The sequence below is a fragment of the Nocardia cyriacigeorgica GUH-2 genome (genome assembly GCF_000284035.1).
In the GTDB taxonomy this organism is placed as follows: domain Bacteria; phylum Actinomycetota; class Actinomycetes; order Mycobacteriales; family Mycobacteriaceae; genus Nocardia; species Nocardia cyriacigeorgica_B.
The window spans coordinates 1-57,671 of sequence record NC_016887.1; the positions used below are offsets into that span (position 1 = coordinate 1).

A 57,671-nucleotide genomic window follows, 5' to 3' on the forward strand; every position below is an offset into this window, starting at 1 on the left:
CGAGGGTACTCAGCGGCCACGAACGGGTCAAACTCGCCCCACATCGGCGCTGTACAAGCCTCAGCATAGGACGGTGCGGACGTGACCTCGTCCACACCCCTGATCGAGCACCGCGTCCCGCCGCCGGGTGCGTAGCCGGACGATTGCCGGCGACACCCCAGGTCGGGGCGCCACGGCCGGTCAACGCGGCCGTACTCCCCAATCCCCAGGGGTTCTCCACATCTGTGGATAATTGTGTGGAAAGACCCCGTGAGTGGCATATTCGTTAAGCCGACGGTGCCGCGCCGCCATCCGGAATCCGCGAGTGCGGGATGCGTGGCGAACCGGTCACGGATCTGCGCGGGATCGGATCGAACCACCACGGTAGACGTCTTGCGTACCCCGGCCGTCTGCTCCCATCGACCAACTTCCGGGGAGGACACTGCATGGACGACGAGCAGAACGTGTTGGCCACCGTCTGGCCGGAGGTGGTCGCCGAGCTCACCACCGGCTCTCCCGATGGTGCCATCCCGTCGGTCTCGCGCGCCCAGCAGGCGTGGTTGAAGCTGGTCAAGCCGCTGACGGTGGCGCAGGGTTTCGCGCTGTTGTCGGTGCCGTCGTCGCTGGCCCAGGAGGCGATCGAGCGCGATCTGCGGGAGCCGATCCTGCGCTCGCTGGCCCGCCGGCTGGGTCCGCAGGTCGAGGGTCTCGGGGTGCGTATCGCCGCGCCCACCACGCCGGGCGCCGAACGGCCGAGCGCGCCGCCCCGGCACGCCAGGATGACCAGCAGGCCGGAGCGTCCGCGCGAGCCGGTGCGCCGGCCCGAGTTCCCGGGTGTGGAAACTGCCGGCCGGGGCGAGTTCAGTCCGCCCCGTTACGCCACCGGCAACGAGTACGCGCCGGATTACCCGAGCGCCGACTACGCGGGCGGGCGCAGCTACCCACCCGGCCAGGATTATCCACAGGGCGCCGACTTCGAGCGGTCCGATAGCTACGGACGCGCCGACGGGTTCGCCGAGGGCGGCGGATACGGCGGTGGCGATGGTTACGACCAGCGTGACAACTTCGAGCAGCGCGATGGTTACGGCAGGCCGGAGTTCGGCAGGCCCGCGGATTTCGGCGAGGCGCCGGAGCGCCGTCCCGAACCGGATTACCGGCCCGCGCCCGAGTACCGCGAGGCCGAGTTCCCCGCGCGCGGCGATTACCCGGCCACCGACGCCGGTGAGCCCGAGGGTCGCGCCGACAATGCCGCACCACCGCGCCGTGAGCCCGCGGCCGCCCCGCGCCGCGATGCGGTGCCGCCCGGCCAGGAGTCGCTGTTCACCCCCGAGCCGGCGCCCCGCATCCCCAGCGTGACTCCGGCCCGTGAGCCGGGCCCCGCCGAAGAACAGGCGCCCGCCGCCGCCCATGAGCCGTCCCGTGACGCCGGCGACCCGCTGCGGGAGCCGCTGCGCGATGCGGTGCGCGAATCCGGCGCCGACGGGCAGCGCCCCGAGCACGACGACGAACCCGTGGTCAATGTCCGCGATTCCTGGCCGACCTACTTCGCCAAATCGCAGGAGTCGCAGGCCCCGCAGACCTCCTCGGCGAGCCTGAACGCCAAGTACACCTTCGAGACCTTCGTCATCGGCGCGTCCAATCGGTTCGCGCACGCCGCGGCCGTCGCGATCGCCGAGGCGCCGGCGCGCGCCTACAACCCGTTGTTCGTCTGGGGCGCCTCGGGCCTCGGCAAGACCCATCTGCTGCACGCGGCCGGGCACTACGCCCAGCGGCTGTTCCCCGGGATGCGGGTCAAGTACGTCTCCACCGAGGAATTCACCAACGACTTCATCAACAGCCTGCGCGACGACCGCAAGGTGGCGTTCAAGCGCCGCTACCGCGAGACCGACATCCTGCTCGTCGACGACATCCAATTCATCGAGGGCAAGGAAGGTATCCAGGAGGAGTTCTTCCATACCTTCAACACGCTGCACAACGCCAACAAGCAGATCGTGGTGTCCTCGGACCGGCCGCCCAAGCAGCTCGCCACCCTGGAGGAGCGGCTGCGCACCCGGTTCGAGTGGGGCCTGATCACCGATGTGCAGCCACCGGAACTGGAGACCCGGATCGCCATCCTGCGCAAGAAGGCCCGGATGGATCGCCTCGATGTGCCCCATGACGTGCTCGAACTCATCGCCAGCCGGGTCGAGCGCAATATCCGAGAGCTGGAAGGCGCGCTGATCCGGGTGACGGCGTTCGCCTCGCTCAACGGCCAGCCGCTGGATCTGCCGCTGGCCGAGGTGGTGCTGCGCGATCTGATGCCCGATACCGCGGCGCTCGAGATCACCGCGGCCACGATCATGGCCGTCACCGCCGAGTACTTCAACACCACGCTCGAGGAGCTGACCGGCCCGGGTAAGGCCCGCCCGCTCGCGCAGGCACGCCAGATCGCGATGTATCTGTGCCGTGAGCTCACCGATCTGTCGCTGCCGAAGATCGGGCAGGCCTTCGGGCGCGACCACACCACGGTCATGTACGCGGAGAAGAAGGTCCGCAAGGAGATGACCGAGCGGCGCCGGGTCTACGACCAGGTCCAAGAACTCACAGCCCGAATCAAACAGCGTTCGCGCTGATCTCCGTACACACCCTGTGAAAGCCCCTGACCAGGGCTGACGCCTGCCCATGGGCTGTGGATTCCTCGAGGAATTCTTGTGGAGTCCTCGAGGAATCCCAGGGTTGTCCACCGTTTTACCCACAGGCGGCGCGAGCGGTCGTGGCGGATCTACGCACAGGCAGTTGTCCACAGCGTCCACAGGCCGGCGCGTGCACAGGCGCTGAGCGGGCGATCTCCGAAGTTGTGCCTGTGGAATCCTCGAGGAAACCGTGTGGACTCCTCGAGGATTCCACCGGTTGTCCACGCTGTGGTGCACATGTGTGAACAACCGGGTGAATCCGGTGGAACAACTCGAGGATCGGCGGTGGATGAACGGGGGACAGATTCCGCGCTTCCACAACCGGCCCTCGTTCATCCTCGAGACACTCCACGCTCATCCCCACCCCACCACGCGCTGTGACCTGCGCAAACGGCCGATTTCCCCAGAATCCACAGGGCCTATTACTACTTCGGTTCTTCTTCAAATAGATCTCTCTTCAAAACAGGGTGTGTGGAAAGTCGGTCGGGCAGGCTCGGCTGCACGATCGGGTCCCGCACGACAGGCAAGGACGAAGCAGGGACACCGGACGAGCCAGATCGCGGCGTAAACGAGCCGGGCGGTGAGACAGTCGAGCCGGAGCGCCGAGCACGCGCGACGAACCACACACCGGACGAGGCCAGCAGACGACAGAGCGCGCGAGCCGGGACCGGAGGGTCGGACCAGGGCGCCGGGTCGCACGCGGTACCGTTTGGTTGTCGGTCGTCTGTGCCACACTTTCGAAGGCGGCCGCGACAGCACGTCTTTCGAGAACCAACGCTGACCAGCCGTCAGGGGTCGGACGACATCGTTCGATCGCTGCTAGACCACGGAACCGGGAGAGGACAGATCGGGCGATGGAGCTTTCGAGCATGAAGTTTCGGGTCGCTCGTGAGGATTTCGCGGAATCGGTCGCCTGGGTGGCGCGCAGCCTGCCGTCCCGGCCTCCGGTGCCCGTCCTCGGCGGTGTGCTGCTGGTAGCCGACGAAGACGGCCTCACGGTCTCCGGTTTCGACTACGAGGTCTCCGCGCAGATGCGGGTCGCGGCCGAGGTCGCCGGCCCGGGCCAGGTGCTGGTCTCCGGTCGCCTGCTCGCCGATATCACCAAGGCGCTGTCCAACAAGCCGGTCGACGTCTCCGTCGACGGCACCCGCGTGCTGATCAGCTGTGGCAGCGCCAAGTTCTCCCTGCCCACCATGCCGGTCGAGGACTATCCTCAGCTTCCCGAGGTGCCGCAGCAGAGCGGTGAACTCAACGCCGAGGTGTTCGCCGAGGCGGTCGCTCAGGTGGCCGTGGCCGCGGGCCGCGACGACACCCTGCCGATGCTCACCGGTATCCGGGTCGAGATCGAGGGCCCACAGGTGGTCCTGGCGGCCACCGACCGTTTCCGGCTCGCGGTGCGCCACATCGAATGGCAGCCAGCGCGCCCCGATATCGAGACCGCGGTGCTCATTCCGGCCCGCACGCTGTCGGAGTCGGCCAAGACCCTCGGCGCCACCGATGCGCCGGTGCAACTGTCGCTGGGTACGGGAGCCGGCGCCGATGGGCTGCTCGGCATCGTCAACGCGGGCCGGCGCACCACCACCCGCCTGCTGGACGCGGAATTCCCCAAGTTCCGTCAGCTGCTCCCCAAGGAGCACACCTCGATCGCGACGCTGCAGGTCGCCACCCTCACCGATGCCATCAAGCGTGTGGCCCTGGTGGCCGAGCGCGGGGCCCAGGTGCGGCTGGAGTTCTCCGGCGAGGGCCTGCTGCTGTCGGCCGGCGGTGACGACGCAGGCCGCGCCGAGGAATGGCTGGAGGCCGATTTCCGTGGCGAGCCGCTGACCATCGCCTTCAACCCCGGCTACCTCATCGACGGCTTGTCCGCGTTGCATTCGGATCGCGTCACCTTCGGGTTCACCACCCCGAGCCGTCCCGCGGTGCTGCTGCCGGCGTCCGAGGACGAGGAGCCGCAGCCGCTGGAGTCCGGCTCCTTCCCCGCCCTGGACAGCGCCTACATCTACCTGTTGATGCCGGTCCGGCTCCCGGGCTGAGGACGGGCGTGACCGTCGGGTACGAACATGCTCCGAAAGTGGCAGTGCGGTACGACGTTTCGGATCGGCGTGCTGCTGCGGAGCCGGAAACCGGTGTGGCACAAGCAGAGTTGTCCACAGTTGTGGATACAACTGTGATATCCCATTCGGCGAGCTGAGCGCATGTTCATCCGAGCCCTGACGGCGCGCGACTTCCGGTCCTGGGAGCACGCGGAGATCGAGTTATCCACAGGCGGAACGGTTTTCCTGGGGGCCAACGGCAACGGCAAGACCAATCTGCTCGAGGCCGTCGGCTATCTGTCCACGCTGGGCTCGCATCGGGTCGCCGGCGATGCGCCGTTGCTGCGGATGGGTACCGAGCGGGCCAGGATCGGCGCGACGGTGGTCAATACCGGCCGTGAACTGCGCATCGACATCGAGCTGAATCAGGGGTCGGCCAACCGCGCGCAGATCAACCGATCGCCGGTGCGCAGGCCGCGCGAGATCCTGGGGATTCTGCACACCGTCCTGTTCGCGCCGGAGGATCTGGCGCTGGTACGCGGCGACCCGGGGGAGCGGCGCCGGTTCCTCGACGAGTTGTGCACAGCCCGCTTGCCCCGCCTGGCCGCGGTCCGCGCCGATTACGACCGGGTGTTGCGGCAGCGGTCGGCGCTGTTGAAAACCGCGGGCAGGCAGGCTCGCGGCCGGGCCGATCTGAGCACCCTTGACGTCTGGGACGGGCATCTGGCCGCCCATGCCTCGGTGCTGCTGGCCGAACGGCTGCGGCTGGTTCACGAGCTGTCGCCGCATCTGGCCGCCTCCTACGCCTCGATCGCACCGGAATCACGTCCGGCCGCCATCGCCTACCGCAGCGCCGCGCTGCCGGAGGACTTCCTCGACCCCGCGCGGCCCCCGCAGCCCGGCGACGCGGCCGACCTCGAGGCGATCCTGCTGCGCGAACTCGCCGCGGCCCGCCCGCGCGAACTCGAGCGCGGGGTGTGCCTGGTGGGCCCGCATCGCGACGAACTCGACCTCACCCTCGGTGACGCGCCCGCCAAGGGGTTCGCCAGCCACGGCGAGTCCTGGTCGTTCGCGCTTGCCCTGCGGCTCGCGTCGTTCGAGTTGCTGCGCGAGGGCGGTACCGATCCGGTCTTGCTGCTCGACGACGTGTTCGCCGAACTGGACCGTCGCAGGCGCACCGCGCTGGCCGCGGTCGCCGCCGGTGCCGAACAGGTGCTGATCACCGCCGCGGTCGCCGAGGACGTCCCCGCGGAACTGTCGGCGGCCACGCTGCGGGTGGAGACCACCGGCGACGCCGCGCACCGCACCTCCCGGATCATGCACAGCGTCGACTCCTCGGCCGCCGGCTGATCATGGCGTCGAATCCTCTCGTCATCCCCGTCGCCGACGGTGCGTTGTCGTACAGTTTTCCCGTGCGTCCGGCGCTCCAGCCCTGGTCGCGCGCATCGATCCCACGTTGTCAACAGCCTGTGGATAACTTTGGATCCCCAGGTAGCGCGTTCGACGACCGCAACCCGGCCGTGACCGCGGGTTATCAACTCGGGGAGATCGAAAAACGACCTTCTACCTGCGGATTCATCGCACGGCACGCGGATGGGCCGTTGCCTGACCGCAATGGAACAGCTTGTTGCACAGGGCGTGTCGAACCCTGGGGACAACTCGCCATAGCTGGGGACAACTCGACGAATCGAATGGAGCGGCGATGACCGATCAAGCCGAACCTTCGGGCCGCCCGAGCCCGGACGCGCAGCCGGAATTGCGCGGGATCGACCTGGCCCGCCGGGCTCTCGAAGAAGCCCGCGCGGCCGCCAAGGCCAGTGGCAAATCGGTCGGCCAAGGGCGGTCCTCGCCGCGGCGCAGCCTGCGTACCGGCGCGCGCAGGCGCAGCGGATGGTCCGGTCCGCGGCCCGACGATCGCGATCCACAGATGCTGTCCAAGCTGGCCGGCTCGATCGCCAAGAGCCGCGGCTGGTCGACGAAGGTGGCCGAGGGCATGGTGTTCGGCCGCTGGGCCGGGGTGGTCGGCGAGGACATCGCCAGTCATGCCACGCCGGTCAAGCTGGAGAACGGGGTGCTCAGCATCGCCGCCGAATCCACCGCCTGGGCCACCCAATTGCGCATGTTGCAGTCGCAGATCCTGGCCAAGATCAATGCGGCCGTCGGCCAAGGCGTGGTGACCTCGGTGCGGATTTCCGGACCGGCCGCCCCCAGTTGGCGCAAGGGCGAGCGCCACATCAAGGGCCGGGGCCCGCGCGACACCTACGGCTGAGCCGGAACCTGGTCGCTACCTGGTACCCGGTGTTACATTGATCCGAATCACCGGATACCGGGCCGTTACGGCGCCGCGAACAGCGGTTTCACGTGGAACAGCGCGCGCGAGTCCGGAATCGCCGGCCCCCGCCACCTGCCGAAGGATGTCGCCGATGATCGTCGCCACCGAGCCGTTCCCCACGCTGCCGACCCGCACGGTCCGCCGTGGCGATATCGAACTGGCCGTCTTCGAATGCGGTAATCCCTCGGGCCCGGCCATCGTTCTGGTGCATGGCTGGCCCGATACCCACACCCTGTGGAATACCGTCGCCACCGCGCTCGCCGACCGGTTCCGCGTCATCGCCTTCGACAACCGTGGTGCCGGCGCCAGCACCGTTCCCGCCGAAGTCGACGCCTATCGGATCGAGGAGCTGGCCGCCGATGTCCGCGCCGTCGCGGAGGCCGTGGCGCCCGGCGAACGCGTGCACGTACTCGGCCACGACTGGGGTTCGGTGATCGGCTGGGAGCTGGCCTCGATGCCCGACGCCTCCGCCGCGATCGCGTCGTTCACCTCGGTCTCCGGCCCGAACCTGGACTTCCTCGGCGCCTACCTGCGCGGCCCGTTCTCCGTCCAGCGGCTGCGCAACGCGCTCGCACAAGGTGTGGCCTCGGCCTACACCGTCGCCTTCCAGATCCCCGGCCTGCCGAATCCGGTACTGCGCGGGCTGTCCGGTCGCTGGCCGCGTTTCCTAGCCTTCTTCGACGGCATCGACCCGGCCCTGGTGCGGCCGGCACCCACGCTGCGCACCGACATGATCAACAATCTTAAGCTCTACCGGGCCAATATCCGGCCGCGGCTGGGCAATCCGCGTCCGCGTCCGATCGAGATTCCGGTGCAGGTGATCGTCTCGACCGGCGACCGCGCGGTGCGCCCGGTGGTGCATCTCGAGGCGGATAATTGGGTGAAGGACCTGACGATGCGCGAGATCTCGGCCCGGCATTGGTCGCCGCTGTCGCATCCGGCGGATCTGGCTCGGCTCACCGGCGAATTCGTCGATCGCGTCGCCGGAGGCTGACCGACGGGAGTACGGCCGGCCGACCCCGGAACGAGGCGAGCCGCAACACAACTCTCACGCCAACCCTGATGGATCGAAACCGCCGGACGGCGGATCGGACCCACCATGATCCGATTTCTCGCATTCTCGTAGCCGTCAGGGGTGTCGTAGGTGCACTCTAGTTTGGGCGTACCAGTAGGATGGTGGAGTAACTAGCGGCGATACCTTCGGCGCGTTCCGCACAGCCCGCGCGGTGGACCGTGAATCTCGACCAGCTCAGAATCCGGACCTCCGTGTGCTGTGGCGACGCTGTGCCGGGGATCAGCAAGTAAGGAGAGCTACCGACCAGTGGCTGCCAACGACTCCAATGCATCGGGCTCGACCAAGGCGTCTTCGGGTAAGGCGGGCAACAAGGACTACGGTGCCTCCTCCATCACGGTTCTCGAGGGCCTCGAAGCCGTCCGTAAACGTCCCGGCATGTACATCGGCTCCACCGGCGAGCGCGGTCTGCACCACCTGATCTGGGAGGTGGTCGACAACTCCGTCGACGAGGCGATGGCGGGCTACGCCACCCGGGTCGACGTCACGCTGCTCGCCGACGGCGGCGTCGAGGTCATCGACGACGGCCGTGGTATCCCCACCGGGATGCATGCCCAGGGCGTGCCCACCATCGAGGTGGTCATGACCCAGCTGCACGCGGGCGGCAAGTTCGACTCCGACTCCTACGCCGTCTCCGGTGGTCTGCACGGTGTCGGTATCTCGGTCGTGAACGCCCTGTCCACCCGGCTCGAGGCCGAGGTCGACCACGCCGGCTACCACTGGACCCAGGAGTACAAGGACGCCACCCCGGGCAAGCTGATCCAGGGCGAGGCCACCTCCCGCACCGGCACCACCATCCGGTTCTGGCCGGACCCGAACATCTTCGAGACCACCTCGTTCAACTTCGAGACGGTGGCCCGGCGCTTGCAGGAGATGGCGTTCCTGAACAAGGGCCTCACCATCACCCTCACCGATGAGCGGGTCTCCGACACCGAGGTCACCGACGAGGTCGTCAGCGAGACCGCCGAGGCGCCCAAGCACGCCGACGCCGAGGCGCCGCAGGCCGAGCACAAGGTCAAGTCGCGTACCTATCACTACCCGGGTGGGCTCGAGGACTTCGTGCGCCACATCAACCGCACCAAGCAGCCGATCCACAACTCGGTCGTCGCGTTCACCGGTAAGGGCACCGGGCACGAGCTCGAGGTCGCGATGCAGTGGAACTCCGGCTACTCGGAGTCGGTGCACACCTTCGCCAACACCATCAACACCCACGAGGGTGGTACCCACGAAGAGGGCTTCCGCGCCGCGCTGACCACCGTGGTCAACCGGTACGCCAAGGAAAAGAAGCTGCTCAAGGACAAGGACGGCAACCTCACCGGTGACGACATCCGTGAGGGCCTGGCCGCCATCGTCAGCGTGAAGGTCGGCGAACCGCAGTTCGAGGGCCAGACCAAGACCAAGCTGGGCAATACCGAGGTCAAGTCGTTCGTGCAGCGCACCTGCAACGAGCACCTCGCGCACTGGTTCGAGGCCAATCCGGCCGATGCCAAGACCATCGTCAACAAGGCGGTGTCCTCGGCGCAGGCCCGCGTCGCCGCCCGTAAGGCGCGTGAGCTGGTGCGCCGCAAGAGCGCCACCGATCTGGGCGGGTTGCCGGGCAAGCTGGCCGACTGCCGGTCCAAGGATCCGAGCAAGTCCGAGATCTACATCGTCGAGGGTGACTCCGCCGGCGGCTCGGCCAAGTCCGGCCGTGACTCGATGTACCAGGCGATCCTGCCGTTGCGCGGCAAGATCATCAATGTCGAGAAGGCGCGCATCGACAAGGTCCTCAAGAACAACGAGGTCCAGGCGATCATCACCGCCTTCGGCACCGGTATCCACGACGAGTTCGACATCTCCAAGCTGCGCTATCACAAGATCGTGCTGATGGCCGACGCCGACGTCGACGGCCAGCACATCTCCACCCTGCTGCTGACGCTGCTGTTCCGGTTCATGCGCCCGCTGATCGAGCACGGGCACGTCTACCTGGCCCAGCCGCCGCTGTACAAGCTCAAGTGGCAGCGCGCCGATCCGGAGTTCGCCTACTCCGACCGCGAGCGCGACGGCCTGCTCGAGGCGGGTCTGGCCGCGGGCAAGAAGATCAACAAGGACGACGGCGTCCAGCGCTACAAGGGTCTGGGCGAGATGAACGCCAAGGAACTGTGGGAGACCACGATGGATCCGGCGGTCCGGGTGCTGCGTCAGGTCACCCTCGACGACGCCGCCGCGGCCGACGAGCTGTTCTCGGTGCTGATGGGCGAGGACGTCGAGGCGCGCCGCAGCTTCATCACCCGCAATGCCAAGGACGTCCGCTTCCTCGACGTGTAGCCGGTCGGGCGGCGGTCAGGGAACTCCTGACCCCGCCTGCGACTGCCGCTGCCCCCGAGCCTTCCTACGGAGACCTCTTTCATGACTGAGACCACACTGCCCCCGAACGGCGGCGCAGGCGACCGCATCGAGCCGGTCGACATCCAGAACGAGATGCAGAGCAGCTACATCGATTACGCGATGAGCGTGATCGTGGGCCGCGCGCTGCCCGATGTGCGCGACGGCCTCAAGCCGGTGCACCGGCGCGTGCTCTACGCGATGTACGACAACGGTTACCGGCCCGATCGCGGTTATGTGAAGTCCGCGCGCCCGGTCGCCGAGACCATGGGTAACTACCACCCGCACGGCGACGCCTCCATCTACGACACCCTCGTCCGCATGGCGCAGCCGTGGTCGCTGCGCTATCCGCTGGTCGACGGCCAGGGCAACTTCGGTTCCCGCGGCAACGACGGCGCGGCCGCCATGCGCTACACCGAATGCCGCCTGACGCCGCTGGCGATGGAGCTGCTGCGCGAGATCGACCACGAGACCGTCGATTTCACGCCGAACTACGACGGCCGCTCGCAGGAACCGGTGGTGCTGCCGAGCCGGGTGCCGAACCTGCTGATGAACGGCAGCAACGGCATCGCGGTCGGTATGGCGACCAATATCCCGCCGCACAACCTCAACGAGCTCGCCGAGGCCATCTACTGGGCGCTGGAGAACTACGACGCCGACGAAGAGGCCACCCTCGCGGCCTGCATGGAGCGCGTCAAGGGCCCTGACTTCCCGACCGCGGGCCTGATCGTCGGCGGCCAGGGCATCCACGACGCCTACACCACCGGCCGCGGCTCCATCCGCATGCGCGGTGTGGTCGAGATCGAGGAAGACACCCGCGGCCGCACCACCATCGTCATCACCGAGCTGCCGTACCAGGTCAACACCGACAACTTCATCAACTCGATCGCCGAGCAGGTGAAGGACGGCAAGATCGCCGGCATCTCCGATATCCACGACGAGTCCTCCGACCGCGCGGGTATGCGGATCGTGGTGACGGTCAAGCGCGACGCCGTCGCCAAGGTCGTGCTGAACAACCTGTACAAGCACACCCAGCTGCAAACCAGCTTCGGCGCCAACATGCTCTCCATCGTCGACGGGGTGCCGCGCACGCTGCGCCTGGATCAGATGATCCGCTACTACGTCGAGCACCAGTTGGAAGTCATCGTCCGGCGCACCCGCTACCTGCTGCGCAAGGCCGAGGAGCGGGCCCACATCCTGCGCGGCCTGGTCAAGGCGCTCGACGCGCTCGACGAGGTCATCGCGCTGATCCGGCGCTCGGCCAACACCGACACCGCGCGCACCGGCCTGATGCAGCTGCTCGATATCGACGAGATCCAGGCCACGGCCATCCTCGATATGCAGCTGCGCAGGCTCTCCGCCCTGGAGCGGCAGAAGATCATCGACGAGCTGGCCAAGATCGAGGCCGAGATCGCCGACCTCAAGGACATCCTCGACAAGCCGGAGCGGCAGCGCGCGATCGTGCGTGACGAGCTGGCCGAGATCGTCGAGAAGTACGGCGACGAACGGCGCACCAAGATCATCGCCGCCGACGGCGACGTGGCCGACGAGGATCTGATCGCCCGCGAGGACGTCGTCGTCACGATCACCGAGACCGGCTACGCCAAGCGCACCAAGACCGACCTCTACCGCAGCCAGAAGCGCGGCGGCAAGGGCGTGCAGGGTGCGGGCCTCAAGCAGGACGACCTGGTCAAGCACTTCTTCATCACCTCGACCCACGATTGGCTGCTGTTCTTCACCAATAAGGGCCGGGTGTATCGGGCCAAGGCCTACGAGCTGCCCGAAGCCAACCGGACCGCGCGCGGTCAGCACGTGGCGAACCTGCTGGCGTTCCAGCCGGACGAGAAGATCGCCCAGATCATTCGGATCAAATCCTACGAAGACGCCCCGTATCTGGTGCTCGCCACCAAGAATGGCCTCGTGAAGAAGTCGCGGCTGTCGGATTTCGACTCCAACCGCAGCGGAGGCATCGTCGCGGTGAACCTGCGCGACAACGACGAACTGGTCGGTGCTGTGCTGTGCTCGGCGGACGACGACCTGCTGCTGGTGTCGGCGCAGGGCCAGTCGATCCGCTTCGCGGCGACCGACGAGGCACTGCGTCCGATGGGCCGGGCCACCTCCGGTGTGCAGGGCATGCGGTTCAACGCCGAAGACGAGCTGCTCTCGCTCAACGTCGTCCGTGAGGGGACATATCTGCTGGTCGCGACCTCCGGTGGCTACGCCAAGCGGACCGCGATCGAGGAGTACACCGCGCAGGGACGCGGCGGTAAGGGTGTGTTGACCATCCAGTACGACACCAGGCGTGGCACGCTGGTCGGTGCGCTCATCGTCGACGACGACGACGAGCTGTACGCGATCACCTCCGGGGGCGGTGTCATCCGCACCGGGGCCAAGCAGGTTCGCAAGGCAGGCCGCCAGACCAAGGGCGTGCGATTGATGAACCTGGGCGAGGGCGATACCTTGCTTGCGATCGCGCGCAACGCCGACGAGCCCGAAGCTATCGGCGACGACACCAGCGATTCTTCCGAGCAATAAACACAGCGGCGGCAACGAACGGATCTGAGGATTGCATTGACCACTCCGAATCAGCCGAATGACGAGCGGCAGCAGACGAACGGCGTGACCGAACGGGTCGCCCCGTCACCGATTCCGCCCCGGCCGATCCAACGACCGGAGTCCGAACCGTCCAATGGCGGTCCGGCGGGCGCGAATCCGCAGGCCGGCGCCGGGCCCGCCGCACAGTCGCGCGAAAACAACGACAAGCAGGGCGAATTCGGCTCCGACGGTGCCGACTCGGCACCGAAGGACGGCGGCAACGCCTCCGATCAGACCGTACGGATGAACGGTTCCGGTCAAGCGCCGCAGGGCGATTCGGGCGCGCCGAGCGGCAACGGCGGCGGCCAGTCGCGGTATCAGGACGGCTGGTCGGCGCTACCCCAGCGGGAGCCGCAGTCCAACCTGCCCCGGCCCGGGCATTCGCCGGTGGCCGGTCGGCAGGCGCCGTCCGGTGGCGGCGGTCTCGGTGGCGGCGGCGGTCTCGGCGGGGGCGTCGGCAATGCCCGCACCACCGCCGACCTCGCGGCCAAGGCGGCCCGCAAGGAAGCGGCGATGGTGAAGTCGGTCGGGCTCGACGGGCCCACCCGCAGCATCTCCCGCCCCGAGCTCACCAAGGACATGCCGGATCTGTCCGAGATCCGGCACCCGCTGCCGCCGGAGAACCCCAGCGCACCCAAGCCGGGACCCACCCCGGTCTCGCCGGCGGTGCCGGTCGCGGTCGCGCAGGCGGTCGCCGGTGAGCCGCTGCGCGCCACGGTCCAGATCCGCCGCATCGACCCGTGGTCGACGCTGAAGATCACCCTGGTCATCAGCGTGGCGCTGTTCTTCGTGTGGATGCTCGCGGTCGGGCTGCTCTACATCGTGCTCGAGGGCATGGGCGTGTGGGAGCGGCTCAACGACACCTTCACCGAGATGGTGTCGCAGGACAGCGGTGCCTCCACCGGCCTGATCGACGCGGGCACGGTGTTCGGCTACGCCGGCGTCATCGGCCTGATCAACGTGGTGCTGTTCACCGCGCTGGCCACCGTCGGCACGTTCATCTACAACCAGTGCTGCGATCTGGTCGGCGGCATCCAGATCACCCTGGCCGACCCGGACTAGGACAGACGCGACGGCCGGTGCCGAGCCCTCCGATGGGCGCGGTGTGCCGGCCGTTGTCGTTGCCGGGGGACGACGGGCCCGCTCATAGGTGTGGCCCTCGGCAGCTCGTCTACCAGGCGTTTTGGTCGTAGTCGGCGCGTCGGGTAATCTCTGTTCTCGGTCGTTGCGTTCGGTGCGGTACCCGGCTGAACACAACAACGAACACACGGGCCTATAGCTCAGGCGGTTAGAGCGCTTCGCTGATAACGAAGAGGTCGGAGGTTCAAGTCCTCCTAGGCCCACTCCCGAACATCACAGTAGGGTGGGAACCATGAAAATTCTCCTCACACTCGGTGTCGTGGTCGCGGTTCTCATCGGAATCACCAAACTGCGCCAGCGCAACGACGCCGACCTGTGGCACGAGGTCACCACCCGCTGACAACTCGGGCACCACCCGGGGCCTTAGCTCAATTGGCAGAGCACTGCCTTTGCAAGGCAGGGGTTAGGGGTTCGATTCCCCTAGGCTCCACTTCGCTTCCTGACCCATGCCCACGGAGAGCGTGGGCCTTGGCTCGTTCCGCGTGTTTTTTGGGGGCGCAGCCCCCAAACCCCGCCCGGAGGGCTTCGCCCCCGGACCCCCCTTTGGTTGGCCCGCCGTCAAGGTGCCCGCCCGGAGGGCTTCGCGCCCGGACTCCCTTTGTGGTTGGGCCCGCCGTCAAGGTGCCCGGCCGGAGGCTTCGCCCCGGACTTTTTCTCTGGTTGTGCCCGCCGCAATAGTGCCCGTCGGCGGGTTTTGCCCCCGGACCTCCTTCTGGTTGGCGCCGTGAACGCCTTCGCCCAGCCGACGGGTTGTCCGGTCGAAGTCGACTGTCTCAGGCCGGATTCCCGTTATTGACCAGGCTTCGCCGGTCGACTGTGGTTGGGCTTGATCGTGGGTTCGTCGTCTGGGTGGTCGACTGACCGGCCGGATAGGGCTGGTCGATCGCTTGGGATGATGTGGGTGGCTCCACCAGGGCTCTCACAGGTTCGCCGGTTCGGGTTGGTGAAGGTTCCCAGTTCCGGCGGTATTGCCTGGGTACGGTGGTGGGCTTACCGTTACTGCACTCGACTTGGGCTCGGGGTGTGGATGGAGGGGCGGATGCGGATCTCGATACGGGGGAATGGGGACGGGGTGCGGGTTCGGATGCGGTTCGAGGTGAACCGGCGGCGGTGGCTGATCATCCGAATCATCCTGTGGGTGCTGACGATTCAAGGGATCGTGGTCGGTGCTTGGGCGGTGGTGGCGCCGCGGTCCTGGTACACCAGCTTTCCAGGGTTGGGGATGCGGTGGATATCTGCCGACGGGCCGTACAACCATCACCTGGCCGCCGATGTGGGGGCGTTCTTCCTCGCGTTGGCGGCGGTGACGGGGGCGGCGCTGTATTACGGGGACAGCTTGCTGGCGCGGGTGGCCGGGCTGGGGTGGGTGGTGTTCGGGGTGCCGCATCTGATCTACCACCTGGTGCACAAGCCGGCCGAAATGGGCGCTGGGAGTTTCGTTCTCAGCGTCATCGCGGCGGCGCTGCTGCCGATCCTGGGGCTGGCGGCGATCCTGGTGGCGCCTGCCGAACGGACCCAGCTGCGGGACCCGGCGCCGCTGAACATCCGATTCAGGCGACGCCGGGAACGGTGAATGCCGCTCAGCCGAGGGCGGCGGCCTGCTCGATCCGGCGCAGCTGCTCCGGCTCGGGCCAGCTCCTGATCTCGTAGCGGGCGGGGGCGAGACCCGGAACCGGCGTCAGCCCGAGGATCTCGACCACGCGGTGGAAGGGGGCGTCGAACAGGGTGCGTTCCTCGCCGTTGTCGTCGGTATCGCAGAAGACGACGAGATCGGCCTCCGGCAACAGATAATCCACACCCTCGCCCCACGCGGTGATGGTGCGCGGGCCGTCGCCCGGGTCGTAGTACATCAGCGCGGCGACATAGGCCGTGGCCGGGTCGGTGAGTTCGGCGTCCAGCGCCTCGAAATCGAAGTCCTCTTCGAGGATTTCGTTCAACCACTCGGTCTGCGCGGCGTATTCGGTGACGGCCAGACCACAACGGGCGCGCCGCGCGGCGGGCAACTGCTCGTGTGGGCCCGCCTGATCGAATGGGACCACGCGGCCCTCGTCATCGACGGTGTAGGCCTGCGGGCTGAGCGGACGCTCGGCCTCGCCGTACTGTTCCTCCATCATCTCGAACAGCGAACCGATCATCTCCGGATCATCGGGCGCCACGATCAACGTGTCGACGTCCGGCGCGAACGCCACGGGCCGGCGGCCGTAGCCCGCCCGGAAGGCGGCCAGCCATCCCGGAACCAGCAGCCAGGACGTGAAATAGCCGTCGCCGTCGTCGACGAAATGCAGCACAGAACCCGCCTCGACATCCGGCAGCTGCGCCATCGCGGACAGATTCGCCCTCGCCGCCTCGAAGACCTCATCGGCCGACACACCCCAGGCCGTCCGGTGATCGTTGTTGACGATGCCGCGCCGGTCGGGCAGATCGACGGCCACCAGCTCGTCCACGAACGGCAGCACGGTGCGGCCGAGCGGTTGATCCGCGGCGGGCACGGTACCGCGATAGGTCACGGGCCGCAGTACCGGCCGCAGTAGGGGACGGGCGTCGGCCCAGTTCTGAGGAACCTCGAAGTCGGTCACGCCGCACACGGTAACGACCGCCACCGACACTTCCTGCCGCTGGCGACAACCACCGAGTATCAAGCGATTTCGGCGCTGTTGTCGTACGCGGTGCGGCTGGAACCGCGGCGGGTCCCGGTGATCCGCGGGCGTGATCAGCGCAGCCGGGTCTGGCAGGTGCCGGCCGGGCCCGCCGCGATGGCCCGGTGAGCGCTCAGATCGGGCGCTTGGCGATGACCTCCTGCAACCGGGCGCGGTCGCGCTCGAGTTTGCGTGCCTCGTAGGCGATGGGGAAGTAGCGCAACCGTTCCGGCAGCAGCGGCACCACCCGGGCGATCACCCAGCCGATCGCGCGCAGCTTGCGCTCGTCCGATTCCGACCAGGTGAGGCCGAGCTTGCGGCGGGCCGCCTCGGGCGTGGTGCCGACGGTGACGAAGTATTGCAGCGCACCGATCGGGGCGACCGCGCGCTTCCACACCGGCCGCAGCAAGCGGGGCAGCTGCTTCGGTGCGCCGACCGAGCGGATCACCCGCAGGTAGTCGTGCGCGGTCTGGGTGGCGACGAGATGGTTTTCCACCGTGTCGGCGAAGAACTTCTCGAAATCGGCGTAGGTGGCCGGAAGCTCCTTGGGCGGCACCGAGAAGTTGCGCATGAGCTGCAAAGTCTCCCGGTAGTAGTGCTCCTTCTCCTCCGGCGTCAGCGGGCGCTTGGCGAAATACTTGGCGTTCTCGCTGAAGGCGAAGGTGCCGGTATGCAGCACCCAGGCCCACGGCCCGCTCGACAGCGCGCGGTGTTTGACGCCCGCGGCGTCGGTGGTGTTGAGCGAGGCGTGCATCGCGCGCAGCCGTTCGGTTTCGGCGAGAGCCTCGGGACCACCGTAGGTCCAGGTCATCACCGCCGACAGGCTGCGGACGGCGCGGCCGACCGGATCGGTGCGGAAGGTGGAGTATTCGTCGACCACGGCGGAAATGGTGGGTTCCATGGTTTGCAGCAGGAACGCGGAGCCGGCGGTGAGTGAGAAGGTGATCAGCCCGGTTTCGTCCCACATGCGGGTACCGGGGCCGAAGGGGCGGCGTTCGGGAAGGACGGGGGTCCTGGACTCGACCTCGACGGACGCTGTCATGGCGATCTCCCTTGATCGACGATGTAGCAAGTGTGAGAAAATAATACTCTAACTCTCTCACGTTCGCAGGGTGAGCGCGTCAGTTGGCGCCTGCTCCGGCCGGACACCGCTAGCGTGCAGGGGTGGATTCAGTACTCGATTACCTGCTCACCGCGCCGGCCGAGGTCGCGCCGCTGGCGGATGTGGCGCAGGCCTGGCAGCGGCATCAGGAGACGGCAGCGGAGTTCGACGCTCCGGTGGACGCGGCCCTGGCCTGTGGGTTCGGCGCGGATCGACTCGGCTACGCGTTCATGTCCGGATACCAAGCGGCGCTGCGGGCGCTGCTGCCGGAGCTTGCGCCGGGGGAGTTGGTGTCGCTGTGCGCCACCGAGCAGGGCGGCGGACATCCCGCGGCCATCCGGACCACGCTCACCGAGCGCGACGGGCACTGGCTGGTCGACGGCACCAAGACCTTCGCCACCCTCGGCGAACCTGCCGATCGCCTGGTGGTGATCGGCAGCGTCGGCACCGATGCCGAGGGCCGCAACCGGTTGGCGGCCGCGCTCGTCGCCACCGGGCAACCGGAGGTGCTGCGGACCGCGCTGCCCGAGACGCCGTTCATCCCGGAAATACCGCACGCGACGGTCACTTTCACCCGTGCACGCGCCCAGCTGCTGCCCGGGGACGGGTACACGGGCTACCTGAAACCGTTCCGCACCGTGGAAGACATCCACGTGCTCGCCGCCGCGCTGGGCTGGCTGATCCGGATGGGGCGCCGGGCTGCGGTGGCGGAGGCGTTGCTGGAGCAGTTGCTGGCGATGGCGGCCACGCTGCGTGATCTGGGCAGGGGGCCGGCGCGCTCGCCCGGCGTGCATATCGCCCTCGGCGGGGTGCTCGCACAGTTCGACGACTTGCCCCGGCTGACCGAGCCGATCTGGGCGGCCGCCGAGGCGGAGGATGCGCGTCGCTGGGAGCGGGATCTGCCGTTGTTGCGGGTTGCCGGAAAGGTGCGGGGCATGCGTTTGGCGGCCGCCTGGCAATCGGTGCGCACTCCGGCTCATTAGTGTCGGAAACGAGGTTCCGCCAATCGGTTCCGGCGGAACCTCGTCCGGACATGAGAGCGGGCCTCGGCGAAGGGGGGGAGTTAGCCGAGGCCCGCGTAAGGTCGGCCCGGGGGGGAGGGGCCGACGAGAACGATCCTACGCGAAGATCCGCGTTTTTGTGTGTATGAGGACAGTCGGTTTCGAAGTTTTTTCGGGGTTATTCACAGGGTTCGGATCCCGGGGTTGGTGAATCGGACACCGAACACGGTCCGGGAACCGCGCGCCGATGGCTCCAAGGTTGCCAAAACCGCAGGCCCGCACGGTTTTACCGGGCTGTATACGCACGTGGCCAGGCGGTCCGCCGCGATCGGGAAAACATGCCGACCGGTCGCTGTAGCGGCCGCGGGTGACGCGAAAGACCGCGTGTCGATGCCTTCGAGTGCGGCGGAATCCGTCGCTGCCGCCTCGGTATCGCGAATGTGTCGTACCCCCGTGGCAGCATTCCGCGCGTGGACGACATCGCCCCGCACACCCCGGCCGCTGCGGTGCATTTGCGCGCCCGGCAACACCGGCGTGCGATGCTCGCGGACCCGGACGAGTACCGCCCCGCGGATATTCGAGTAGTGCGATACCCGCGACCGCCGGCCACTGCGCCCCGCATCATGGAACCGGTCGCACCCCGATCCGGAACCCCCGAGCACCGCCCGGATCGAGGTGCGGCCGTTTTTCGTTGCCCAGCGTTAACCGGACGGCCGGACAAATCGGATGAAATCGGCTCGGCGAGGCGCAATACTCACATCAGGCCTGGTCGATCGTCCGATAGCAGCGATCCGTGCCGTTATCGGCCCCGGCGATTAATTTCCGGCCCGCGGGCCGTCCTATCAGCAGGTCGCCGAGGAAGCCGGCCGCCGACACCGCATGTCATCGAGCTCTACGAGCTTCAGGAGAATCATGGGTGACGCAATAGTCGCCGAGGGTCTCGTCAAACGATACGGCCCGCAGGTCGCCCTCGATGGACTCGATCTGACCGTGCCCGAGGGCACTGTCACCGCTCTGCTCGGTCCGAACGGCGCCGGGAAAACCACCACCGTGCGGGTCCTGACCACGCTGTTGATCCCCGACGGCGGCCGTGCCACCGTCGCGGGCATCGATGTGCTGCGTGATCCGCGGGCACTGCGCCGCCGGATCGGTGCGTCGGGGCAGTACGCGGCGGTCGACGAGTACCTCACCGGCTTCGAGAACCTGGAAATGGTGGGACGCCTGTACCACATGGGCGTGCAGCGCAGTAAGGAACGCGCGCGCGAGTTGCTCGACCGGTTCCGGCTCACCGATGCCGCCGATCGCCCGGTCAAGGGCTACTCCGGCGGTATGCGCCGGCGCCTGGACTTGGCCGGCGCGCTGGTCGCGGCGCCACCGGTGCTGTTCCTCGACGAGCCGACCACCGGCCTCGACCCGCGGGCCCGGCTGGACCTGTGGGACGTGATCGAGGAACTCGTGGCCGGCGGCACCACCCTGCTGCTCACCACGCAGTACATGGAGGAGGCCGACCGCCTCGCCGATTCCATCGCGGTGATCGACCGCGGCAAGGTCATCGCCAAGGGCACCGCCGACGAGTTGAAGACCATGGTGGGTGGCGACCGCATCGAACTCACCGTCGACCATGTGGACAATCTGGCCGTCGCCCAGCAGGCGCTGGCGGGCCTGGCCGATGGCGAGATCCATCTGGAACCGGGTCTGCGCCGCATCATCGTGCCGGTCAGCAACGGTTCGCAGGCGCTGGTCGAGGCCGTCGGCAAGCTCAACGACCACAGCGTGAAGATCCACGACGTCGGCCTGCGCCGGCCGTCGCTGGACGACGTCTTCCTCACCCTCACCGGACACGAGGCCGAGGAAACGATCAACGCCGACGACGCGGCCGAGGGTCTCGGTGCGCTGGAAGCTACGGAAGGAAAGACCCGATGACCGCGGTCAGCACCACGACGGTCGTGCCCGATCACGGCCCCGGTCTGGGCGAACGGCTCTCGACCGTATTCTCCGACACCATCACCATCACCAAGCGCAACGTCATCAAGATCAAGCGCGTGCCCGATGTGCTGATCTTCAGCACGCTCTCGCCGATCATGTTCGTGCTGCTGTTCGCCTACATCTTCGGCACGGCGATCAAGGTGCCCGGACTCGAGGGCGGCTACCGCGAATTCCTCATCGCCGGCATCTTCGCCCAGACCTGTGTGTTCGGCGCGACCTTCACCGGGCTGAGCCTGGTGGAGGACATGCAGAAGGGCATCATCGACCGATTCCGGTCGCTGCCGATGGAGCCGGTCGCGGTGCTCATCGGGCGCACCATCAGTGACGTCGTCATCAATGTGGTGAGCCTGGTGGTCATGTCGCTGACCGGCCTGATCGTCGGCTGGCGGATCCGTGGCTCGCTGCTGGACGCGGTGCTGGCCTACGTGTTGCTGCTGCTGTTCGCCTACGCGATCTCCTGGATCATGGCCTTCGTCGGGTTGATCGTGCGGGCGCCGGAGGTGTTCAACAACGCCAGCTTCATGGTGATCTTCCCGCTCACCTTCCTGGCCAACACCTTCGTGCCGATCGAGGAACTGCCGACGGTGCTGCGGGTGTTCGCCGAATGGAACCCGGTCTCGGCGGTCACGCAGGCGATCCGCGAATTGTTCGGCAACACCTCGCCGGTGGCACCGCCGCCGGATACCTGGCCGATGCAGCATCCGGTCGCGACGACCCTGATCTGGGTGGTGGTGATCCTGGCGGTCTTCGTCCCGCTGACCCTGTGGCGGTACAAGCGCAGCGTCAGCCGCTGAGCCTCAGCCCTGCGATTCCGCGCCGGTTCCCGCCTCGGGGGCCGGCGCGGACCCGTTGCGGGAGTAGCCGATCCGCGGCGGGGCCGGGGCCGGTTCCGGCGGCAGCGGGCGCTTGGCGCGGGCCAGCCAGGCGGCACCGCCCGCGGCCGCGACGGCGGCAGCGGTCAGAAGCCGATTACGGGAACGCGAAGACAGGTGCAGGGACCTCGAGCTCATGGATCAACTCTGACACAGACCCGCGGCCCGCGCACCGAACCCCAGGTCAGGGCACTGCCGAAGGAGTCATGGCACGATGGTCGGGTGACCATGACCGCGTCGGCGCCGCCGGCACGATTCGAATGAGCCGATGAACCCCCAACCTCCCGCGACGACGTGTGTCCGGCACCCCGATCGGGTGACCGGTCTGGCCTGCACCCGGTGCGGTCGCCCCGCCTGCCCGGAATGCTTACGACCGGCCTCGGTCGGCCAGCACTGTGTGGACTGCCTGCGCGCCGATCAGCGCAACGCACCCCAGGTGCGGACGGTATCGACGGCGGCGGCCTCGCGGGTGCGGATTCCGTATGTCACCTACGCGTTGATCGCGGTGAACGTCGCGGTCTTCGCCGTCACCGCCGCGCAGGCGCGCAGCCTGGTCGACAACTACAACGGCTCCTCGCTGTTCCTGCGCTGGGTGATGTTCCCGCCCGCGGTGGCCGACGGCGATTGGGTGCGGGTGATCGGCTCCGGTTTCCTGCACTACGGGCCGATCCATCTGCTGCTCAACATGTTCGCGCTGTATGTGGTCGGCCGCGATATCGAGCTGGTCCTCGGCCGCTCGCGCTATCTCGCGGTCTACCTGGTCTCGCTGCTCGGCGGTTCGGCCGCGGTCATGGTGTTCTCCCAGGACAGCCTCACCGCGGGTGCGTCCGGCGCGGTCTACGGCCTGTTCGGCGCCATCACGGTGATATTGATCCGGTTGCGGCAGAACGCCACCAACATGTTCATCATCATCGGCATCAACGTCTTCATCAGCTTCTCGCTGCCCGGCATCTCGCTGTTCGGCCATCTCGGCGGCCTCGCCGCTGGCACGCTGGCCACCCTCGGGATTCTGTTCCTGCCTGCGTGGTTGAAGGCCGGTTCCACCAAGTCCGCGCAGCTCATCGGCTGGTCCGCGGTGGGGGTGGTGGCGGTGGCCTCGCTCGCGGTGATCGGGGTGACGGCGGCGACGCTGCTGCCGTGAGGCGGTGCGCAGACTATGCCGAGGCGGAATGTTTCACGCGAAACCACCACGCTGCACGAAGTGGAACGGTGAACGTGGCGGCAACGCTCAGGGCCGGGTGACGTCCCCGCTCAACCGCAGCTGCTCGACCAGCACGTCGTAGACATCTTCGGGATGGGTGCCCACATCCCAGCGCCCGAAGATGAGCAGCCGCTCGGCGTCGTTGTGGATGAGTTCGATCTCCAGCATCGGCATCCGGCGGCCGAGGCGGCGGTAGTAGACGATGCGGGCCCGCAGAATCTGGTCCGGACGGTATTCAGTGGGGCCGGTCAGCGAGCGCACCACCAGCCGTGGATCCGCGCCCGGAATCACCGACAGTCGCGGACGCTGCCGGAACCCGAGCCCGGCCAGTCCCAGCAACAACACCGCGGCCAGGCCGATGAGCAACCGGCCGGGTGGATCGGTGTTCAGCACGGCGACCACGGCAAGGATGACGCCGCCTGCGGTCGCCGCGACCAGCGCGGACAGCGGGGTGGTCCACGAAAGGCGCGCCTCAGGATTCACGATGTCCTCGAGTTGTCCACAGGTTCATCCACAGGTGTGTATGAATGACACGTCTGTAATACGGCCACCGGAAACCAGGCTCAGCGCCACCTCATGGTCATGATCAGGCCGATCACCATCAGGCCGAAGCCGATCAGGAAGTTCCACGCGTCGAGGTCGCGCATCCAGCTGATCTGGTCGCCGGCGAGGTAGTACACAAGCAGCCACACCAGGCCTGCGAGCATGAACCCGAGCATGATGGCGACGTACCAGACCGGCGACGGTCCGACGGCCTTCACCTTCACCGGGGTCCGGCTGGCGGGGGAGCTGGAGTAGTCGGTCTTCTTACGGACCTTGGACTTGGGCATGACGTCCTCGAATTCGGCGAACAGGGCAATACCGGCGTCCCTCCGGTTCCCTCTAGGCTATCCCAACTGGTAATGGATGCGGCGGCCTGTGGGTCGGCCACGTAATCTCGAACCATGCGCGTTCTGGTCGTCGACAATTACGACAGCTTCGTCTACAACCTGGTCCAGTACCTGGGTCAACTGGGTGCCGAGGCCGAAGTCTGGCGCAACGACGACCAGCGCCTGGCCGATCTGGACGCGGTGGCCGCCGAATTCGACGGCATCCTCATCAGCCCAGGGCCGGGCACCCCGGACCGTGCGGGCGCCAGCATCGAGCTGGTCCACGCCGCCGCCCGGCAACGCACCCCGTTGCTCGGGGTGTGCCTGGGCCATCAGTCCATCGGCGCGGCCTTCGGCGCCACCGTCACCCGGGCGCCGGAGCTGCTGCACGGTAAGACCAGCGAGGTCTTCCACATCGGGGCCGGTGTGCTGGCCGGGCTGCCCGATCCGTTCACCGCCACCCGCTATCACTCGCTCACCGTCCTCGAAGACACGCTGCCCGAGGAGATCGAGGTGCTCGGCCGCACCGAAAGCGGCATCGTGATGGCCATGCGCCATCATGAGCTGCCCATCCACGGCGTGCAGTTCCATCCGGAATCGGTGCTCACCCAGGGCGGGCACCGGATGCTGGCCAACTGGCTCGAGGTGTGCGGCGAACGGCCCGCCGAGGGCCTGGTGGAGATGCTGGAGGCGGAGGTCGCGGCGCTGGCGATCACATGAGCCGGCCGTACGTGCTGCTGTCGGTGGCCATGAGCGTCGACGGTTATATCGACGACGCGAGCCAACAGCGGTTGCTGCTGTCGGGTGCCGAGGATTTCGACCGGGTCGACCGAATCCGCGCCGAATCCGACGCCATCCTGGTCGGCGCCCAGACCCTGCGCAGCGACAACCCCCGGTTGCTGGTCAACGACGACGCCCGCCGCGCCCAGCGGCTGGCCGTCGGCAAACCCGAGTACCCGCTCAAGGTGACCGTGACCGCGAGCGGTGACCTCGATCCGGCGCTGCGGTTCTGGCATCACGGTGGGGACAAGCTCGTCTACACGACCACCGACGGCGCGGTCCGGCTCGGCGATCGACTGGGTGACACCGCCGAGGTCGTCGCCCTCGGTGCAGAAATCGAGCTCGGTCGCTTGCTCGACGATCTCGGCGAACGCGGGATCGAACGGCTGATGGTCGAGGGCGGCACCCGCATGCTCACCGGCTTCCTCGCCGCCGATCTCGCCGATGAGCTGGTGCTGGCCGTCGCGCCGCTGCTCGTCGGTGACACTGCCGCACCGCGGGTGCTCGACCCGGCCGACTACCCCGGGGGTTCGCGGCGGCGGATGCACTTGGCCGAGGTGGACCGGGCCGGTGACGTCGCGGTTCTGCGCTATCTGCCCAAGACCATGACCGGCTGAGCCCGGACCGAGGAGGCCACAGTGACTGCCCCATCGACCGACCACAACTGGATGCTGCGGGCGATCACCCTCGCCCGCCTCGCCCCGCGCAGCGAGTCGGCCTTCTCGGTGGGTGCGGTGATCGTGGCCGGCGGCGTCGAGATCAGCTCCGGCTATTCGCGCGAAACCGATCCCAAGGTGCACGCGGAAGAATCCGCGCTGGACAAACTGGCCGCGGACGATCCCCGGTTGGCGGATGCCACCGTTTACAGCACCCTCGAACCGTGTTCGGAACGCGCCACCGCGACGCGGCTGCCGTGCACCGAGCGAATCCTGCGGGCCGGGATTCCCCGGGTCGTGATCGCCTGGCGGGAACCGTCGACCTTCGTCACCGACTGTGTCGGGGTGGAACGGCTGCGGCAGCACGGCGTCGAGGTGGTCGAACTACCGGAACTGGCCGAGGCGGCGATGTCGATGAACCGCCACCTCGACCTGTCCTGACCGGATCGGTGCGTCACGGCCTGCCGTAGACGGCGGTGACGAACTCGCCGAGCTGATTGTCATCGAGATGTCTGGCCAGATCGGCCTCGCTGATCATGCCGATCAGGCGCTTGTTCTCGATCACCGGCATGCGTTTGACCTGGTGGGTCTCCATTTCGTCGAGCACTTCGTCGACGTCGGCGTCGGCGGAGATCCAGCGCGGGGTCGCTTCGCAGAGTTCGGCCGCGCGGGTGCCCGACGGGGACAGACCCTGGGCGATGCACTTCACCACGATGTCGCGGTCGGTGATGATGCCGCACATCCGTTCGTTCTCGTCGGCGATGACGAGCGAACCGACACCGAGTTCGGCCATCACGCGGGCCGCCTGGGCGACCGTTTGATCTCGGGAAATCCACTGAGCGCCGGGCTTCATGATGTCCCTGGCAGTGGTCATCTGGGCTACCTCCTCATGGATTCAGCTGAGCTGATCGGGATGGAGCCCATCAATTGTCGCACCGCACGGACCGACCGGTTCGGTGAATCGGCATCCCGGCAACCCGGGATTCGCGGCCGGTCCGGCGAGCGGGCCGATCACGGCGGGCCGAGCGGCAGCACTCCGGTGTAGATGACGACCGAGCTGTTGCGCCCGACCGAGGAGCCGGCCGCCGGCTGCTGGTTGAGCACCTTGCCGACATTCGCCGAATCCAGCGTGACCTGGGTGTTCTGCACGATCTGGGTGGTCGAGCCGGTCCAGCCGGCCTGGCGCAGCCGGTCGATGGCCTGCGAGGCGTTCAACCCGACCAGGCTGGGCATGGTGAACTCGGCGCCGAGGGAGACCTGCACCGTGACGGTGGAGCCCTTTTCGGCGTTGGAGCCGCCGGCCGGGCTGGTCGCGATGACCTCGCCCTTGGGCCGCGACGAGGCGACCTCCTGGACGACGACCTTGAAACCGGCACCGTCGGCGAGATTCGGCCGGGCGACATCGATGTCCTGGCCCACCACATCGGGCACCCGGACCTGCTCGGGCCCGCTGCCGATGGTGACCTTGACGGCCCGATCCACCTCGACGCTGGCGCCCTCGGCCGGGTTCTGGCCGATCACCTTGTCCAGCTCGGCGGTGCTGGAGGCCTCCTTGTCGACCTGGGGATCCAGGCGCAAGCCGATGGCATTGAGCTTCTGTTCGGCCTGCTGCTGGGTCAGCCCGGTCAGCCGGGGAACCTGCACCTGCGCCGGTCCGGTGGAGACGTGCAGGGTGATGGTGCTGCCCTCGTCGACCCGGGAACCGCCGAGCGGCTGGGTGGCGATGACGTTGCCCGGTGCGACCCTGGCGTCGGGTTTCTCCTGGATGGCGACGTGGAAACCGAGGTCCTCGAGCTTGCGCTCGGCCTCCTGCACCGAACTGTTCGACAGGTCCGGCACCGCCACCTGGTCGGGCTTGCTGCCCGGCCCGATCAGTACCCAGAACAGGGCGATCGCGACGATCACCGCGGCCACCGCGCCCAACGTCAGATAGGCGGTGCGGCGCGGGCTGGGTGAGTCGACCGGATCCTGCTCACCGGTGTCGTCGTTGCCGCGGTAGGCGGAGCGGTCGTGGTTGTCGACGGTGTGGAAGGACCGCGGCGCCGGTTCCTCGGAGCCGAGGATGGTGGTGCGGTCCTCGTCGGTCATCACCATCGGCGCGCTGGGCTTCTGCCCGCCGAGCACCCGGATCAGGTCCGCGCGCATCTCGGCGGCGGTCTGGTACCGGTTGGCGGGGTTCTTGCTCATCGCCTTGAGCACCACCGAATCCAGTTCGCGTGGCACCCCGTCGTGCACGTGCGAGGGCAGCCGCGGATCCTCGCGCACGTGCTGGTAGGCCACCGCCACCGGTGAGTCGCCGGTGAAAGGCGGTTCGCCGGTGAGGATCTCGAAGAGCACACAGCCCACCGAGTACACATCCGAGCGCGCGTCGACCGATTCGCCGCGCGCCTGTTCCGGCGAGAGGTATTGCGCGGTACCGATGACGGCGGCGGTCTGCGTCATCGGGTTGGCGGCGTCGGCGATGGCGCGGGCGATGCCGAAGTCCATCACCTTCACCGCGCCGGACCGGTTGATCATGATGTTGGCCGGCTTCATATCGCGGTGCACGATGCCGGCCTTGTGGCTGAAATCCAGTGCGGCGCAGACGTCGGCGATGATCTCCATCGCCCGGCGCGGCGGCAGCGGGCCCTTACCGCGCACGATGTCGCGCAGCGTCTCGCCGTCGACGTACTCCATCACGATGTAGGGCAGCGGGCCGCCGTCGACCTCGGCCTCGCCGGTGTCGTAGACCGCGACGATGGCCGGATGGTTCAACGCGGCCGCGTTCTGCGCCTCCCGTTTGAAGCGCAGATAGAACGTGGGGTCGCGGGCCAGATCGGCGCGCAGCACCTTGATCGCCACATCCCGGCTCAGTCGCAGGTCGCGTGCCTTGTGGACCTCCGACATCCCGCCGAACCCGATGATCTCGCCCAGCTCGTACCGGGAGGAGAGATTCTTCGGGGTCGTCATGGCAGTCCTTGCTGAGAAGTAGCCGGCGTGCTGCTGTCGGTGACGACAGGACGCCGGGCACCGGGAATCTCGGGCAATGGTATGTCGACGGTCGGCACCCGCCTACCGGTGGTGGTCGGCTGTGTCGTGGTGCGCTGGACGGTCGTGGTCGGCTCGGTCGTCGATGGTTCCGTGGTGGTCTCGGTGGTCGTCGACGTCGGCGGTTCGGTGGTAGTGGTCGGCGGCTGCGTGGTGGTGGGCTCCTCGGTGGTGGTCACCGGGGGCGGCACCGGCCGCACGGTCGTGGTGACCGGCGGCGGCAGCGGCTTGGGGGTATGCGGGGCGACCGTGCTCGACTCGATCGGCCGGTTCGGATCGGGATTGGTATCGCCACCGAACAGCAGCCAGATCACCAGGCCGCCGAGTACCACGGCGCCGACGCCGAGTCCGGCCATCCACTTCTGGGTGGAGGTCAGGCCGCGTTTGTGGTCGTCGGGTGGCATCGGCGCGTGCCCCGAGGTGGGGGCGGCGCCGACCGTGGTCGGAGTGGCGGCACCGGTCGCGGCCGCGGTCGGATACCGCACCGTCGCGCCGTTGTCGTAAGCGGGCTGCGCCGAGGGCAGCACGACGGTCGGGCCTGGCGGCAGCACCCGGGTGGCGCCGGTGGGCACGGGTCCGGCGCCCATCCCGCGCGGCGGCGGTGGCCTGCGCCCGGCCCGCACGGCGGCGACGGCGTCGGCGAACTCTCCGCCGTCGGCGTAGCGCTGGGCCGGGTCCTTGCCGATGGTGATCTCGATCAGTTCGCGCACGTTGGGCGGCAGATCCGCGGGCATCGGCGGCGGCGTCTCGCGCACATGCTTCATCGCGACGGTGATCGCGCCGTCACCGCTGAACGGCCGCTGCCCGGCCAGCGCCTCATAGCCGACGATGCCGAGGGAGTAGACGTCGCTGGAGGCGGTGGCGTCCTCGCCGACGGCCTGTTCCGGCGCGATGTACTGCGCGGTGCCCATCACCATGCCGGTCTTGGTGACCGGTGAGGCGTCGACCGCCTTGGCGATGCCGAAGTCGGTGATCTTGACCTGCCCGGCCGGGGTAACCAGGATGTTGCCCGGCTTCACATCGCGGTGCACCACGCCGGCGGCATGGGCCACCTGCAACGCGCGGCCGGTCTGCTCCAGCATGTCCAGGCCCTGCGCCACCGACAACCGGCCAAGCCGGTTCAGTACAGTATTGAGCGGTTCACCCTGCACCAGCTCCATGACCAGGTAGGCCACCTCCCCGCCCTGCGGGTCGACGGTCTCGCCGTAGTCGTAGATGCCCGCGATGCCCGAGTGGTTGAGCTGCGCGGTGGTCTTGGCCTCGGTGCGGAACCGGTGCCGGAAGGTGGGATCGGCCGAGAACTCGGACTTGAGCACCTTGACCGCCACCCGCCGGTCGAGACGGGTGTCGAGGGCCTCCCACACCTGGCCCATCCCGCCGGTGGCGATCAGCCGGTGCAGCCGGTACCGGTCCGCGATCATCGCACCGTTGTTCAGCATCGGTTTCCCCGCAGATTCACTCGCACATCCATCTCGTTCAGCGCCCTTGCAGACCCGCGTCCAGTACCGCGCGGGCTACCGGCGCGGCGACCGACCCACCCGTTGCCGCCAGCGCCCGGTCGCCGCCGTTCTCCACGATGACCGCGATGGCGATCTTCGGGTTCTGCGCGGGCGCGAAGGCGATGTACCAGGCGTGTGGTGGCGTGTTGCGCGGGTCCGAGCCGTGTTCGGCCGTCCCGGTCTTGGACGCGATCTGATACGGCGTCCGGCCACCGCCGGCGGTGTTCTGTTCGGAGGCGACCATCAGGTTGGTCAGCGTTGACGCTACCTGGGCGCTCACGGCCTGCCCGACCGACACCGGTGTGGTTTCCGACAGCACGCTCAGGTCCGGCCCTTGCAGCTGGTCGACCAGGTACGGCTCCATCCGCACCCCGCCGTTGGCGATGGTCGCGGCGATGACCGCGTTGTTGAGCGGGGTCAGCGCCACATCGCGCTGGCCGATGCTGGTCTGGCCGAGGGCGGCGTCGTCGGGGATCGGCCCGACGGTGCTCTCGGCGACCGGGATCGGCACCCCGCGGTGCGGGCCGATACCGAAGGCGGCGGCCTCGTCCTTCAGATTCGAGGCACCGACGTCGACACCCAGCTCGACGAACGCGGTGTTGCACGACATCCGGAACGCGTCGTAGAGCGAGGCGGTCGGGCCGGGGCCGCAGGTGGTGCCGTTGTAGTTCTCCAGCGTGGTGCTGGTGCCGGGCAGGGTGATGTTGGGCGCGGCGGTGAACTGGCTCTCCGGGGTGGCCACGCCGTTGGACAGGGCGGCCGCGGTGACGATCACCTTGAAGGTGGAGCCGGGCGGATAGGTCTGCGAGACGGCGCGGTTGAGCATCGGCTGATTCGGGTCCGAGCTGAGCTGCTCCCAGGCCTTGGTGCCCTGCGCGCCGTCGTGGCCGGACAGCAGGTTCGGGTCGTAGCTCGGGGTGGACACCATCGTGAGAATCTTGCCGGTGCTCGGCTCGATCGCGACCACCGAGCCGGTGTAGCCCTTGCTGGTCAGCTCGTCGTAGGCGACCTGCTGCATGACCGGGTCGATGGTGGTGACCACATTGCCGCCGCGCGGATCGCGTCCGGAGAACAGATCGACGATGCGGCTGCCGAACAGCTGGTTGTCCGAGCCGTTGAGCACCGGATCCTCCGCCCGCTCGAGCCCGGTGCTGCCGTACTGCATCGAGTAGAAGCCCGTCACCGGCGCGAACGCCGACGGCGCGGTCGGGTAGGTGCGCAGGTACTTGTAGCGGTCGTCGGTGGCGACCGAGCTGGCCAGCACGGTGCCGCCGGCCGAGATCTGGCCGCGCTGGCGCGAGTACTCGTCCAGCAGCACCCGCGAGTTGCGCGGATCGGCGCGCAGATCGTCGGCCTTGATGACCTGGACGTAGGTGATGTTGGCCAGCAGTGCGACGACCATGACCATCACCGCGACGGCGACCCGGCGTAGGGGAGTGTTCACTACCTCGGCCCCCCTTCCTGACGGTTCTGGTCGCGCCGCATCATCTCGGTGGGCGCCTCGGCGATCGGCGGTGGTGCGGTGTCCTTCTTGCGGACCGGCGCGGGTGCGCGCGCGGCGTCGGAGATCTTGATCAGCAGGGCCAGCAGTGCGTAGTTGGCCAGCAGCGACGAACCACCATAGGACATGAACGGCGTGGTCAGACCCGTCAGCGGGATGAGCTTGGTGACACCGCCGACCACCACGAACAACTGCACCGCGATGGTGAACGACAACCCGGCGGCCAGCAGCTTGCCGAAGCTGTCGCGCACCGCCAGCGCCGTGCGCATCCCGCGGGTGATGAACACCAGGAACAGGATCAGCACCGCGGTCAGGCCGATCAGGCCCAGTTCCTCACCGATGGTGGTGACGATGAAGTCGGTCTTGGCGAATGGCACCTGCGAGGGCCGTCCACTGCCGAGCCCGGTGCCCGCGAGCCCGCCGGTGGCCAGGCCGAACAGCGACTGCGAGATCTGATAGCCGGTGTTGTTGTAGTCGTCGAACGGATGCAGCCAGGTCTCCACGCGCACCCGCACATGCCCGAACAGCTGGTAGGCGAAGACGAACCCGAGCGCGAGCAGCCCACCGCCGATGATCAGCCAGCCCACCCGTTCGGTGGCGATGTAGAGCATCACCAGCACGGTGCCGAAGATCAGCAGCGAGGTGCCCAGATCCTTCTCGAAGACCAGCACCCCGATGCAGATGATCCAGACCGCGAGGATCGGGCCGAGATCGCGGGCCCGGGGGAACTCCATGCCCAGGAAATGCTTGCCCGCGGCGGTGAACAGATCGCGCTTGGACACCAGCACCGAGGCGAAGAAGATGATCAGCAGGATCTTGGCGAACTCACCGGGCTGCATGCTGAAACCCGGCAGCCGGATCCAGATCTTGGCGCCGTTGGTTTCGGAGAAGCGGCTCGGCAGCAGCGCCGGAATCGCCAGCGCGACCAGCCCGATCAGGCCGAGGGTGTAGCTGTAGCGGGCCAGCGTGCGGTAATCGCGCAGCACGATCAGCAGCGTGATGAACACGACCGTGCCCAGCGCGGTCCACAGGATCTGCTGGGTGGCGTCGGGGGAGGGGACCGGCCAGTCGTTGTAGGCGGCGGTCTGCTGATCGGCCAGATCGAGGCGATGGATCAGCACCAGGCCGAGCCCATTGAGCAGTGCCACGATGGGCAGCAGCAGCGGGTCGGCGAACGGGGCGAAGCGGCGGATCGCCAGATGCGCGATCGCGAACAGAGCGAGGTAGGCCAGACCGTATTTGGCGATATCCCAGGTGATCGACTGCTCCTGGCTGGCCTCGACCAGGAACAGCGATGCGGTGGTGACCACTGCCGCGAAGCCGAGCAACAACAGTTCGTTGTTGCGTCTGGTGCTCGGCGCAGGCGCGGGAGCGAAGCCGCCCGGGGGACTCGGATAGGCCCCGGCGGACGGTGGTGCCGGTGCGGACATCAGTCCGTCACCCGGCAGTTCTCCCCCGCGGTCTGGGGCTGGGTCGGCGGAGCCGTGGTGGTCGGCGGCGCGGGCGTCGGGGTGACCGAAGCCGGTGGCGCGCCTTCACCGTTGGGTGCCGGAGCCGGGGGCGGCGCGGTGGTGGTCGTCGGGGCCGGACCCGTCGGCGGCACGACCGGCGGTGCGACGACACCGGGCTGGGGCACCGAGCTCTTGGTGTCGCACGGCGGCAGCAGTTCCCGCTCGGCCAGCACCTGCATCTGGTCCTTGGCCTTGTCCAGCGAGCCCGGCGGCAGACCCTTGTCCACCTGATCGCGGCCGGTCTGTTTCAGGTCTTCGACCTTCAGCTCCCGGCAGTCGCTCGGCAGATCCTGATCGGCGGCGACCAGCGTCAGCTTGCCGTCGGCGGCGACACAGCCGACCAGGTCGACCTCGTGGATCGAATAGCCGAGGATCGAGCCGGGCAGCCCGCGCATCACCACGACGCGGTCGTTGTCGGCGCCGACGTAGTAGTTGGACCGGATCATCTTGTACCCGACCAGCAGACCGACGCCGACCGCGGCCACCAGCGCGACCGCGAGCAGAATCCAGCGCAGCTTATGCGATTTCGCGGCAGGCGGCGGTTCCGGCGCGGACGCGGCCCGGCGAGGCGCCGCACGGGGCGGGCGCATGGCAGCGGCCCGGCCCGCGGCGGTGTTCGGCGGCGGAGTGTCCTCGTCCTGGCCCGACGCCGCACCGGCGACGATCGGATGCGACTGGCCGTAGTCGAGATCGATGACGTCGGCGACGACCACCGTGACGTTGTCGGGCCCGCCGCTGCGCAGCGCCAGCTCGATCAGCCGGTCGGCGCACTCGTCGGTGCTGCCTTCGCGCATGGTGTTGGCGATGGTCTCATCGCTGACCACATCCGAAAGCCCGTCCGAGCACAGCAGATACCGGTCGCCCGCGCGCGCCTCGCGCATCACCAGCGTCGGCTCGATCTCGTTACCGGTGAGCGCGCGCATGATCAGCGAACGCTGCGGATGGGTGTGCGCCTGTTCCGGGGTGATCCGGCCTTCGTCGACCAGGGACTGGACGAAGGTGTCGTCCCTGGTGATCTGGGTCAGCTCGCCCTCACGCAGCATGTACGCGCGCGAGTCGCCGATATGGACCAGGCCGAGCTTCTTGCCTGCGAACAGCATGGCGGTGAGCGTGGTGCCCATGCCGTCGAGTTCGGGCTCTTCCTCCACCTGGTCGGCGATGGCCGCGTTGCCCTCACGGGTGGCGCGGTCGAGTTTGCCGAGCAGATCGTCGCCGGGTTCGTCGTCGTCGAGGTGGGCCAGCGCGGCGATCATCAACTGCGAGGCGACTTCACCCGCCGCGTGTCCGCCCATGCCGTCGGCGAGGGCGAGCAGGCGGGCACCCGCGTAGACGGAATCTTCGTTGTTGGCCCGGACCAGACCGCGGTCGCTGCGCGCTGCGTAGCGGAGAACAAGTGTCACGATCGGAGCTCGATCACAGTTTTGCCGACCCGGACGGGAGCGCCGAGCGGAACACGGACAGCGGTGGTGACCTTCGCGCGGTCGAGATAGGTGCCGTTCGTCGAGCCCAGATCCTCGACGTACCAGTCGTCACCACGCTGTGACAGCCGCGCATGTCTGGTCGAAGCGTAGTCGTCGGTGAGTACCAGCGTGGAATCGTCCGCACGGCCGATCAGCACCGGTTGGGTGCCGAGCGTGATGCGGGTGCCGGCTAGTGAACCTTGAGTCACCACAAGATATTTGGCGCCCTTCTGGCCTCGGCGCAGGGACGGCAGTACCGCGGGACCGCGAGCGGCCCTCGGCTGGACCCGGATGCCGGAGGCCGCGTAGATGTCGCTGCGCAAGGTTCGCAGCACCGCCCAGACGAACAGCCACAACAGCAGCAGGAAGCCCGCACGGGTCAACTGCAGAATCAGTCCCTGCACGGCGCTCCACCTCCTGTTCGACCGTGTGTCGGTGCCGTAGGTGTGGTTCGACCCACCCCCACCGCTGTGCTGGTCTTGCCGGCCCCGTATGCGGTGCCTCGCGTGTGTGGGCACATCATAGGGCCGTCAGCCGATACGGACACGCCACGACCGCCCATTTCCGGACAGTCATGTCGTGACCTGCATCGCGAGCTTACGGGATCAGACGATGCGGATCAGGATCTCGGAATGCCCGGCGCGGATCACATCACCGTCGGCCAGCTGCCAGTCCTGGACCGGGGAGCCGTTGACCAGGGTGCCGTTGGTCGAGCCCAGATCCGACAGCATCGCGGTCTGACCGTCCCAGCGGACCTCGATGTGGCGGCGGGAGACGCCGGTGTCGGGCAGCCGGAAGTGCGCGTCCTGGCCGCGGCCGATGATGTTGCTTCCCTCACGCAGCTGGTAGGTGCGGCCGCTGCCGTCGTCGAGCTGGAGGGTTGCCGAATATCCGGAGCCCGCCGCGGCACCCGCGCCGTACCCGCCGCCGGCGTAGCCGCCCTGCGCGCCGTAACCGGGCTGCTGGGAGTACGCCTGGCCGTAGTTCTGGTCGTCGGCGTAACCGCCCTGATCGGCGTAGCCCTGGTCCGCGTAGCCCTGATCGGCGTAGCCGGCCTGGCCGTAGCCCTGCTGGGCACCCTGCGGCGCGTAGCCCTGCTGGGCGCCGTAGGCCGGGTCGGCGTAGGCCTGATCGCCGTAGCCGGGTTGTCCCGCGCTTTGCTGGCCGCCGCCCGCCGGTGCGTAGCCCTGATCGGCGTAACCGCCCTGGCCGTAGCCCTGGTCGGGGTAGCCGCCGCCTTGCTGGCCGTAGCCCTGATCGGCGTAACCCTGCTGCTGATAGCCCTGGTCGGCGTAGCCGGCCTGACCGTACCCGGGCTCGGGCTGGCCGTAACCGGAGTCGGCGTAGCCCTGCTGGCCGTAGCCCTGACCGCCCTGCTGGTAGTCATAGCCGTTCTGGTAATCGCCACCCTGGTAGTCGCCGTAGCCCTGCGACTCCGGCGCGCGGTAGTCGGCGCCCGCGCCGTAGGGCGCGCCCGAGCCGTAGTCCTCGGGGTACGCGCCATTCTGCGGCCCGCGTCCCGCGGGCGGGGGTGCGTACCCGCGGTTGCGTGGATCGGACTCCGCGGGCTCACGGCTCGGGTCGTAGCCAGAGTTCTGCGTCATGGGGCCAGCTCCTGGTTGCGGGTGTGCGGGTCGTTGTGGCGGGGGTTCCGGGCTGCGAGCTGCGGGAGCCGCACGGCCGACGTCGGGATCGACCCGGCCGCTCGCCCTGAACTGTCCGGTGTGCAGCGTAGGGGATGCCTCGAACGCCACGTGTACTTCGCCGTAGGTCTGCCACCCTTGTTCGCGGATGTAGTCCTGTAGATGCTTGGCGAACGCGCGCGTCGTGAGATCGTGATCGGCGTCGAGCTGCTGATGGTCCGACGAGTTGATCGTGATCACATAGCTGTTGGGTGCGAGCAGATGCCCGCCGCCGAGTTCCTGGACGTGATCGGCCGCCTCGCGCTGCAACGCGGCCTCCACCTCCTGCGGCACGACGCTCCCACCGAAGACCCTGGCGAACACATCACCGACGGCGCCTTGCAGGCGACGCTCGAATCTCGAAACGATGCCCATCTCGGCCCTCCCTTCGGTGAGATGTCTCCTCGAGCGCAACGACGACACGCGGACGTGGCGTGTCGTTCAACGAGCACGTTCCCTGCATGATATCCGCGATCGTCTATAGCTGTAACTGATGGAACGCCCGCTGGGTTCCCGCGGGTCGCCGGGGTGGGTGGACCGCGATTTCGTATCCGGGCCGGCTCCGTGATACTGTCTCCCAGTCGCTCGGGCGAGTGGCGGAATGGCAGACGCGCTGGCTTCAGGTGCCAGTGTCCTTCGGGACGTGGGGGTTCAAGTCCCCCTTCGCCCACAGATGCGGGAAAGCCGCAGGTCAGATTCCTCTGATCTGCGGCTTTTCTCGTTTCCGGGTCAGGCGGGCTTGATATTGGCGTTGCGGTGCAGCACGTTGCCCGGGTCGTAGCGGGCCTTGAGTTCGGCCAGCCTCGCGTACTTCGCACCGTATGTTCTACGGATCAGCTCCTCGCTGGGTTCGGCCATGAAATTGATATAGCTGCCCGGGTTCGACGACATCGGCCCCAGCGCATTCCAGGTCTGCCTGGACCACTGCTTGTCTTCGGCGAGCACCGCAGGCTCGGTGGCGACGGCCGCGATATTCACCACGTAATGCGGGGTGCGTGCCCCGCCGAACGCGGTGTCGTCGACGCCCACTTCGGAGAACGCGCCATCGAGGTAGAAGCAGGGCATGAACGACAGCGGCGAGGCCTTCTCCGGGATGGCATCGGTGATGACCGTGATCGCCTCGTCGGAGATGTCGTCGATATCTACTGCCTTCTCGTAACCGAGGATGCCCCAGGGGGCGGCGTTGTCGAGCAGACTCTGCAACGCCGTGTAGGGCATGGGTGTGCGGAACTCGAACAGCGGTGGCAACGCGTCCCGGATCGGCGCGACCATCCGCGCGTGCTCCTCGGCGGTGCCGTATCCGGCCACCATCAGGGCATAGCCCGGCATCAGGTGGTACTGCTCCGGCACGAACGGCTCCGGCGGCGCGGACAGGCCGAGCCCCATCAGCGCACCCGCCCGTTCGGGCAGGGTCGGGAGGAACTCGCGGCACATCCGCAGCATGTCGGCGCCGGCGGCGTGGTCCCAGAAGAAGAGCCCGAAATGGACCTCCGGTCCCAGGCGGTGCAGCCGGAACTCGAATTCGGTGACCACACCGAAATTGCCGCCGCCACCACGCAAGGCCCAGAACAAGTCGGCGTTCTCGTCGTCGCTGGCCCGCACGATACTGCCGTCGGCCAGCACGACCTGCGCGGCGACCAGGCTGTCGATGGTCAGGCCGAAGGTGTGGGTGAGCCACCCCATCCCGCCGCCGAGGGTCAGGCCGCCGATCCCGGTATGGCTGATGGTTCCGCCGGGCACCGCATAACCGTGGGCTTGGGTGGCGGCATCCATATCGGCCATCGTGGCGCCGCCACCGACCCTGGCGAGTTCGGCCTGGGGGTCGACGGTGACCTGATTCATCGCGCTGAGATTGATCATCAGGCCGTCGTCGACGCAGGAGGAGCCGTTGAAGGCGTGGCCGCCGCCGCGCACCGCGATCTCGAGTCCGTGTTCGCGGCCGAAGGACAGCGCCGCGGATACGTCTTCGGCAGACCGGCAGCAGGCGATCACTGCCGGGCGCTTATCGATATCGCCGTTCCAGAGATTGCGCGCGGTGTCGTAGCCCGCGTCGCCGGGGCCGAAGACCGGCCCGCTGATCGTCGAGCGCAAAGCGCCCGGATCCGAATGAATTGTCTGTGTCATAGCTTCCTCCGGAGATGTGGCCCCCCGGCCCACTGATCGCGAAGCCGGGCACCGCCGCCGGCTCCTGCCCACCGAGACGTGGTGGGCTCTGATTCCGCGCATCTGCACGTCGGGATGTGATACGAGGCACAGGCGAGGGCGGTTCATCGCGGACCGCTTCCTCGGCTTCGGTCGAGGCGAACAGGGTGTCCTAGAACCGTGGAACCTGTTGCGATTTCAGGCCCCGGAAATCGCTGAACAGGCTTGACTGACTATGAGAACCTGTTCTAATTTTTGGCATGCGCAGATTTGACGGCCGCCGGGTGGTGGTGACAGGTGCCGGATCGGGTATCGGACAGGGCATCGCATTGCGACTGCTCGATGAGGGGGCCCAGTTGGTGGCCGTCGACATCGACGAGCCGGGCCTGGCCGCCACCGCGGACAAGGCGGGCGACGCCGCCGACCGACTGCGGACGGTGCGGCTGGACATCGCCGATCAGGACTCGGTGCGCACCGGCACCGCGACGGCCCTCGACTTCCTCGGCGGGCTCGATGTGCTCGTGAATTCCGCGGGCATCTTGCGGCCCGCCCGCACCCACGAGATGCCGCTGGACGCCTGGGACACCGTCATCCGGGTCAACCTCACCGGCACCTTCCTGATGACCCAGGCCGCTCTGCCCGCCCTGCTCGAGTCCGGGCGCGGCGTGGTGGTGAATCTCTCCTCTACCGCGGCGTTCCAGGGCTCGCCGTACCTGGCGGCCTACGCGGCGTCCAAGGGCGGCGTCGCCAGCTTCACCCACGCCATCGCGCTGGAGTACGCCAAGCAGGGCCTGCGCGCGGTGAACATCGTGCCGGCCGGCATCACCAGCGGGATCACCACCAAGTCGATCCTGGAACAACCGGAGGGTTTCGATCCCAGCCTGTTCGCCCGGCTGACCGGCTGGCTCAACGGCGGCGCGCTCGGCAGCCCGGAGGATATCGCCGGCGTCGTCGCCATGGTCGCCTCCGACGACGGGCGCTATATGACCGGCACCGAGATCCGGGTCGACGGCGGCGCCCTGATGTGAGCGCCGGTGCGGTCAGGACGCGGCCGGCCGGGCGATGAGCAGATGGAACGGGATCGGCGGGTTGGTGATCCGCCGGTGCTCGACCGCGCAGCCTGCCGCGGTCAGCGTGTCGATCACCTCGGCGACCGGGCGCAGCGTGAAGCCGTAGCCGGTGAACGGCATCTTCTTCATGGCGTCCGGATCGCCGATGCCGACGACCAGTCGTCCGCCGGGCCGCACCACGCGCGCCAGCTCGGCGCAAGCCGCGGGCAGGTCGTCGACGAAATAGACGGTGTTGCAGGTGATCGCGGCATCGAGGCTGTCGGTGTCCAGCGGCAGTGCGGTGAGCGAGCCTTCGGCCAGGCGCAACCGGCCGGCGGCGATATCGGCGGCGAAGCCGGATTCGGCCCGCTCCAGCATGTCGGTGGAGATCTCGATGCCGTGGACGGTGCCGTTCGCACCGGCCCGGTCCAGCAGCATCCGCAGCCCGGTGCCGCCGCCGAAGCCGATATCGGCCACCACCGGCGCGTCGGCAGGAGTTTCGAGGGCGGCGTCGACGGCCGCCCTGATGGCACGGCCGTTGCTGCGGTTCAATACCGGCGCGACGACCTTGCCGAGCAGGCCGTGCGGATTGCCGAGCTGACCGGCGACGGTCGAGAGGATGCGGTCACGGAGCCCACTCATGCGGCCATGGTAGCCACGCTCGGTGGATTCGCCGGTGCGGCAATAGTGTTCCGCCCGGTAGCGCCGCCGCCAGGCGGTTGCGCGACGCATTCACGTCAGCGTCTCCTATGGGACGGAAATCGGAACGAAAGGCGGTCGCGATGCGCGCACCACTGGCCCTGCTCGCCACCTGTGTCCTGATGAGCGCGCCGAGCGCGAGCGCCGCACCGGTCTGGGGGCCGCTGGCGCCGCCGAATCCGCATCTGGGGCCGGTGGGTACCGCGACCATGCACGGTGACGCCGGCTCGTCGGACGCCACCCCACTGGCCGGTCCCGGAACCGGCGCGCATCCGGTGACGATCTATCCGCTGGCCGCCGCCTGCCCGACGCTGTTGCAGGGCAACGACGGTCTTGTGGTCGCGTTGTGCACCGCGATCGCCGGGCGCGAACCCACGGTGTTCCTGATCGACCCGGAATCGCCGGTCGGCCTGCCGCTGGCCTCGCTGACGCTGACCAAGGGCAGTCTGCTCGGCGGCGTCTACGCTTATCTCGACAACGCGGACCGTTTGGTGGTCGTCGACGGCAACCGGGAGCTGTTGCGGATCGCGCACAGGCGCACCGAATCCGGCCGCTGGCAACTCGCGGTCGACTCCTCGGTCTCGCTGGCCGGCTCGATTCCGGTGGGCGACAACGTCACCGGATTGGTGCCGGATTGGTCCGGCAATGTCTGGTTCGCCACCGGCGGCGGAGTGGTCGGGTTCGTCCGGCCCGCCGGCGCCGTGACGACGATCGCGCTGCCGTCCGGTGAGCAGGTCGCCAACAGCATCTCCGCCGCACCGAGCGGGCGCGTCGCGGTGGCCACCACGCATGCGCTCTACGAACTGCGCGCGGGCACGGCGGGCCCGGAAGTGTTGTGGCGCGCGCCCTATGAACGTGGTTCGGCTCGCAAACCGGGACAGCTGAGCTGGGGCACCGGGTCCACGCCCACCTATTTCGGCCCGAGCACCGGCGCCGAATACCTGACCATCGTCGACAATGCCGACGGCCGGGTGCGGCTGCTGGTCTTCCGGTCCGGCAGTGGGCAGCTGGTCTGCACCGAGCCGGTGCTCACCGAAGCCGGTGCGGGCAGCGAGAACTCGCCGATCGGGATCGGCCGCTCGGTGTTCGTGGCGAGCACCTACGGCTATCCCTATCCGACCGTGCCCGAGGGTGCGGGTCCCGCGGTGCCGTCGTCGGCGCCGTTCACCGGCGGGCTCACCCGCGTCGATGTGGCCGACAACGGTTGCCGCACAGTGTGGGACAGCCCGGTGCGCAGCGCCGCGGTCCCGCATCTGTCCATCGCCGACGGCCTGCTCTACACCGTCTCCCGGATCGGGTTGCCGGTGACGACACCGCTGGACGGTTACGCGTTGACGGTGATCGACCCGGAAACCGGTGGCGTACTGGACAACAGTGTGCTGCCGCCGACGATCGTGGGCGATCCGCTGCAGATGTCGGCGTTGATCACCATGGGCGGCAAGCTCTTCCAGGGCACCGTCACCGGGGTCGTCCGGGTGGGCTGAGGGCCGCCGGAACTGTCCGATTCACCCGTTTAAACCTCGAATGAGTCGAAGATCACAGTACTGACTTCGGTAACCCCGATGGTGCTGATCCGGGCCAGCCGGCGGTGCCGCTGACGGCATTGCGGCGACCCGATAACCGGCCGGTTAACTGTGTATTGGTACATGTAGATCGCCTGCCGCATGACGTTGATCGTGTTTGTTCCGTGATAAACAAACCTGCGGTCGCTTTCTCGCCACACTTCGTTCAGCTATCCCCATTTTCCACAGAGAATCCCCAGGTAGCGGGCCATCTTGTGAGTACCGACCGGTAGCGGACAAGCAGGCGTGGCTAATCGCCTGAGGGTGTCCGGTCGAGTCGGGTCCGTGACCTCGAAAAACGAAATGCAATTGCAGATGAAAGGACCAAATCGTGGTTCACATCGGCCGCTGCGAGTTAGCTGGAACCGTGAAAAACGAGGTCTTCACATGGGTTTGCGGGCGGTCTGCTTTATACGCCTGACGGCTGCGTAGAGGGTTGCATGGGCATAACGATTGTGTAGAGTCAACGGCAACGCTGGCCGCAGCTCGAGCACGACTCGCTGCGGCCAGCGGAACTCAAATGGGGGAGTTCTTCACAGGTCCGATTCCCGGTGTAGCCAACAGTTGCCAGAGCCGTGATCGCTCACCGTGTGCTCGGCGATGGCTACCGTGGCCGATCCACTCCAGCAGCTACCGGCTGGTCGGTTTCCGCACGGTCGCGTTCCAGGGCCGCCCGGCGCCCGGCGCCGAACACATAGAGCAGAAACAACGCCTCGGCCGCGAACCCGATCCCGATGCGCACCGGCGCGGGCCGGCCGCTCGGCGTCACGAAACCCTCCAGCAGGCCCGACACCAGCAGCACGCCCACCAGACCGAGCGCGATCGTCGCGGTGGCCCTGCCCTGGCGCGCCACCGCCTCCAGCCGGCTCAGCCGGCCCGGATCCACCAGCGTCCAGCCGAGTTTCAGCCCCGCACCGCCGGCGACGAAGACCGCGGTGAGCTCGAGCGTGCCGTGCGGCAGGATGAAACCGAAGAACGATTCCAGCCGCCCCGCCTCGGCCATCAGCCCGGCCGTGACACCGAGATTGAGCGCGTTCATGAACAGCAGATACAGCGCGGGCAGGATCAGCACCCCGGTGAACAGGGCGATCGCCGACACCCAGGCGTTATTGGTCCACACCTGCGCCGCGAACGCCTCGTTCGGATGCTCGGAGTAATAGGTCTCGAACGCGCCGCCGGGCGCGGTGATCGCGTCGGTGTTCGAGGGGATACCGAGAACCGAACGCGCCGAATCGGACTCGGCCACCCAGCCGGCGATCCCCGCGGTCACCAGCAGGAACACCGCCGCCACCGCCGCCCACCACGGCCACGCGCGATACACCGCGGCCGGGAAGCGGTGGGTGAAGAACCGCCCGATCTCCGACCACGTGTCGGCCCGGGTGCCGAGCACCTTGGCCCGGGCGCGCGCCAGCACCGCGCTCAGCCCCGCGACGAGTTCCGGATCCGGGCTGTGGGTCTGCAACCGGGCCAGCTGCTGGGAGGTGCGCCGATACAGTGCCACCAGCTCGTCGGCCTCGGCGCCGGTGAGGGTGCCCTTGCGGGCCAGGAAGTCCAGCCGGTTCCAGGCCCCGCGATGCGCGTAGCTGTATGCGTCCACGTCCATTCGGTTGCCTCCCACTCCCGCTCTGGGAAGAATGCTAGGCGACATGGCTGAGTTCACCACCGGCGAAGCAGTGGCCCTGGAGCTGCCCATCGCGCGCATCCCCACCCGGGCCGGGGCATTCTTCGTCGACGTGCTCGTCCAGATGTTCATCGGCTGGACGCTGATGTTCGGCATCGTCTCGCTGCTGCTGCCCAGCGGAGCCGACTCCGCCTGGCTCGCGACGGCCGCACTCGTCACCGTGATCGCCACGCTGGTCGGCTACCCGGTGGCCTGCGAAACCCTCAGCCGTGGCCGCACCCTCGGCAAGCTGATCTTCGGGCTGCGGGTCGTGCGCGCCGACGGCGGGCCGATCGACTTCCGGCACGCGCTCACCCGGGGCCTGGCCGGCGCGATCGTCGACTTCTGGATGCTCGGCGCGTTCGGCGCCGTCGCTGTGATCAGCTCGCTCTGCTCGCCGAACGCGCGCCGGGTGGGCGATGTACTGGCGGGCACCGTCGTCGTCTATGGACAGCGGATGCTGCCGATCCCGGCGCTGGCCGTGCCGCCGCCCTGGCTCGCCGACTGGGCGACCCGCCTGGACCCCACCCCGCTGCCCGACGATCTCGCGCTGGCGGTGCGGCAGTATCTGACCCGCCTGCGCACCCTCACTCCGGAGGCGCAGGTCGCCCTCGGCAATGCCCTCACCGACGCCGTCTGCGCCCGCCTCGGCATCACCCGCCCCGGCGACTACCCGCCGCCGCAGATCCTCGGCAGCATCATGGCCGAACGACAGCGCCGCGCCCTGACGACACCGCTCACCGCACCGTCGGCCATCGGATGGGCAGCCAAGCCCGCCATCGCCCGATAGCTGCCGCGACATAAATCCGCGCGAGTGACGCCTGGCGCCGCCACAGCGACGGCCCGAGCGGAGCGTTCCGCCCCACGCCGAGGTGCCGCCTGCTCGTGTGCGGACGCCGGGCGTCGGGCGCTCACGATCGCGGCGAGGTCTACATCCCGGCCGTGTGAGGCCCCCGTTTACATCCCGCCCGACTGCTTGAGTTCCAAATACTCGTCCGCGAGGGCTTCCGGCAAACGCTCCGGTGGGGCAGCGACCACGTCGATGCCGGTGCGTCGCAACGACTCCTGCACCAGCGCGCGCTCGGCCAGCAGTGATTCGGCGGCCGCGGCGCCGTAGAGTTCGCCGGGGCTGTCGCGGCGGGTGGCGGCCGCGGCGACTTCCGGGTCGGTGACCGAGACGATCAGCACCCGATGACGGTGGGCGAGCACCGGAAGCACCGGCATCAGGTTCTCCTGCACCGCGGCGCCGTCGAGGGTGGTGAACCAGACGATGAGGCTGCGGCGGCGGGTGCGGTCGATGGCGGCGCGCACCAGGGCGGCGGTGTCGGTGTCGACGAGCGCGGGCGTCACCCCGGCCAGGGCGTGCATCAGCTTCGATTGCAGCCGCCGGCCGCCGATGCCGCGCACCTCGGCGCGCACCTGACGGTCGAAGGCGAGCAGATCCACCGAATCACCGGCCGCGGCGGCCAGCCCGCCCAGCAGCAGCGCCGCCTCGATGCTCGCGTCCAGCCGGGTGCCGTCGGCGCCGCCGATGCCCACCCGGCCCGCGCTCACCCGTCCGGTGTCGAGCAGCATCAGCATGTGCCGGTTGCGTTCCGGGCGCCAGGTGCGCACCAGGACGTCGGTGGCGCGGGCGGTGGCCCGCCAGTCGATGGTGCGCACGTCGTCACCGGCGACGTATTCGCGGAAGGAATCGAATTCGGTGCCCTGGCCCCGCATGTTCGCCACCGTGCGGCCTTCGAGGTGTTGCAGCCGTTTCACCTTCGAACGCAGCAGTTTCTCACTGCGGAACGGCGGCAGCGCACGCACGCGGGCGGGCACGTCGTGGCGGGTCTGGCGCCCGGCCAGGCCGAGCGGTCCGAGGACGCGCACGGTGATCGGCCCGGCGGCCCGGTCACCGCGATGGGTGGGGGTGAGGGTGGTGCGGTAGCGGGTGCGGGTGCCGGGTTCCAGCGCGAGCCGGTGGCTGCCGCCGGCGGCGCGGGCACTGTCGGGCCAGTCGTCCCACAGCATCCCGCGGACGGTGCGCGGCCCGGTGTTGGTCACCACGAGTTCCACTTCGGTGCTGCGCCCGAGCCGCACGCCCGTCAATGGTTCGCGGGTCAACGTCAGCCAACCGGCGCTGCCCGCGGCGGCGAGGTCGGCGAGCACCGCGACCACCAGCAGCGCGCTCATCACCGCGACGCCCAGCCAGGACGGCAGTACGAAAGTGACCACCAGCGCCCCCACCACGGCGGCGGCGAACAGCCGACCGGTGACGACCACGGCCTACACCGGAACCGGAACCGCGAGCAGCAGCGACCGCAGCACCCCTTCGGCGCTCACCCCGTCCAGTTCGGCCTCCGGGCGCAGCTGCAACCGATGCCGCAACACCGCCACCGCAACGGTTTTCACATCGTCCGGGGTGACGAAGCCGCGCCCGTTCAACCAGGCGAACGCCCGCGCGGCCGCCATCAGCGCGGTGGCGCCACGGGTGGAGGCGCCGTGCTGCACGGCCGGTGCCGCCCGGGTGGCCCGGCAGATATCGACGATGTAGGCCAGCACCTCGGGACTGATGGACACCGTGCCGACCGCGGCCCGCCCGGCGGCGATATGCGCCGGACCCGCCACCGGGCGCAGACCGGCCGCGGCCAGATCACGCGGGTCGAAGCCGCCGGCGTGACGTTGCAGGATGCGGAATTCGTCGTCGCGCTCGGGCAACTGGATATCGACCTTGAACAGGAAGCGGTCCAGCTGCGCCTCGGGCAGCGGGTAGGTGCCCTCCTGCTCGATCGGGTTCTGGGTGGCGACCACCACGAACGGATCCGGCAGCGGGCGCGGGGTGCCGTCGACGGAGACCTGGCGTTCTTCCATCGATTCCAGCAGCGCCGACTGGGTTTTCGGCGGCGTGCGGTTGATCTCGTCGGCGAGCAGCAGGTTGGTGAACACCGGGCCGGAGCGGAAGGTGAATTCGGTGGTGTGCGGGTCGTAGATCTGCGATCCGGTGACGTCACCCGGCATCAGATCCGGGGTGAACTGCACCCGCGAATGCTCGAGATCCAGCGCGGTGGCCAGCGCGCGCACCAGCAGCGTCTTGGCCACGCCGGGAACGCCTTCCAGCAGCACATGCCCACGGCACAGCAGCGCAAGCACCAGGTACATGACGGCGTCGTCGTTGCCGACCACCGCCTTGCCGATCTCGGTGCGCAGCGCCGCGAACGCGGCCGCCGCCTCCGCGGCGCTCGGGGCTTTGCTGGTGTCAATGCTGGTCACGAGACCTCCGCTTCGATCCATTCGAGTTGCGCGGCAACCATTTCCAAGGTGGGTTCATCGGGCACCGGCCCGTACAGCGCGGCGTACACCCAGTTCGCGTCGGCCCCGGTGCGGGCGATCAGCGCGGCGACCACCTGTTCCGGTGCGGTGTCGGCGGTGACGCCGAGCGGTGAGCGCACCCGGCGCAGGGTGGCCGCGCGCAGTTTCGCCGCGACGTATTCGTAGTCCTTCGACCGCCGGTACAGCGCGGCCTGACCGGCGAGCAACTCGTTGGCCGTCACCTCCACCGGGCGCGGTTCACCGACCAGCGCCCCGCGCCGCCGCGCCCGCCACCACACCAGCAGCGCGCCTGCGATCAGGAACTGCAAGCCGCCGAACGCGACCGGCGCGGGCAGGCGTTCGAAGATGGAGTCGGAACCGGAACCGAAGTCGGGATCCTCGGGAAACTCGGGTTCCGGCAGGTCCGGCGGGATGTCCGGTGGTTCGGGGGGTGGGGGAGCGTCGGGCGCGCCGCACGATTGCAGCGCCGCCCACAGCAGCAGGACCAGCGCGGCGACGGCGGCGAGGGTGGCCCAGAACTTGGGATTGCGCAGCAGATCGGACAGCGGCGGCAGGCTCGGCCGGGTGCGCGGTGCGCGTTCGACGGCATCGACCTCGCGGGGTTCGGCCACCGGGGGCGGGGCGGCCGCGGAGAACTGGTCGACGAATTCGAGCCTGCGGTATTCGTCCTCGGTGGCGTGCCTGCCGCCGTAGACGACCTCGTCGAAACTCTGCGCCGCCGGACGGAATTCGTCGGCATGCTGCACCGGATCGGCCGCGGTGGTGACCTCGTACGCGGTTTCGGCCGCGGTGCGGGAGCGGCGGATATCGAGCAGGCCGCGCTGTTCCAGCCCACGCAGGGTGGCGCGGAAGCGTTCGCGCAGCGCGGCGTCGTAATCGCGGCGCTGGAGGGCGGATTCGGCGGCGGCACGATGATCGGCGGCCGAGCCGAGCCGTGGCGGTTGTGGTGTGGGGCCATCGCCGGGGGTGTTCAGTTCAGCCATCGTGCCCCCTCGCCGAGCGGCACCGGGGCCGGGGCGGGCAGCCGGATGTCCATGCCCTCGCGACGGCAGCGGCGGTCCACGTAGACGACCGCCCGGGTGGCGGATTCGACGATCTCGCCGAACACCACCAGCAACAGCACCGCCGCCGTCGCCAGCACGATGACCGCCCAGCGGTGGGTGCCGGAGAAATCGGAGAGGAACCACGGGATGGCGATCAGCGGCAACGCCGTCAGCATCAGCAGCGCGCGGGTGCACAGCCACAGCCAGGCGGTCGGCCACTGTGTGCCGTAGACGAGCAGTTTCGATCGCGCGACGGCCACCCGATGGCTCGCGCCTTCGGCGAAGATCACCGGCACCGCGACGAACCGGTTCGCGCGCAACCAGGCCAGCCACACCAGCGCGAACGGCAACCCGATGATCAAGACGGTGCCGAGCGCCAGGACCGCCAGGCCGACGAGTGTGAACAGCGAGCCGAACAACAACTGCGGACCCAGCCGCGCGCCGAAACGCCGCACCGCGGTCTGCCAGGTAATCGGTGTGCCTGCGATGGCGGCCGTGCCGATGGCGGTGGTGATGCCGCGCATGGTGACCCGGACCAGCCAGAGGCAGACCAGCGTGGTGAGGATGACCGTCCAGGTGACGGCGGCATCGTCGTCATCGGAGAGGCGGATGACCCCGGCCGTCACACCGGCGACGAGGAGTTCGGCGGCGACCAGCAGTGTCGCGCCGACCCCGGCCAGCGGCCGGATGGCCGACTGGATGAGCGCGAACGGCGTATCGAGCAGTTCGCGGAAGGTCATCGGACGGATCGGCACCGTCGCTCCGAGAGACCCCGGCACCGGATCGTTCCCCGCCCCGACGGCACCGGCCGGTTCGGCTGGTGGCACGCGGCCGAGTGTAACCGGTCGGTGTGCACCGGGCCCGGCGATGGCGTCGCGATGCTCCGGCGAGCAGGTATGCGCGAATGGTCCAGCGCGGAAGGCTCCGGTCGAGTGCGGGTGCGCTCTGTCGGCCGGACCGTGTGGCGGGTGATCAGCGCAGCAGGTGCTCCACGACGCGTCGATACCGCTCGGGATCGATCGGCGGCAGGCCCAGCAATGCGCGCAGGTAGATCCCGTCGCCGACCAGCCGCACCAGATCCGCGCGCACCGGATCGTCGATCTCGGCGTCCAGGCCGTCGGACCAGGAGTTCATCATGTCGGCGAGCGCTTGCTGCACGACGTCGGTCTCCGGGCCCGCAGTGGCGTCGACGGTGCGCATGGTGGCCAGCAGCGATCGGTACAGCTCCAGTTCGAGCGCTTCGTCGGTGGATTCGGCGTCCGGAATCTGCAGGTACCACTCGGCCACCGAGCCGCCCGCGGCGACGGAATCGGCGAGCTGGGTGCGGGCCCGCTCGGTGAGCCGGCGGACCAGCCCGGCCAGCAGCGCGTCTTTGCTTTTGAAGTGATAGAGCAGCCCGCCCTTGGATACGCCCGCGGCGGCGGCGACGTTCTCGAGGGTCACCTGGGACATGCCCTTGGTCAGCAGCAGGGTCTCGAGTGCGTCCAGGATGCGGTCGCGGGTGGTCGTTGTCACGGGTTCAACTGTACCGGCCGGACGGTAATGTCTGGTACTGTACCGTCTGGACGGTTTACGACGAGCGACGGAAGTCGAGAAGGATCATGGACATCACCACGGGCGCAGGCCCCGACCTGCGCGCCACCGCGCCCCGCGCCACGACGCGGGACTGGATCGGCCTGGCCGTGCTGGCCCTCGCCCTGCTGCTGCTCGCGGTCGACGCCACCGTGCTCGATATCGCGGTGCCCGCGATCAGCGCCGACCTGGCGCCGAGCACCACTCAGCTGCTGTGGATCATCGACGTCTACTCGTTCGTGCTGGCCGGCCTGCTGGTGGTGATGGGCAACCTCGGCGACCGGATCGGCCGGCGCAAACTGCTGCTGATCGGCGCGGCCGGCTTCGGCCTGGCCTCGCTGCTGGCGGCGTGGGCCGTCAGCCCGGAGATGCTGATCGCCGCGCGCGTGTTGCAGGGTCTCACCGGCGCGACCCTGATGCCGGCCACCCTCGGGCTGATCCGCGCGATGTTCCTGGACCCGCGTCAGCGCACCTTCGCCATCGCGGTCTGGGGTGCGATGGCCGGTGGCGGCGCGGCGGCGGGCCCGCTACTGGGCGGCTGGCTGCTCGAGCACTACTGGTGGGGTTCGGTGTTCCTGGCCAACCTGCCGGTCATGCTGGCGCTGGTCGCGCTGGGGCCGCTGCTGATCCCGGAATCGAAGGACCCGAACCCGGGCCGCTTCGACATCCCGAGCGCGGTGCTGTCGATGCTGGCGCTGGTGCCGTTCGTGTACGCGGTCAAGGAATTCGCGGCGCACGGCGTGAGCGCGGTGCCGATGGTCGCCGGCGTGATCGGTGTGGTGTCGGGCGTGCTGTTCGTGCGCAGGCAGCGCACCCTCGATCAGCCGATGCTCGACCTGCGCCTGTTCGAGCTGCCGAAGTTCCGCACCGCGGTACTGACCAACCTGCTCGCGGTATTCGCGCTGGCCGGTGTGCTGTTCTTCGGTTCGCAGTATCTGCAATTGGTGCTCGGCCGCTCGCCGATGCAGGCCGGACTGCTGTTGCTGCCCGGTCTCGCGGCCAGCGTGGTCGGCTCGCTGCTGGCCGCGGTGCTGGTGCAGCGCTGGCGGCCGACGGCCGTGCTCGGTGGTTCGCTGGCGGTGGCCGCGTTCGGCGCGGCCATGTTCTGCTGGCTGACCGCCGATGCGGCGACAGGCACTCTGCCGTTCGTGCTCGGCTTCGGGCTGATCGGCGCCGGCGTCGGCATCGCGCTGACGGTGTCGTCGGACCTGGTGGTCAGCTCGGCTCCGGTCGAGCGGGCCGGTGCGGCGGCGGCCATCTCGGAGACGGCCTATGAGACGGGCATCGCGCTCGGTGTTGCGCTGCTCGGCAGCCTCGTGATGGCGGTGTTCCGCAACGGCCTCGACCTGTCCGAGCTGCCGTCCGGCGCGGCCGCCGAATCACTGGGCGGCGTGGCGGATCTGGCGCGGCAGCTACCGGAGGCGGCGGGTACCTCGCTGCTGACGTCGGCGCACGAATCGTTCGTCACCGGCATCCATCTGGCCTCGGTCGGTATCGCGGGCGTGCTGCTGGTGGCGGCGGTGCTGGCGTTCCGATCGCGCGCTGCGCGGAGCTGACACGGTCGAGTGGCGCTCGGTCGTCTGGGCGGTGCGCCTGGACGGCTGAGCGCCGGTCGCCATGAGAGACGCACGACCGAGTGGCACGTCCGGTGGAGCGTGCAGTCGGCTCTCGGCGCGCTCACTTCACCCGCGGCCGGGCGAGTTCCGTGCGCTGGGTCCGCCCGCGCAGGGTCACCTGCTCGCCCAGCTTCCACTGCGCCGCTTCCTCGGCGTCGGCGGCGGCGACGGTGCTCGCGGAACTCAGCAGCAGGCCCGCATCCTGTTTGGCGAGTTCACACAGCCGGGCGGCCTCGTTAACCGCATCACCGATGACGGTGAACTCGTAACGCTGATGCGCGCCCACATTGCCGGCCACCACCCGTCCGGCGGCCACGCCGATGGCGGCGGAGAAATCGGAGGTGCGCGCGTCGAGGCGGGCCCGGATGGCGCGGGCACAGGCCAGCGCCGCGCCCGCCGCATCGGGCAGCGGGGCGGGCGCACCGAAAATGGCCAGCGCCGCATCGCCTTCGAACTTGTTGACCAGCCCGCCCTGGCGCTCCACCTCGTCGACCACGATGGCGAAGAACTCGTTGAGGATGGCGACGATCTCGGTGGCGGGGCGGGTCGCGGTGAGCGTGGTGGAGCCGATGATGTCGATGAACAGCGCCGCCGCCTCGCATTCCTGCCCGCCCAGTTGCGGGTTGCTGCCGATCGCGGCGACCGCCACCTCGCGGCCGACGTGCCTGCCGAACAGGTCGCGGATCTGCTCGCGTTCGCGCAGCCCGTGCACCATCCGGTTGAAACCGCTTTGCAGCTCACCCAGTTCGGTGCCGTCGTAGACGGTGACCGCGACGTTCAGGTCGCCGCCCTCCACCTGGCGCAGCGCCCGGCGCACCCCGCGGATCGGCGCCACGGTCGCGGCCGAGGCCTGCATCATCAACAGCATCCCGAAGACCAGGGTCGCGCCGCCCAGGGTCAGCACGCAGACCGCCATGCGTTCGGTGCTGACGTCGAATCCGGTCAGCGACAGCAGCGCCACCACCATCGACAGCGCCACCGGCACGGCCGAACCCAGCAGCCACATCAGCATGGTCCGCCCGAACACGCCGATGCTGTGGACGACCCGTCCGGGCGAGGCGTCGAGTACCCGCGCGGTCACCGTGCGCAGCGCGAACTCCGCGATCAGATAGCTGTTGGCGCACACCACGATCGCGCTGAAACCGATGCCCAGCACGATCTTCGGGATCAACGCCGGATCGGCGAGCCCGTAGACCAGGCTCAGCACCACCGCGCCGCCGAACCACAACCACGCCTGCTGCCACACCAGCCTGCGCGGCACCCGCACCGCCGCGCGCTGTTCGGCCTCGGTGGGCACATGGTCGGGGTCGATCGCCCACCGCAATGTCCGCAGCCCCGCCACCGTCCCCCACAGCAGCCCCACCACCACCGCCAGCGTCGCGTACGGCGGCGCGGCGATCGCGTTGAGCGGCAGCAGCCGCAGCGTGAAGATGGTCGGCCCCGGCAGCACGAACCCGATCAGCACGATCGCCACCGCGATCCCGATCAGATTGGCCCCGATCAACGGAATGGTCAGCAGCAGCTGAATCCGCACCCGCCGAATTCCCGACTTCTCATCGGCGGGCCCCAGCAGCCGTGAGCCCCACGGCTTGGAACCGAAGGCTTCCGGGGTGAGTTCACTGTCGGGCACAAGTGGCAGCGTATGCGCCCGCGCCCGCCCGCCGGGTCCGGCGACGTCATCGCCGGTGAGACCGGACAGCCGCGCCACCCGCCCGTTGTGAGTTCGACCGGACTTCCCCGATGCAACCCGGCGGCGACCCCGGCCGGTCACGGGCCGACTCGGTTCGGCATTCGACGACTAGCGTCCCGGCGGGAGTTCGCGCGGCCCCGAAGATCCGGGCAACTCAGGCGTCTGACGGCCGGGCAGTTCGTCGTGCGCGGCGTGCGGCAGGCCGTAGCCGGTGGCCGAGGCCTGGGGCAGGGCCGAGTAGCGCGGATCGGTGGAGTAGCGCGGGTCGGTGGTGGGGTAGTAGTGCGGGACCTGCGGGTCGACGGCCGCGGCGGCGATGCGCTGGGCGTGCCAGTACTCCGGGGTGCCCGGCGTCAGCTGATAACCGGGCGGCACCTGGTAGCCCAGTTGCGGGGCGGCTTGGGCGGCCGAATCCTCGGAATCCACCGTCACCTTGCGGGTGCGGCGCAGCGTGAAGGTGATCTCCTCGACCTCTTCGAACGCCTGCCGGGCGGTGCGCAGCGGATGGGTCGCGGTGTCGATGGCATTGGCCACGAAGGAGGGGACCAGCGGGCGGATCCAGCGAGCGGCGGTGTCGGTGAACGGCACCTGACCGATCAGCGGCAGCTCCAATCCGCCACGCTCGCCCGCGGGTTCGGCCTTCGCCGGAGCCTTGGCCGGCACCGCGAGCGCGCCCGGCGCCGGGGCGATGGCGTTCGCGCCGACCGGGGCGGGCAGGTTCGTCGGGGCGATCCCGTCGTGCGACACGGTGGGGTCCTTTCGGTCGGCGGCCGGGGCTCCGGCCGGTAGTTCGGCGGTCGCGCCCGCGCCGACGGCCCGGCGCGAGGGTTCGGTGATGCCGATTTCCAGGCCGCCGATGGCGGCGATGACGCGGGTGCGCTGGCGTTCCCGGTCGATGGCGGTATCGGCTTCCACGGCCAGCCGGGCGGCGGTGAGCTGCTGGTCGGCGCGCAGCAGTTCGGCCTCGGTGCGCACCTCGGCCCGCTTTACCGCGATGGCGGCGTCGGCGGTCCGTTCGGCCCGGTCGCGGATGGTGTCGGCGGCCAGCCGCCGGTCCTGTGCGGTCTCCCCGCGCCAGCGCCGCAGCAGCAGTGGCAGCAGCGCGAGCAGCACGAACGCGATGATCGTGAGCAGTCGCAGCAGCAGCGGCCCGAGATGGCCGGTGGTGTAGTCGTGCATGGCGACCCAGCGCGCGCCCAACCCACGGTCGGCGTCGGCGAGGGCGGTGGCTTCGGCGTCGTCCACGCGCACCCGCGCGTCGGTGACGGCCTGGTCCAGCGGCGCGATCCGGGCCAGCGCGGCGGCATGCCGGTCGCGGGCGTCGGCCAGCATGTCGTCGGCGGTCTGTGATTCCGGCCCGCGTCCGGGCACCCCGGTGATCCGGGTCTGCGGGCATTCCGGCGTCGGGTTGTATTCGCAGCGCGCGGTGATCAGGGCCTTGTCGATATCGGCCTGGGCCTGCGCGATCGTCTGGTCCAGCCGCGTGCGGTCGTCGCGGGCCCGGTCCAGATCGGCGCGGGCATCGCGCACCGCCGGGACCGACGCCGCCGAGGCCGCGCCGCGTTCGTCCAGCATCCGGTCGACGGTGCCGCCGAACAACAGCGTCGAGGCGAGTTCGGCCAGCAGCACCCCGGTCACCGCCGCGACGGCCACCCGCCCGATCGAGCCGCGCCGGTCGGCGATCGCGCCCTCGCGCCGCAGCACCGATTCCGGGTCGACCGTGGCCAGCGCCTTGCCGACCGTCCCCGCCAGGACCGCGACGACCACCGCCGCCGCGACCACGCCGGCCACAGACCAGCCCGCAGCCGCCCCGGCCACCGCTGCGACGACTCCGGCCACCACGGCGAACAGCACGACGGCGGCTCCGGTCAGCGCGTAGGCACTGCGTTCCGGGTTGTTTTCGATATCAGGCCGGGCGCCGGACCGATCCCCGCCGAGCCAGGTGAGCATGCCGATGACGGTCATGGGATTCCCACATCCTCTACGTCCGAGTCCTTGTCGCGCTCGGCCCCGATCTCGTGCGCCGGGGCGGTCCGCGCCTGCTCTGGCGGGCGCCCGCGCGTGGCGAAAGTGTCACGGATTCGTTGTCACAGCGTGACAGGCGATCTGCCGATCCACCGAGCGTGGAGCCGGTGATGTGGTCAGCCTCACAAACAGGCCGGGGGCGGTCGTCCGGTGCCGTCCGGGTCCTGACCCGCGGCACCGGACGGATTCGATGCCGCAGGTAGTGGCCCCTGTGCCGAAGACCGCGCTGCCGCAACGGGATCCGGATCCCGCCCGCCGGTGCGGTATCGCGCGCCCGGGTGTGTCGAAAACCACTCCCGCCCGGTTAGCTACAAGTGTGCTGAAGCGCACATCGGACAAAACAGCCCGGACGGTCGGATCATGTTCTGTGCTCGTCACAACCCTGTCGGAAATATCTCACCGGCCGCCGAGCCGGTTAGCCGCACCACGATTGGTTTGCCCGGCTCCGGCGCGGGGAAATCTGCTTCGATGCAGGTGAAAGCGGGTGTTCGAGCGCAACGGGGCGTTCGCTCATCCACCGGGAAGCCCCCTGACAACCCCTCCGACCTGCGCGGAACGGGATCGATCAGTGCCCGGATGCTGCTTTACACTGGACGACGCGCACACGTGGAGGACCTGAATGGAGAAGCCCAGCTAGACCTGGTTATTAGCCGAACCTAAGTTGGTTGGGCTCAGGTCCTGACTTATCGTTTGCTCTTACGCCGGACACAGAACGTTCGGTACCCGAGCGCCCGCACGGACACCCTGATCCGGTGCCGAGGGTAGCGGGCACAACCCCGCGCGGCGGTAAGGAACACGTAAGCGTTCCGTTACCACCGAGCACCCCTACTGCATAACAGGAGCGGGTGGACAACTAGAGACGTGACTGCACCCAGCGGCGAGTGCCGCGAATCGGATACCGGGAACCATCAGCGCGGCTGGCTTCCCGAAGGTACCGGCGCAGTCTTGACGGAGGCGTTCGACAGGCCGTCTTCGACGGCCGCCCGAATCGAGGGCCGACTTTCTTGAAGGCAGAGGCATGACGCAACTTCCTGGCCACAGGTCACCTGGACCCATCGGTCTCTACGACCCGGCGAACGAGCACGACGCGTGTGGCGTCGCATTCGTCGTGGACATGCACGGCCGCCGCAGCCGTGACATCGTCGACAAGGCCATCACCGCCTTGTTGAACCTGGAGCACCGTGGTGCCGCGGGCGCCGAGCCCAACAGTGGTGACGGCGCAGGCATCCTGATCCAGGTGCCGGACCGGTTCTTCCGTGCCGTGGTCGACTTCGAGCTGCCGCCGGAGGGCTCCTACGCCACCGGTATCGCCTTCCTGCCGCAGGCCCGCCGCGAAGCCGCCGTCGCCGCGTACGGCGTGGACAAGATCGTCAAGGAAGAGGGCCTTGCCGTCCTCGGCTGGCGTGAGGTCCCGATCGACGAGTCCTCGCTCGGCGCGCTCTCGCGCGATGCCATGCCGACCTTCCGCCAGATCTTCATCGGTTCCCCCGCCGGCGGCGAGCAGCTGTCCGGGATGGACCTGGAGCGGCGCGCCTACGTCATCCGCAAGCGGGTCGAGCGCGAGCTCGGCAAGGCCGGCGCCGGTGAGGGCGCGGTCGGCCGCGAGTCGGTGTACTTCCCGAGCCTGTCCGGCCAGACCTTCGTCTACAAGGGCATGTTCACCACCCCGCAGCTGCGGGCGTTCTACCTCGACCTGCAGGACGACCGGGTGGAGTCGGCGCTGGGCATCGTGCACTCGCGCTTTTCCACCAACACCTTCCCGTCCTGGCCGCTGGCGCACCCGTTCCGCCGGGTCGCCCACAACGGTGAGATCAACACCGTCAGCGGTAACGAGAACTGGATGCGCGCGCGTGAGGCGCTGCTGCGCTCCGACGTCTTCGGTACCGACTCCGCGGGCAAGAACCGGCTGGAGAAGATCTTCCCGGTCTGCACCCCCGGCGCCAGCGACACCGCCCGCTTCGACGAGGTGCTCGAACTGCTGCACCTGGGTGGGCGCAGCCTGCCGCACGCGGTCCTGATGATGATTCCCGAGGCCTGGGAACGCAACGAGACCATGGACGCCAAGCGGCGCGCCTTCTACGAGTACCACTCGATGCTGATGGAGCCGTGGGACGGCCCGGCCTCGGTGTGTTTCTCCGACGGCACTGTCATCGGTGCGGTGCTCGACCGCAACGGCCTGCGCCCCAGCCGCATCTGGGTCACCGACGACGGCCTGGTCGTCATGGCCTCCGAGGTCGGCGTGCTCGACATCGATCCGGCCAAGGTGATCAAGAAGGTCCGCCTGCAGCCGGGCCGCATGTTCCTGGTCGACACCGCCCAGGGCCGCATCGTCGGCGACGACGAGCTCAAGGATCAGCTCGCCTCCGAGCACCCGTACCAGGAGTGGCTGGACGCGGGCGTGAGCCGGCTGGCCGATCTGCCCGACCGCCCGCACGTGCACATGTCGCACGACCGGGTGCTGATCCGGCAGCAGATCTTCGGCTACACCACCGAGGAACTGAACCTGCTGATCGCGCCGATGGCCAAGACCGGTGGTGAGGCGCTCGGTTCGATGGGCACCGACACCCCGATCGCGGTGCTGTCGAGCCGGTCGCGGCTGCTGTTCGACTACTTCTCCCAGCTGTTCGCGCAGGTCACCAACCCGCCGCTGGACGCGATCCGGGAAGAGGTCGTCACCAGCCTCAAGCGCAACATCGGTCCCGAGGCCGACCTGCTGCATCCGGGTCCGGATTCCTGTAAGCAGATCGCCATCGAGCAGCCGATCCTGGACAACGACGAGCTGGCCAAGCTCGTGCACATCAACGACGACGGCTCGCACCCCGACCTGCGTTCGGTGGTCGTGCGCGGTCTGTACCCGGTCGCCGAGGGCGGCGAGGGGCTGCGCAAGGCGCTGGCCGCCATCAACACCCAGGTCTCGGCCGCGATCGACGGCGGCGCGCGCATCATCGTGCTGTCCGACCGCGAGTCCAACGAGAAGCTGGCGCCGATCCCGTCGCTGCTGCTCACCTCCTCGGTGCATCACCACCTGGTCCGCGAGCGCACCCGCACCATGGTCGGGCTGGTCGTGGAGGCCGGTGACGCCCGCGAGGTGCATCACATGGCGATGCTCGTCGGCTTCGGCGCGGCGGCCATCAACCCGTACATGGCCTTCGAGTCCATCGAGGACATGCTCGAGCGCGGCGCCCTCGAGGTGCCCGGCAGCACCGGCGATCACGCCGCCGATTTCCGCAAGGCCGTGGCCAACTACAACAAGGCCGCCAGCAAGGGTGTGCTGAAGGTGATGTCCAAGATGGGCATCTCCACCCTGGCCTCCTACAACGGCGCCCAGCTG

45 protein-coding genes and 3 tRNA genes (1 of these 48 running past the window's edge) are annotated in these 57,671 nt (G+C 68.7%); 25 read left to right on the forward strand and 23 right to left on the reverse strand.

Translation table 11 applies throughout. The features are described 5' to 3' along the window. The first annotated feature begins 425 nt into the window (after window positions 1-425). From dnaA to NOCYR_RS00055, 12 genes are all read left to right on the forward strand, one after another. Complete coding sequence (gene dnaA / locus NOCYR_RS00005; RefSeq protein ID WP_014348303.1) at window positions 426-2,591, forward strand: chromosomal replication initiator protein DnaA; 2,166 nt, start codon at window positions 426-428, stop codon at window positions 2,589-2,591. Between the two features lie 914 nt (window positions 2,592-3,505). Continuing rightward, a complete protein-coding gene (gene dnaN / locus NOCYR_RS00010; RefSeq protein ID WP_048832452.1) occupies window positions 3,506-4,684 on the forward strand; it encodes a DNA polymerase III subunit beta in 1,179 nt (392 codons plus the stop codon). A gap of 162 nt (window positions 4,685-4,846) precedes the next feature. Continuing rightward, complete coding sequence (gene recF / locus NOCYR_RS00015) at window positions 4,847-6,034, forward strand: DNA replication/repair protein RecF (RefSeq protein ID WP_014348305.1); 1,188 nt, start codon at window positions 4,847-4,849, stop codon at window positions 6,032-6,034. A 352-nt stretch (window positions 6,035-6,386) separates the two neighbouring features. Beyond that, window positions 6,387-6,953, forward strand: a complete 567-nt coding sequence (locus tag NOCYR_RS00020; RefSeq protein ID WP_014348306.1) for a DUF721 family protein — start codon at window positions 6,387-6,389, stop codon at window positions 6,951-6,953. 154 nt (window positions 6,954-7,107) lie between these two features. Beyond that, a complete protein-coding gene (locus NOCYR_RS00025; RefSeq protein ID WP_014348307.1) occupies window positions 7,108-8,010 on the forward strand; it encodes an alpha/beta fold hydrolase in 903 nt (300 codons plus the stop codon). 327 nt (window positions 8,011-8,337) lie between these two features. Further along, window positions 8,338-10,395: a DNA topoisomerase (ATP-hydrolyzing) subunit B gene (gene gyrB, locus NOCYR_RS00030; protein ID WP_014348308.1), complete on the forward strand. Its 2,058-nt coding sequence runs from the start codon at window positions 8,338-8,340 to the stop codon at window positions 10,393-10,395. 81 nt (window positions 10,396-10,476) lie between these two features. Then, on the forward strand, window positions 10,477-12,987 hold the full coding sequence (gene gyrA, locus NOCYR_RS00035) for a DNA gyrase subunit A (RefSeq protein ID WP_014348309.1): 2,511 nt from the start codon (window positions 10,477-10,479) through the stop codon (window positions 12,985-12,987). A 36-nt stretch (window positions 12,988-13,023) separates the two neighbouring features. Continuing rightward, window positions 13,024-14,109, forward strand: a complete 1,086-nt coding sequence (locus tag NOCYR_RS00040; protein ID WP_014348310.1) for a DUF3566 domain-containing protein — start codon at window positions 13,024-13,026, stop codon at window positions 14,107-14,109. Window positions 14,110-14,316: 207 nt separating this feature from the next. Continuing rightward, window positions 14,317-14,390 (forward strand) — tRNA-Ile (locus NOCYR_RS00045). Window positions 14,391-14,419: 29 nt separating this feature from the next. Further along, window positions 14,420-14,527, forward strand: coding sequence for a DLW-39 family protein (locus NOCYR_RS30210; protein WP_014348311.1), 108 nt, complete (start codon window positions 14,420-14,422; stop codon window positions 14,525-14,527). A 17-nt stretch (window positions 14,528-14,544) separates the two neighbouring features. Further along, window positions 14,545-14,617, forward strand: a tRNA-Ala gene (locus NOCYR_RS00050). 654 nt (window positions 14,618-15,271) lie between these two features. Then, complete coding sequence (locus NOCYR_RS00055; protein ID WP_014348312.1) at window positions 15,272-15,760, forward strand: hypothetical protein; 489 nt, start codon at window positions 15,272-15,274, stop codon at window positions 15,758-15,760. A 7-nt stretch (window positions 15,761-15,767) separates the two neighbouring features. Here NOCYR_RS00055 and NOCYR_RS00060 read toward each other — a convergent pair whose 3' ends face one another. Next, window positions 15,768-16,763 carry a hypothetical protein gene (locus NOCYR_RS00060; RefSeq protein WP_148280483.1) on the reverse strand — a complete coding sequence of 332 codons (996 nt, stop codon included), beginning with the start codon at window positions 16,761-16,763 and terminating at the stop codon, window positions 15,768-15,770. Between the two features lie 193 nt (window positions 16,764-16,956). Then, window positions 16,957-17,865 carry an oxygenase MpaB family protein gene (locus NOCYR_RS00065; protein ID WP_014348314.1) on the reverse strand — a complete coding sequence of 303 codons (909 nt, stop codon included), beginning with the start codon at window positions 17,863-17,865 and terminating at the stop codon, window positions 16,957-16,959. A gap of 122 nt (window positions 17,866-17,987) precedes the next feature. Here NOCYR_RS00065 and NOCYR_RS00070 point away from each other — a divergent pair, with 122 nt between their 5' ends. The 3 genes from NOCYR_RS00070 (at window position 17,988) to NOCYR_RS00080 (ending at window position 21,706) form a co-directional block, all read left to right on the forward strand. Then, window positions 17,988-18,908: an acyl-CoA dehydrogenase family protein gene (locus tag NOCYR_RS00070; protein WP_014348315.1), complete on the forward strand. Its 921-nt coding sequence runs from the start codon at window positions 17,988-17,990 to the stop codon at window positions 18,906-18,908. A 930-nt stretch (window positions 18,909-19,838) separates the two neighbouring features. After that, on the forward strand, window positions 19,839-20,849 hold the full coding sequence (locus tag NOCYR_RS00075) for an ATP-binding cassette domain-containing protein (protein WP_014348316.1): 1,011 nt from the start codon (window positions 19,839-19,841) through the stop codon (window positions 20,847-20,849). Then, window positions 20,846-21,706 carry an ABC transporter permease gene (locus tag NOCYR_RS00080; protein WP_014348317.1) on the forward strand — a complete coding sequence of 287 codons (861 nt, stop codon included), beginning with the start codon at window positions 20,846-20,848 and terminating at the stop codon, window positions 21,704-21,706. The genes NOCYR_RS00075 and NOCYR_RS00080 overlap by 4 nt, the downstream gene beginning before the upstream one ends. A 3-nt stretch (window positions 21,707-21,709) precedes the next feature. Here the strand turns inward: NOCYR_RS00080 and NOCYR_RS00085 are convergent, their stop codons facing one another. After that, window positions 21,710-21,922: a hypothetical protein gene (locus NOCYR_RS00085; RefSeq protein WP_014348318.1), complete on the reverse strand. Its 213-nt coding sequence runs from the start codon at window positions 21,920-21,922 to the stop codon at window positions 21,710-21,712. Window positions 21,923-22,052: 130 nt separating this feature from the next. On the opposite strand from NOCYR_RS00085, the gene NOCYR_RS00090 reads away from it, so the two are divergent. Next, window positions 22,053-22,925, forward strand: a complete 873-nt coding sequence (locus tag NOCYR_RS00090; protein ID WP_048832457.1) for a rhomboid family intramembrane serine protease — start codon at window positions 22,053-22,055, stop codon at window positions 22,923-22,925. An 87-nt stretch (window positions 22,926-23,012) separates the two neighbouring features. On the opposite strand, the gene NOCYR_RS00095 is transcribed toward NOCYR_RS00090, so the two are convergent. Both NOCYR_RS00095 and crgA read right to left on the reverse strand, forming a co-directional pair. Further along, window positions 23,013-23,468: a PH domain-containing protein gene (locus tag NOCYR_RS00095; RefSeq protein WP_014348320.1), complete on the reverse strand. Its 456-nt coding sequence runs from the start codon at window positions 23,466-23,468 to the stop codon at window positions 23,013-23,015. An 80-nt stretch (window positions 23,469-23,548) separates the two neighbouring features. Then, window positions 23,549-23,815, reverse strand: a complete 267-nt coding sequence (gene crgA, locus NOCYR_RS00100; RefSeq protein WP_014348321.1) for a cell division protein CrgA — start codon at window positions 23,813-23,815, stop codon at window positions 23,549-23,551. A gap of 114 nt (window positions 23,816-23,929) precedes the next feature. Between crgA and NOCYR_RS00105 the strand changes: the two genes are divergently transcribed. The 3 genes from NOCYR_RS00105 to NOCYR_RS00115 are packed head-to-tail and all read left to right on the forward strand — an operon-like array spanning window position 23,930 to window position 25,731. Continuing rightward, window positions 23,930-24,574 carry an aminodeoxychorismate/anthranilate synthase component II gene (locus NOCYR_RS00105; RefSeq protein WP_014348322.1) on the forward strand — a complete coding sequence of 215 codons (645 nt, stop codon included), beginning with the start codon at window positions 23,930-23,932 and terminating at the stop codon, window positions 24,572-24,574. Further along, on the forward strand, window positions 24,571-25,251 hold the full coding sequence (locus NOCYR_RS00110; RefSeq protein ID WP_014348323.1) for a RibD family protein: 681 nt from the start codon (window positions 24,571-24,573) through the stop codon (window positions 25,249-25,251). Before NOCYR_RS00105 ends, NOCYR_RS00110 begins: the two co-directional genes overlap by 4 nt. A 21-nt stretch (window positions 25,252-25,272) precedes the next feature. Then, window positions 25,273-25,731 carry a deaminase gene (locus NOCYR_RS00115; RefSeq protein WP_014348324.1) on the forward strand — a complete coding sequence of 153 codons (459 nt, stop codon included), beginning with the start codon at window positions 25,273-25,275 and terminating at the stop codon, window positions 25,729-25,731. A gap of 13 nt (window positions 25,732-25,744) precedes the next feature. Here NOCYR_RS00115 and NOCYR_RS00120 read toward each other — a convergent pair whose 3' ends face one another. From NOCYR_RS00120 to NOCYR_RS00155, 8 genes are all read right to left on the reverse strand, one after another. Beyond that, complete coding sequence (locus NOCYR_RS00120) at window positions 25,745-26,164, reverse strand: CBS domain-containing protein (protein WP_014348325.1); 420 nt, start codon at window positions 26,162-26,164, stop codon at window positions 25,745-25,747. A 137-nt stretch (window positions 26,165-26,301) separates the two neighbouring features. Beyond that, the gene (gene pknB / locus NOCYR_RS00125) at window positions 26,302-28,239 is read right to left on the reverse strand and encodes a Stk1 family PASTA domain-containing Ser/Thr kinase (RefSeq protein ID WP_014348326.1); all 1,938 of its coding nucleotides are present in this window, start codon (window positions 28,237-28,239) and stop codon (window positions 26,302-26,304) included. After that, window positions 28,236-29,756 (reverse strand): protein kinase domain-containing protein, encoded by a 1,521-nt coding sequence (locus NOCYR_RS00130; protein ID WP_014348327.1) that lies wholly within the window; start codon window positions 29,754-29,756, stop codon window positions 28,236-28,238. Before NOCYR_RS00130 ends, pknB begins: the two co-directional genes overlap by 4 nt. Window positions 29,757-29,793: 37 nt before the next feature. Further along, window positions 29,794-31,260: a peptidoglycan D,D-transpeptidase FtsI family protein gene (locus tag NOCYR_RS00135; RefSeq protein ID WP_014348328.1), complete on the reverse strand. Its 1,467-nt coding sequence runs from the start codon at window positions 31,258-31,260 to the stop codon at window positions 29,794-29,796. After that, window positions 31,260-32,747, reverse strand: coding sequence for an FtsW/RodA/SpoVE family cell cycle protein (locus tag NOCYR_RS00140; protein WP_014348329.1), 1,488 nt, complete (start codon window positions 32,745-32,747; stop codon window positions 31,260-31,262). The genes NOCYR_RS00135 and NOCYR_RS00140 overlap by 1 nt, the downstream gene beginning before the upstream one ends. After that, window positions 32,747-34,228, reverse strand: coding sequence for a PP2C family protein-serine/threonine phosphatase (locus NOCYR_RS00145; protein WP_014348330.1), 1,482 nt, complete (start codon window positions 34,226-34,228; stop codon window positions 32,747-32,749). The genes NOCYR_RS00140 and NOCYR_RS00145 overlap by 1 nt, the downstream gene beginning before the upstream one ends. Beyond that, on the reverse strand, window positions 34,225-34,692 hold the full coding sequence (locus NOCYR_RS00150; RefSeq protein WP_014348331.1) for an FHA domain-containing protein FhaB/FipA: 468 nt from the start codon (window positions 34,690-34,692) through the stop codon (window positions 34,225-34,227). Before NOCYR_RS00150 ends, NOCYR_RS00145 begins: the two co-directional genes overlap by 4 nt. Before the next feature lie 201 nt (window positions 34,693-34,893). Then, on the reverse strand, window positions 34,894-36,345 hold the full coding sequence (locus tag NOCYR_RS00155; RefSeq protein ID WP_014348332.1) for a DUF3662 and FHA domain-containing protein: 1,452 nt from the start codon (window positions 36,343-36,345) through the stop codon (window positions 34,894-34,896). A gap of 212 nt (window positions 36,346-36,557) precedes the next feature. Between NOCYR_RS00155 and NOCYR_RS00160 the strand changes: the two genes are divergently transcribed. Next, window positions 36,558-36,640: transfer RNA gene (locus NOCYR_RS00160), tRNA-Leu, on the forward strand. A 59-nt stretch (window positions 36,641-36,699) separates the two neighbouring features. Here NOCYR_RS00160 and NOCYR_RS00165 read toward each other — a convergent pair. After that, window positions 36,700-38,094: an FAD-binding oxidoreductase gene (locus NOCYR_RS00165; protein WP_048832463.1), complete on the reverse strand. Its 1,395-nt coding sequence runs from the start codon at window positions 38,092-38,094 to the stop codon at window positions 36,700-36,702. 278 nt (window positions 38,095-38,372) lie between these two features. Here NOCYR_RS00165 and NOCYR_RS00170 point away from each other — a divergent pair, with 278 nt between their 5' ends. Continuing rightward, complete coding sequence (locus NOCYR_RS00170; RefSeq protein ID WP_048832465.1) at window positions 38,373-39,140, forward strand: SDR family NAD(P)-dependent oxidoreductase; 768 nt, start codon at window positions 38,373-38,375, stop codon at window positions 39,138-39,140. A gap of 12 nt (window positions 39,141-39,152) precedes the next feature. On the opposite strand, the gene NOCYR_RS00175 is transcribed toward NOCYR_RS00170, so the two are convergent. Next, window positions 39,153-39,803: a class I SAM-dependent methyltransferase gene (locus tag NOCYR_RS00175; protein ID WP_048833811.1), complete on the reverse strand. Its 651-nt coding sequence runs from the start codon at window positions 39,801-39,803 to the stop codon at window positions 39,153-39,155. A 140-nt stretch (window positions 39,804-39,943) separates the two neighbouring features. Here NOCYR_RS00175 and NOCYR_RS00180 point away from each other — a divergent pair, with 140 nt between their 5' ends. Next, on the forward strand, window positions 39,944-41,344 hold the full coding sequence (locus NOCYR_RS00180) for a hypothetical protein (RefSeq protein WP_014348336.1): 1,401 nt from the start codon (window positions 39,944-39,946) through the stop codon (window positions 41,342-41,344). Between the two features lie 682 nt (window positions 41,345-42,026). Here NOCYR_RS00180 and NOCYR_RS00190 read toward each other — a convergent pair. Then, on the reverse strand, window positions 42,027-43,025 hold the full coding sequence (locus NOCYR_RS00190) for a stage II sporulation protein M (RefSeq protein WP_014348338.1): 999 nt from the start codon (window positions 43,023-43,025) through the stop codon (window positions 42,027-42,029). A 43-nt stretch (window positions 43,026-43,068) separates the two neighbouring features. Between NOCYR_RS00190 and NOCYR_RS00195 the strand changes: the two genes are divergently transcribed. Continuing rightward, a complete protein-coding gene (locus tag NOCYR_RS00195; protein ID WP_014348339.1) occupies window positions 43,069-43,872 on the forward strand; it encodes an RDD family protein in 804 nt (267 codons plus the stop codon). A gap of 167 nt (window positions 43,873-44,039) precedes the next feature. Here the strand turns inward: NOCYR_RS00195 and NOCYR_RS00200 are convergent, their stop codons facing one another. The 5 genes from NOCYR_RS00200 to NOCYR_RS00220 form a co-directional block, all read right to left on the reverse strand. Next, window positions 44,040-45,347, reverse strand: coding sequence for a DUF58 domain-containing protein (locus tag NOCYR_RS00200; protein WP_014348340.1), 1,308 nt, complete (start codon window positions 45,345-45,347; stop codon window positions 44,040-44,042). A 3-nt stretch (window positions 45,348-45,350) separates the two neighbouring features. Beyond that, window positions 45,351-46,334, reverse strand: coding sequence for an AAA family ATPase (locus NOCYR_RS00205; RefSeq protein ID WP_014348341.1), 984 nt, complete (start codon window positions 46,332-46,334; stop codon window positions 45,351-45,353). Beyond that, window positions 46,331-47,377 carry a DUF4129 domain-containing protein gene (locus NOCYR_RS00210; protein WP_014348342.1) on the reverse strand — a complete coding sequence of 349 codons (1,047 nt, stop codon included), beginning with the start codon at window positions 47,375-47,377 and terminating at the stop codon, window positions 46,331-46,333. Before NOCYR_RS00210 ends, NOCYR_RS00205 begins: the two co-directional genes overlap by 4 nt. Then, complete coding sequence (locus tag NOCYR_RS00215; protein WP_231856005.1) at window positions 47,365-48,264, reverse strand: hypothetical protein; 900 nt, start codon at window positions 48,262-48,264, stop codon at window positions 47,365-47,367. Before NOCYR_RS00215 ends, NOCYR_RS00210 begins: the two co-directional genes overlap by 13 nt. Before the next feature lie 145 nt (window positions 48,265-48,409). Then, on the reverse strand, window positions 48,410-48,952 hold the full coding sequence (locus tag NOCYR_RS00220) for a TetR/AcrR family transcriptional regulator (protein WP_014348344.1): 543 nt from the start codon (window positions 48,950-48,952) through the stop codon (window positions 48,410-48,412). Window positions 48,953-49,038: 86 nt separating this feature from the next. On the opposite strand from NOCYR_RS00220, the gene NOCYR_RS00225 reads away from it, so the two are divergent. Next, window positions 49,039-50,565: an MFS transporter gene (locus NOCYR_RS00225; protein WP_014348345.1), complete on the forward strand. Its 1,527-nt coding sequence runs from the start codon at window positions 49,039-49,041 to the stop codon at window positions 50,563-50,565. 121 nt (window positions 50,566-50,686) lie between these two features. Here NOCYR_RS00225 and NOCYR_RS00230 read toward each other — a convergent pair whose 3' ends face one another. Continuing rightward, complete coding sequence (locus NOCYR_RS00230; protein ID WP_048833812.1) at window positions 50,687-52,255, reverse strand: adenylate/guanylate cyclase domain-containing protein; 1,569 nt, start codon at window positions 52,253-52,255, stop codon at window positions 50,687-50,689. 168 nt (window positions 52,256-52,423) lie between these two features. Beyond that, entirely contained in the window at window positions 52,424-54,280 is a 1,857-nt protein-coding gene (locus NOCYR_RS00235; protein ID WP_014348347.1) for a DUF4407 domain-containing protein, read from the reverse strand. Window positions 54,281-55,358: 1,078 nt separating this feature from the next. On the opposite strand from NOCYR_RS00235, the gene gltB reads away from it, so the two are divergent. Then, a protein-coding gene (gene gltB / locus NOCYR_RS00240) for a glutamate synthase large subunit (RefSeq protein ID WP_048832469.1) crosses the window boundary here: on the forward strand, window positions 55,359-57,671 show its beginning. It continues 2,337 nt past the right edge of the window; 2,313 of the gene's 4,650 nt are visible here — the first part of the coding sequence; its start codon is at window positions 55,359-55,361; its stop codon lies off the right edge, out of view.

What these genes read in the sequence shown, in the direction of transcription:
- dnaA (WP_014348303.1), top strand. Translation starts at nt 426, where the DNA reads ATGGACGACGAGCAGAACGTGTTGGCCACCGTCTGGCCGGAGGTGGTC.
- dnaN (WP_048832452.1), top strand. Translation starts at nt 3,506, where the DNA reads ATGGAGCTTTCGAGCATGAAGTTTCGGGTCGCTCGTGAGGATTTCGCG.
- recF (WP_014348305.1), top strand. Translation starts at nt 4,847, where the DNA reads ATGTTCATCCGAGCCCTGACGGCGCGCGACTTCCGGTCCTGGGAGCAC.
- NOCYR_RS00020 (WP_014348306.1), top strand. Translation starts at nt 6,387, where the DNA reads ATGACCGATCAAGCCGAACCTTCGGGCCGCCCGAGCCCGGACGCGCAG.
- NOCYR_RS00025 (WP_014348307.1), top strand. Translation starts at nt 7,108, where the DNA reads ATGATCGTCGCCACCGAGCCGTTCCCCACGCTGCCGACCCGCACGGTC.
- gyrA (WP_014348309.1), top strand. Translation starts at nt 10,477, where the DNA reads ATGACTGAGACCACACTGCCCCCGAACGGCGGCGCAGGCGACCGCATC.
- NOCYR_RS30210 (WP_014348311.1), top strand. Translation starts at nt 14,420, where the DNA reads ATGAAAATTCTCCTCACACTCGGTGTCGTGGTCGCGGTTCTCATCGGA.
- NOCYR_RS00055 (WP_014348312.1), top strand. Translation starts at nt 15,272, where the DNA reads ATGCGGTTCGAGGTGAACCGGCGGCGGTGGCTGATCATCCGAATCATC.
- NOCYR_RS00065 (WP_014348314.1), bottom strand. Translation starts at nt 17,865, where the DNA reads ATGACAGCGTCCGTCGAGGTCGAGTCCAGGACCCCCGTCCTTCCCGAA.
- NOCYR_RS00075 (WP_014348316.1), top strand. Translation starts at nt 19,839, where the DNA reads ATGGGTGACGCAATAGTCGCCGAGGGTCTCGTCAAACGATACGGCCCG.
- NOCYR_RS00080 (WP_014348317.1), top strand. Translation starts at nt 20,846, where the DNA reads ATGACCGCGGTCAGCACCACGACGGTCGTGCCCGATCACGGCCCCGGT.
- NOCYR_RS00085 (WP_014348318.1), bottom strand. Translation starts at nt 21,922, where the DNA reads ATGAGCTCGAGGTCCCTGCACCTGTCTTCGCGTTCCCGTAATCGGCTT.
- NOCYR_RS00090 (WP_048832457.1), top strand. Translation starts at nt 22,053, where the DNA reads ATGAACCCCCAACCTCCCGCGACGACGTGTGTCCGGCACCCCGATCGG.
- crgA (WP_014348321.1), bottom strand. Translation starts at nt 23,815, where the DNA reads ATGCCCAAGTCCAAGGTCCGTAAGAAGACCGACTACTCCAGCTCCCCC.
- NOCYR_RS00105 (WP_014348322.1), top strand. Translation starts at nt 23,930, where the DNA reads ATGCGCGTTCTGGTCGTCGACAATTACGACAGCTTCGTCTACAACCTG.
- NOCYR_RS00110 (WP_014348323.1), top strand. Translation starts at nt 24,571, where the DNA reads ATGAGCCGGCCGTACGTGCTGCTGTCGGTGGCCATGAGCGTCGACGGT.
- NOCYR_RS00120 (WP_014348325.1), bottom strand. Translation starts at nt 26,164, where the DNA reads ATGACCACTGCCAGGGACATCATGAAGCCCGGCGCTCAGTGGATTTCC.
- pknB (WP_014348326.1), bottom strand. Translation starts at nt 28,239, where the DNA reads ATGACGACCCCGAAGAATCTCTCCTCCCGGTACGAGCTGGGCGAGATC.
- NOCYR_RS00130 (WP_014348327.1), bottom strand. Translation starts at nt 29,756, where the DNA reads ATGCTGAACAACGGTGCGATGATCGCGGACCGGTACCGGCTGCACCGG.
- NOCYR_RS00140 (WP_014348329.1), bottom strand. Translation starts at nt 32,747, where the DNA reads ATGTCCGCACCGGCACCACCGTCCGCCGGGGCCTATCCGAGTCCCCCG.
- NOCYR_RS00155 (WP_014348332.1), bottom strand. Translation starts at nt 36,345, where the DNA reads ATGGGCATCGTTTCGAGATTCGAGCGTCGCCTGCAAGGCGCCGTCGGT.
- NOCYR_RS00165 (WP_048832463.1), bottom strand. Translation starts at nt 38,094, where the DNA reads ATGACACAGACAATTCATTCGGATCCGGGCGCTTTGCGCTCGACGATC.
- NOCYR_RS00170 (WP_048832465.1), top strand. Translation starts at nt 38,373, where the DNA reads ATGCGCAGATTTGACGGCCGCCGGGTGGTGGTGACAGGTGCCGGATCG.
- NOCYR_RS00175 (WP_048833811.1), bottom strand. Translation starts at nt 39,803, where the DNA reads ATGAGTGGGCTCCGTGACCGCATCCTCTCGACCGTCGCCGGTCAGCTC.
- NOCYR_RS00180 (WP_014348336.1), top strand. Translation starts at nt 39,944, where the DNA reads ATGCGCGCACCACTGGCCCTGCTCGCCACCTGTGTCCTGATGAGCGCG.
- NOCYR_RS00190 (WP_014348338.1), bottom strand. Translation starts at nt 43,025, where the DNA reads ATGGACGTGGACGCATACAGCTACGCGCATCGCGGGGCCTGGAACCGG.
- NOCYR_RS00195 (WP_014348339.1), top strand. Translation starts at nt 43,069, where the DNA reads ATGGCTGAGTTCACCACCGGCGAAGCAGTGGCCCTGGAGCTGCCCATC.
- NOCYR_RS00210 (WP_014348342.1), bottom strand. Translation starts at nt 47,377, where the DNA reads ATGGCTGAACTGAACACCCCCGGCGATGGCCCCACACCACAACCGCCA.
- NOCYR_RS00225 (WP_014348345.1), top strand. Translation starts at nt 49,039, where the DNA reads ATGGACATCACCACGGGCGCAGGCCCCGACCTGCGCGCCACCGCGCCC.
- NOCYR_RS00235 (WP_014348347.1), bottom strand. Translation starts at nt 54,280, where the DNA reads ATGACCGTCATCGGCATGCTCACCTGGCTCGGCGGGGATCGGTCCGGC.